The 57,671-nt window shown below is 42.0% G+C and carries 46 protein-coding genes, 4 pseudogenes and 2 other annotated features (2 of these 52 only partly in view); of the genes and pseudogenes, 42 read left to right on the top strand and 8 right to left on the bottom strand.

The features are described from left to right. The 3 genes from tsaB to tsaD all read left to right on the top strand — a co-directional run. Positions 1-278: the end of a tRNA (adenosine(37)-N6)-threonylcarbamoyltransferase complex dimerization subunit type 1 TsaB gene (tsaB, locus tag AC58U0_RS00965; RefSeq protein WP_497377132.1), read on the top strand. The gene continues 547 nt to the left of window position 1, outside the view; only the last 278 of its 825 coding nucleotides appear in the window; its start codon lies off the left edge, out of view; its stop codon occupies positions 276-278. Next, positions 278-784: a ribosomal protein S18-alanine N-acetyltransferase gene (gene rimI, locus AC58U0_RS00960; protein WP_497377131.1), complete on the top strand. Its 507-nt coding sequence runs from the start codon at positions 278-280 to the stop codon at positions 782-784. The genes tsaB and rimI overlap by 1 nt, the downstream gene beginning before the upstream one ends. A gap of 100 nt (positions 785-884) precedes the next feature. Beyond that, positions 885-1,949: a tRNA (adenosine(37)-N6)-threonylcarbamoyltransferase complex transferase subunit TsaD gene (gene tsaD, locus AC58U0_RS00955; RefSeq protein WP_497377668.1), complete on the top strand. Its 1,065-nt coding sequence runs from the start codon at positions 885-887 to the stop codon at positions 1,947-1,949. 74 nt (positions 1,950-2,023) lie between these two features. Continuing rightward, positions 2,024-2,274, top strand: a binding site (T-box leader). Positions 2,275-2,354: 80 nt separating this feature from the next. Beyond that, positions 2,355-2,624, top strand: a binding site (T-box leader). Between the two features lie 119 nt (positions 2,625-2,743). Here the strand turns inward: tsaD and AC58U0_RS00950 are convergent. Next, positions 2,744-3,052, bottom strand: coding sequence for a hypothetical protein (locus AC58U0_RS00950; protein ID WP_497377130.1), 309 nt, complete (start codon positions 3,050-3,052; stop codon positions 2,744-2,746). Positions 3,053-3,262: 210 nt separating this feature from the next. Here AC58U0_RS00950 and AC58U0_RS00945 point away from each other — a divergent pair, with 210 nt between their 5' ends. Together AC58U0_RS00945 and AC58U0_RS00940 are read left to right on the top strand one after the other, a co-directional pair. Then, positions 3,263-4,834: a 2-isopropylmalate synthase gene (locus AC58U0_RS00945; RefSeq protein WP_497377129.1), complete on the top strand. Its 1,572-nt coding sequence runs from the start codon at positions 3,263-3,265 to the stop codon at positions 4,832-4,834. A 367-nt stretch (positions 4,835-5,201) separates the two neighbouring features. Continuing rightward, positions 5,202-7,526, top strand: coding sequence for a hypothetical protein (locus AC58U0_RS00940; RefSeq protein WP_497377128.1), 2,325 nt, complete (start codon positions 5,202-5,204; stop codon positions 7,524-7,526). Positions 7,527-8,196: 670 nt separating this feature from the next. Here the strand turns inward: AC58U0_RS00940 and AC58U0_RS00935 are convergent. Then, positions 8,197-8,817 (bottom strand): GntR family transcriptional regulator, encoded by a 621-nt coding sequence (locus AC58U0_RS00935; protein ID WP_497377127.1) that lies wholly within the window; start codon positions 8,815-8,817, stop codon positions 8,197-8,199. Between the two features lie 310 nt (positions 8,818-9,127). Here AC58U0_RS00935 and garR point away from each other — a divergent pair, with 310 nt between their 5' ends. The 5 genes and pseudogenes from garR to AC58U0_RS00910 form a co-directional block, all read left to right on the top strand. Then, positions 9,128-10,021 (top strand): 2-hydroxy-3-oxopropionate reductase, encoded by an 894-nt coding sequence (gene garR, locus AC58U0_RS00930; RefSeq protein ID WP_497377126.1) that lies wholly within the window; start codon positions 9,128-9,130, stop codon positions 10,019-10,021. A 3-nt stretch (positions 10,022-10,024) separates the two neighbouring features. After that, the gene (locus tag AC58U0_RS00925) at positions 10,025-11,455 is read left to right on the top strand and encodes a four-carbon acid sugar kinase family protein (protein WP_497377125.1); all 1,431 of its coding nucleotides are present in this window, start codon (positions 10,025-10,027) and stop codon (positions 11,453-11,455) included. A gap of 34 nt (positions 11,456-11,489) precedes the next feature. Continuing rightward, positions 11,490-12,323 carry a class II fructose-bisphosphate aldolase gene (locus AC58U0_RS00920; protein ID WP_497377124.1) on the top strand — a complete coding sequence of 278 codons (834 nt, stop codon included), beginning with the start codon at positions 11,490-11,492 and terminating at the stop codon, positions 12,321-12,323. Positions 12,324-12,370: 47 nt separating this feature from the next. Next, positions 12,371-13,729: a GntP family permease gene (locus AC58U0_RS00915; protein WP_497377123.1), complete on the top strand. Its 1,359-nt coding sequence runs from the start codon at positions 12,371-12,373 to the stop codon at positions 13,727-13,729. A gap of 14 nt (positions 13,730-13,743) precedes the next feature. Continuing rightward, positions 13,744-13,874, top strand: a pseudogene (locus AC58U0_RS00910) (fructose-bisphosphatase class II); the annotation flags it as partial. Positions 13,875-14,617: 743 nt separating this feature from the next. On the opposite strand, the gene AC58U0_RS00905 reads toward AC58U0_RS00910, so the two are convergent. After that, on the bottom strand, positions 14,618-16,567 hold the full coding sequence (locus tag AC58U0_RS00905; protein ID WP_497377122.1) for an ABC transporter ATP-binding protein: 1,950 nt from the start codon (positions 16,565-16,567) through the stop codon (positions 14,618-14,620). Positions 16,568-16,883: 316 nt separating this feature from the next. Here AC58U0_RS00905 and AC58U0_RS00900 point away from each other — a divergent pair, with 316 nt between their 5' ends. From AC58U0_RS00900 to groL, 9 genes are all read left to right on the top strand, one after another. Further along, a complete protein-coding gene (locus tag AC58U0_RS00900) occupies positions 16,884-17,558 on the top strand; it encodes an endonuclease/exonuclease/phosphatase family protein (protein ID WP_497377121.1) in 675 nt (224 codons plus the stop codon). A gap of 65 nt (positions 17,559-17,623) precedes the next feature. After that, a complete protein-coding gene (locus tag AC58U0_RS00895; protein ID WP_497377120.1) occupies positions 17,624-18,253 on the top strand; it encodes a 5-formyltetrahydrofolate cyclo-ligase in 630 nt (209 codons plus the stop codon). Positions 18,254-18,269: 16 nt separating this feature from the next. Then, a complete protein-coding gene (moaC, locus tag AC58U0_RS00890; protein ID WP_261306573.1) occupies positions 18,270-18,758 on the top strand; it encodes a cyclic pyranopterin monophosphate synthase MoaC in 489 nt (162 codons plus the stop codon). Positions 18,759-18,869: 111 nt separating this feature from the next. Beyond that, positions 18,870-19,361 carry a MogA/MoaB family molybdenum cofactor biosynthesis protein gene (locus AC58U0_RS00885; protein ID WP_029197035.1) on the top strand — a complete coding sequence of 164 codons (492 nt, stop codon included), beginning with the start codon at positions 18,870-18,872 and terminating at the stop codon, positions 19,359-19,361. Between the two features lie 88 nt (positions 19,362-19,449). Continuing rightward, positions 19,450-20,463, top strand: coding sequence for a molybdopterin-binding protein (locus AC58U0_RS00880; protein ID WP_497377119.1), 1,014 nt, complete (start codon positions 19,450-19,452; stop codon positions 20,461-20,463). 427 nt (positions 20,464-20,890) lie between these two features. Further along, positions 20,891-21,595, top strand: coding sequence for a twin-arginine translocase TatA/TatE family subunit (locus tag AC58U0_RS00875; protein ID WP_497377118.1), 705 nt, complete (start codon positions 20,891-20,893; stop codon positions 21,593-21,595). A 70-nt stretch (positions 21,596-21,665) separates the two neighbouring features. Then, positions 21,666-22,424 carry a twin-arginine translocase subunit TatC gene (gene tatC, locus AC58U0_RS00870; protein ID WP_307605648.1) on the top strand — a complete coding sequence of 253 codons (759 nt, stop codon included), beginning with the start codon at positions 21,666-21,668 and terminating at the stop codon, positions 22,422-22,424. A 228-nt stretch (positions 22,425-22,652) separates the two neighbouring features. Further along, positions 22,653-22,934 (top strand): co-chaperone GroES, encoded by a 282-nt coding sequence (groES, locus tag AC58U0_RS00865; protein ID WP_028553854.1) that lies wholly within the window; start codon positions 22,653-22,655, stop codon positions 22,932-22,934. Between the two features lie 93 nt (positions 22,935-23,027). Next, the gene (groL, locus tag AC58U0_RS00860) at positions 23,028-24,656 is read left to right on the top strand and encodes a chaperonin GroEL (RefSeq protein WP_056830967.1); all 1,629 of its coding nucleotides are present in this window, start codon (positions 23,028-23,030) and stop codon (positions 24,654-24,656) included. An 83-nt stretch (positions 24,657-24,739) separates the two neighbouring features. Here groL and AC58U0_RS00855 read toward each other — a convergent pair whose 3' ends face one another. Together AC58U0_RS00855 and AC58U0_RS00850 are read right to left on the bottom strand one after the other, a co-directional pair. Beyond that, positions 24,740-25,402 carry a class I SAM-dependent methyltransferase gene (locus tag AC58U0_RS00855; RefSeq protein WP_497377117.1) on the bottom strand — a complete coding sequence of 221 codons (663 nt, stop codon included), beginning with the start codon at positions 25,400-25,402 and terminating at the stop codon, positions 24,740-24,742. A gap of 352 nt (positions 25,403-25,754) precedes the next feature. Beyond that, on the bottom strand, positions 25,755-30,002 hold the full coding sequence (locus AC58U0_RS00850; RefSeq protein ID WP_497377116.1) for a GGDEF domain-containing protein: 4,248 nt from the start codon (positions 30,000-30,002) through the stop codon (positions 25,755-25,757). 272 nt (positions 30,003-30,274) lie between these two features. Here AC58U0_RS00850 and AC58U0_RS00845 point away from each other — a divergent pair, with 272 nt between their 5' ends. The 3 genes from AC58U0_RS00845 to AC58U0_RS00835 all read left to right on the top strand — a co-directional run bounded on the left by AC58U0_RS00845 (position 30,275) and on the right by AC58U0_RS00835 (position 31,533). Beyond that, positions 30,275-30,592: a hypothetical protein gene (locus tag AC58U0_RS00845; protein WP_497377115.1), complete on the top strand. Its 318-nt coding sequence runs from the start codon at positions 30,275-30,277 to the stop codon at positions 30,590-30,592. Positions 30,593-30,775: 183 nt separating this feature from the next. Further along, positions 30,776-30,949 carry a hypothetical protein gene (locus AC58U0_RS00840; protein WP_497377114.1) on the top strand — a complete coding sequence of 58 codons (174 nt, stop codon included), beginning with the start codon at positions 30,776-30,778 and terminating at the stop codon, positions 30,947-30,949. Then, positions 30,907-31,533 carry a C1 family peptidase gene (locus AC58U0_RS00835; protein ID WP_497377113.1) on the top strand — a complete coding sequence of 209 codons (627 nt, stop codon included), beginning with the start codon at positions 30,907-30,909 and terminating at the stop codon, positions 31,531-31,533. The genes AC58U0_RS00840 and AC58U0_RS00835 overlap by 43 nt, the downstream gene beginning before the upstream one ends. A 39-nt stretch (positions 31,534-31,572) precedes the next feature. Here the strand turns inward: AC58U0_RS00835 and AC58U0_RS00830 are convergent, their stop codons facing one another. Continuing rightward, positions 31,573-34,092 carry an O-antigen ligase family protein gene (locus AC58U0_RS00830; RefSeq protein WP_497377112.1) on the bottom strand — a complete coding sequence of 840 codons (2,520 nt, stop codon included), beginning with the start codon at positions 34,090-34,092 and terminating at the stop codon, positions 31,573-31,575. Positions 34,093-34,279: 187 nt separating this feature from the next. On the opposite strand from AC58U0_RS00830, the gene AC58U0_RS00825 reads away from it, so the two are divergent. The 17 genes and pseudogenes from AC58U0_RS00825 to rfbC all read left to right on the top strand — a co-directional run bounded on the left by AC58U0_RS00825 (position 34,280) and on the right by rfbC (position 52,962). After that, on the top strand, positions 34,280-35,101 hold the full coding sequence (locus AC58U0_RS00825; protein WP_497377111.1) for a glycosyltransferase family 2 protein: 822 nt from the start codon (positions 34,280-34,282) through the stop codon (positions 35,099-35,101). Continuing rightward, positions 35,098-36,105, top strand: a complete 1,008-nt coding sequence (locus AC58U0_RS00820) for a glycosyltransferase family 2 protein (RefSeq protein ID WP_497377110.1) — start codon at positions 35,098-35,100, stop codon at positions 36,103-36,105. The genes AC58U0_RS00825 and AC58U0_RS00820 overlap by 4 nt, the downstream gene beginning before the upstream one ends. Before the next feature lie 166 nt (positions 36,106-36,271). Next, a complete protein-coding gene (locus AC58U0_RS00815) occupies positions 36,272-37,303 on the top strand; it encodes a polysaccharide biosynthesis protein (RefSeq protein ID WP_497377109.1) in 1,032 nt (343 codons plus the stop codon). Position 37,304: 1 nt separating this feature from the next. After that, the gene (gene wecB / locus AC58U0_RS00810) at positions 37,305-38,429 is read left to right on the top strand and encodes a non-hydrolyzing UDP-N-acetylglucosamine 2-epimerase (RefSeq protein ID WP_497377108.1); all 1,125 of its coding nucleotides are present in this window, start codon (positions 37,305-37,307) and stop codon (positions 38,427-38,429) included. 14 nt (positions 38,430-38,443) lie between these two features. After that, the gene (locus AC58U0_RS00805; protein WP_497377107.1) at positions 38,444-39,295 is read left to right on the top strand and encodes a dTDP-4-dehydrorhamnose reductase family protein; all 852 of its coding nucleotides are present in this window, start codon (positions 38,444-38,446) and stop codon (positions 39,293-39,295) included. Beyond that, positions 39,288-40,073 carry an ABC transporter permease gene (locus AC58U0_RS00800; RefSeq protein ID WP_497377106.1) on the top strand — a complete coding sequence of 262 codons (786 nt, stop codon included), beginning with the start codon at positions 39,288-39,290 and terminating at the stop codon, positions 40,071-40,073. Before AC58U0_RS00805 ends, AC58U0_RS00800 begins: the two co-directional genes overlap by 8 nt. Before the next feature lie 26 nt (positions 40,074-40,099). Beyond that, entirely contained in the window at positions 40,100-40,837 is a 738-nt protein-coding gene (locus tag AC58U0_RS00795; RefSeq protein ID WP_497377105.1) for an ABC transporter ATP-binding protein, read from the top strand. A gap of 17 nt (positions 40,838-40,854) precedes the next feature. Continuing rightward, complete coding sequence (locus AC58U0_RS00790) at positions 40,855-41,937, top strand: glycosyltransferase (RefSeq protein WP_497377104.1); 1,083 nt, start codon at positions 40,855-40,857, stop codon at positions 41,935-41,937. Positions 41,938-42,247: 310 nt separating this feature from the next. Continuing rightward, the gene (locus tag AC58U0_RS00785) at positions 42,248-46,114 is read left to right on the top strand and encodes a glycosyltransferase (protein WP_497377103.1); all 3,867 of its coding nucleotides are present in this window, start codon (positions 42,248-42,250) and stop codon (positions 46,112-46,114) included. 7 nt (positions 46,115-46,121) lie between these two features. Then, a pseudogene (locus AC58U0_RS00780) lies at positions 46,122-46,253 on the top strand (transposase family protein); the annotation flags it as partial. Between the two features lie 145 nt (positions 46,254-46,398). After that, positions 46,399-48,471: a methyltransferase domain-containing protein gene (locus tag AC58U0_RS00775; RefSeq protein ID WP_497377102.1), complete on the top strand. Its 2,073-nt coding sequence runs from the start codon at positions 46,399-46,401 to the stop codon at positions 48,469-48,471. 300 nt (positions 48,472-48,771) lie between these two features. Then, positions 48,772-49,618 (top strand): annotated as a pseudogene (locus AC58U0_RS00770) (IS256 family transposase); the annotation flags it as partial. Between the two features lie 126 nt (positions 49,619-49,744). Beyond that, positions 49,745-50,347, top strand: a complete 603-nt coding sequence (gene cysC, locus AC58U0_RS00765; protein ID WP_497377667.1) for an adenylyl-sulfate kinase — start codon at positions 49,745-49,747, stop codon at positions 50,345-50,347. 52 nt (positions 50,348-50,399) lie between these two features. Beyond that, positions 50,400-50,657, top strand: a pseudogene (locus AC58U0_RS00760) (glycosyltransferase family 2 protein); the annotation flags it as partial. A gap of 7 nt (positions 50,658-50,664) precedes the next feature. Then, the gene (locus AC58U0_RS00755) at positions 50,665-52,071 is read left to right on the top strand and encodes an undecaprenyl-phosphate glucose phosphotransferase (RefSeq protein ID WP_497377101.1); all 1,407 of its coding nucleotides are present in this window, start codon (positions 50,665-50,667) and stop codon (positions 52,069-52,071) included. Between the two features lie 82 nt (positions 52,072-52,153). Beyond that, positions 52,154-52,279, top strand: coding sequence for a hypothetical protein (locus AC58U0_RS00750; protein WP_261302619.1), 126 nt, complete (start codon positions 52,154-52,156; stop codon positions 52,277-52,279). Positions 52,280-52,416: 137 nt separating this feature from the next. Continuing rightward, positions 52,417-52,962 (top strand): dTDP-4-dehydrorhamnose 3,5-epimerase, encoded by a 546-nt coding sequence (gene rfbC, locus AC58U0_RS00745; RefSeq protein ID WP_497377100.1) that lies wholly within the window; start codon positions 52,417-52,419, stop codon positions 52,960-52,962. Between the two features lie 154 nt (positions 52,963-53,116). On the opposite strand, the gene AC58U0_RS00740 is transcribed toward rfbC, so the two are convergent. Then, complete coding sequence (locus tag AC58U0_RS00740) at positions 53,117-53,605, bottom strand: hypothetical protein (RefSeq protein WP_497377099.1); 489 nt, start codon at positions 53,603-53,605, stop codon at positions 53,117-53,119. Further along, positions 53,583-53,843 (bottom strand): hypothetical protein, encoded by a 261-nt coding sequence (locus AC58U0_RS00735; RefSeq protein ID WP_497377098.1) that lies wholly within the window; start codon positions 53,841-53,843, stop codon positions 53,583-53,585. The genes AC58U0_RS00740 and AC58U0_RS00735 overlap by 23 nt, the downstream gene beginning before the upstream one ends. 759 nt (positions 53,844-54,602) lie before the next feature. Here AC58U0_RS00735 and AC58U0_RS00730 point away from each other — a divergent pair. The 3 genes from AC58U0_RS00730 to alr all read left to right on the top strand — a co-directional run. Then, positions 54,603-55,784 (top strand): outer membrane lipoprotein-sorting protein, encoded by a 1,182-nt coding sequence (locus AC58U0_RS00730; protein WP_497377097.1) that lies wholly within the window; start codon positions 54,603-54,605, stop codon positions 55,782-55,784. Between the two features lie 169 nt (positions 55,785-55,953). Continuing rightward, a complete protein-coding gene (locus AC58U0_RS00725) occupies positions 55,954-57,324 on the top strand; it encodes a YecA family protein (RefSeq protein ID WP_497377096.1) in 1,371 nt (456 codons plus the stop codon). A gap of 82 nt (positions 57,325-57,406) precedes the next feature. After that, positions 57,407-57,671, top strand: the start of a protein-coding gene (alr, locus tag AC58U0_RS00720) for an alanine racemase (RefSeq protein ID WP_497377095.1). It continues 926 nt past the right edge of the window; only the first 265 of its 1,191 coding nucleotides appear in the window; the start codon lies at positions 57,407-57,409; its stop codon lies beyond the right edge, outside the window.

Genomic DNA, 57,671 nt, shown 5'->3' with positions numbered 1-57,671 from the left:
CCTCATCTTCGCAAGGACAAAGGCCGCAAGAGATTCTGTTTGTGGGTGAAACCGAGGGTTTCATGGCAGAGCTTGAACAATTCGCACAGGATTGGGACGGAGTCGTTCGTGTCCTTTCCTATGGCATTGAAGCGGAATATATTGGGAGACTAGCCTATCCGAGGTTGGCCAAAGGGGAGAAGGCAGATGTGCATACATTTGTCCCCAATTACACTAGACTTCCGGAAGCCGAGGCGAATTTACTGGCCGGAATTAAGCCGAAGAGAGGGGATCATTGATGATGGAGCAGCGACAACCGCAAACAACCGAAAACTCGTTGGTATTCCGTTCCATGCGAATGGAAGACATCCCTTTTATTTGTGAAATTGAGCAAGAAGCATTCACGACGCCTTGGACAAAAGGTGCATTCGAAAATGAATTAACGAACAATCAGTTCGCTCATTATATGATTATGGATATCGAAGGTGAGGTCGCCGGGTATGGCGGCATGTGGCTCATCATGGAAGAGGCGCATGTCACGAATGTGGCAGTTCGGGATACGCATAGAGGACGTAAGCTAGGGGAACGTTTGCTTCGGGAGCTGATGAAAACAGCTGCTTTCTTAGGGGCTATTCGGATGACACTTGAGGTACGAGCCTCGAACTACGTTGCGCAAAATTTGTACGAAAAAGTCGGTTTCCGCTCTGTTGGCGTGCGTAGAGGATATTACACGGATAATCGCGAGGATGCTGTCATTATGTGGGCAGACTTGCCTAAGAGAAGAAAGGATAGTCTCGGGGACTGAGGCTTTCGGATAGGTGACGAATTTGACTAGAGAAGTAGGGCAAGAGAAAACAATTGAAACGGGACAAGAGCAAAAGAATGAAACAGGGCAACAGATAGATATGGATGTGCTAAAAGGTAAAACAGGACAACAGCAAAAGGAAGCTCCCGTCACGAAGCCGGTTTATATTTTGGCGATCGAGACGAGCTGTGACGAAACTTCTGTCGCCATTGTCGAAAATGGTAAAATCATTCGTTCCAATGTGATTTCCAGCCAGATCGAAACGCACCAACGCTATGGCGGTGTGGTGCCGGAAGTGGCTTCCCGTAAGCATGTGGAATCGATCACATGGATGCTGGAGGAAGCCACCCAGAAAGCGGGCGTATCTCTGCAGGAGCTGTCCGCGATTGCCGTAACCGAGGGACCCGGATTAATCGGGGCCTTGTTAGTGGGTGTTGTTGCGGGCAAAGCGCTAGCCTGTGCCTTAGACCTGCCGCTGATTGGTGTTCACCATATTGCGGGACATATTTATGCGAATCAACTTGTACATGAGCTTGAGTATCCGTTGATCTCGCTCGTTGTGTCCGGCGGACACACGGAGTTGATTCTGATGGAGGGGCCGGGCCAATTCCGCATCATCGGGCGAACGCGCGATGATGCGGCTGGCGAGGCCTACGACAAAATCGCGCGGGCGATGGGCCTGCCTTACCCGGGCGGACCGCATGTAGATCGGCTTGCGCAGGAAGCCGAGTCTGAGATCAAGATGCCTCGCTCATGGCTCGAGGCAGACTCTTACGACTTCAGCTTCAGCGGATTGAAATCCGCTGTGCTGAACGTCGTCAACCAAAGCAAGATGCGCGGCGAGGCCGTTCAAATCGCGCAGATTGCCAAGGGCTTCCAAGCCTCCGTCATCGACGTGCTTGTGGAGAAGGCTGACCGCGCCGTGCGTGAATACGGCGCGAAACAGCTGCTGCTCGCGGGCGGTGTCGCCGCGAACAAAGGGCTGCGCAGCAGGCTCGCCGAGCGCTGCGAGCAGCTGAATGTGCCGCTGCTCGTGCCGCCGCTAGGCCTCTGCACGGACAACGCTGCGATGATAGGCGCAGCCGCTTTCCTGAAGTGGGACAAGCAGGAATTCGACTCCATGGAACTGAAGGCAGAGCCTCAACTCAAGCTAGAAGAGTGGTAAGGGTAATAAAATAAATTTTCTGACAACTGTATTGACTTTGCCAAAGCTGCATATTATAATCACAATCAATACTTTCAAACGCAACGAACGGGATTAGTAAGGAACAGTAGTTTCGCTCAGAGAGCTGTGCGCTTGGTGAAAGCACAGACGAAACGGTACCTGAACTCGCCCGGGAGCGGTAAGACTGATAAGGATGCCAAGGATCCAGCACCCAAGTAGGTCTTGACGGTTGACCCCCGTGATCAGGTACATGAGTGGTTTCGAGTGTAACAGCTCGGATCAATTAGAGTGGTACCGCGGAAGGTTCAAGCCTGTCGTCTCTTTTATAGAGATGGCAGGCTTTTTTGGTTGTTCTGAAACCTGAAGCGAACATGAACAAATGTGAAGAAGAAATATGAACATATAACAAACGCGATGAACAAGAGTAGTAAGGGCTCACTTGTACGGTACAGAAAGCTGCGGGTTGATGCGACGCAGACCGTGAATGCCCCGAACTCGCTTGGAAGCGGTCATCCTGATCAGCCAGTCAAAGGCTGTTAGGGATGAACGGATGACCTCCGTGATCGGGTGACGTAGAGCAGCAGCTAGTTTTGCTGCGCTATGTCTGAGGTGGGCTCCGTGACTTGGAGCCAACAAGAGTGGTACCGCGCTGGGTGAAGACCCGTCGTCTCTTATGTGGAGATGACGGGTCTTTTTGTTGTTTTTTGAGACGGCATCTCAATTGACTAAAAGCAGCCAACTTGGCCTGCTCCCGCCAAGGTGAGCTTCTGTAACGATGAAAGACATTTCTACAGTCACTTTACAGTAGCTTCTGTAAGAATGAAAAACATCGCTACAGTCACTTTCCGCTCTACAGTAGCTTCTGTAAGAATGAAAAACATCACTACAGAGACTTTCCGTTCAACAGTAGCTTCTGTAAGAATGGAAAACATCGCTACAGTCACAGCCCGCTCAACAGTAGCTTCTGTAAGAATGAAAAACATCACTACAGAGACTTTTCGCTCAAAAGTAGCTTCTGTAAGAATGAAAAACATCGCTACAGTCACACCCCCCGCCCCATCAGGAGCTGTAGTGATGAAAAACATCACTAACGGGGAATCCAATAAGGAATCTGCCTCAAATCACCTGGTTTAAGTATGAAAACCATCACTAAAGTATCAGAAAAGCTCAAGCTACCTACGTAAGCGATAAAAAACAGCACTAAAGTAACGCGAAGACACATAAGTCAGTCGTAGCACGATTCATTTTCATTTTCAAACCATAAAAAGATCATTGCCAGCAGGTCTGACCCAACCTTGAGGAGGAATTTAACCATGGAAATCAACAACACAAACACAAATCGACGCATTCGTATTTTTGACACGACACTAAGAGATGGCGAACAGGCGCCAGGAGCCTCACTGTATCCGGAAGAGAAGATTCGGATCGCAAGGCAGCTCGCGAAAATGGGTGTGGATACCATCGAGCCGGGCTTCCCGATATCAAGCCCTGGCGATTTTCAGGCGGTGCAGCAAATTTCACGTGAACTGCAGAACATAGAGATTTGCGGCTTCGCCCGTGCTGTGAAAGCGGATATTGACTCCGCGGTGAAAGCCACACAGGACGCTGCTTCAAGACGCATTCACATGTTCCTGTCCTCGTCGGATATACACCTGGATTTCCAACTGCGCAAATCCCGTCAGCAGGTGGTAGAGATGGCTCGCTCCATGGTCGCCTATACGAAGCAATTCGTTGATCGGATTGAATTCTCGCCAATGGACGCAACGCGAACAGGGGACGAATTCCTGTTTGAAGTACTAGAAGCGGTCATTGCTGAGGGAGCAACGATACTGAACATCCCTGATACAGTAGGTTACGCGCTGCCGGAAGAATACGGAGCTATGTTCCGAAGAGTGCGCCAAAGTGTAAGGGGCGGCGATACCGTGGAGTACAGCGCACATTGCCATAATGATTTGGGTCTTGCTGTCGCGAATAGCCTAGCGGCTATTGCTGCAGGAGTCACTCATGTGGAAGTAACCGTTAATGGTGTAGGGGAACGCGCAGGCAACTGTTCTCTCGAAGAGCTCGTTATGGCCATTGAGACGCGTAAGATGACCATGGGCGTGGAAACAGGGATCGTATCCAGTGAAATTTTCAACACATCCAAAATGGTCAGCCGCATCATGGGCTTTCCGATTGCATACAATAAGCCGATTGTCGGCCGCAATGCCTTCCAGCATGAAGCAGGTATCCATCAAGACGGGCTGCTAAAAAATCGTAACACGTACGAAATTATGGATCCGGAAAAGCTGGGCATTCCACGGTCCATGATCATCCTTGGCAAGCACTCAGGACGACATGCACTGAAGCATCGCGTCGGGCAATTTGGCATCGAGCTTACAGGAGAAGAACTGGATACACTTTATACCAGATTCAAAGAAAAAGCAGATGACCAGAAAATGGTGACTGACGACCAGCTTATGGAGCTTGTAGGCTCAACCGTTGATGGGCAAATGGAGCCATTTACACTGACACATATGCAAGTTGTTTCTAGCAGTGATCGCAATCGAGTCGCCTCCGTGTCGGTAAAGAACAATCAAACTGGTGTTGAAAATGTGTACTCAGGGACTGGTGAAGGACCGATTGAAGCAATCGTGCAGTGCCTTCGACAAGCGATTCCGATGGCTGTGGATTTCTCCGATTTGGAGCTTCATTCGTTATCCACAGGTGAAAAAGCAACAGGAGAAGCGGAAGTCACCATCTCAGTGGGTGGCCAAACTTACAAAAACACAGGCATTGATCAGGATGTACTTGTTGCTGTAGCGAAGGCTTTTATCTCAGCCTGTAACCAAGCTATTCGTATGCAGAATAGCGTATCGGCTCCAACCGAAGCCACGACGGCGTGATAAACGACTAAACAATATCAAATTGTAAGAAAACTTAGATATATACACAGCTTGTGTGCAAAGTTATTCACATACCCTGTGTACAATGTGCATAACTAGTGCAAACCCACGGTTACCAACGGTTTTAAAAGAATACGGAGAAGAATAACTTTTTCACAACTTTTTGTGGACAATGTGGATAAGATTGTGGAAAACGAAGGAATAGCGCAGGGGGAGGCGGAATTTGCCTCTCTTTTTTTGTGGATAACGATGTGGATAAGTTATTGGGCATAAAATCATCTCACTTTAAATTATCGGAACAATCCGGCAGTGGATAGCTTTTCACTTGGATGAAAATGCTAAAAGCAAAAACAGTGGGTGAATACACTTGAAATTAAAAATAGCAGGCATTTTTGTGGGTATCTTGACTTTATTGTTAGAGTTGTCCACAAGTGCGGAGGGAATAGCAGCTGGTATCGACCCATCCATCCACAACGAAGTAAATTCCAAGCAAGTAACGGTGGTTTCAATACCGGGTTTATCGTTCATGGAGCTTCGGCCCGATCAACTTATGGAGCTGCCCCATTTACGGCGCCTGACGGAGATAAGTGCAGTTGGAGCTATGAACATTCGCACATCGAGCCGAACGATGAGAGATGTGTATGTCTCGTTGGGAGCAGGAGCACCTTCCGTAGGAATCCCAGAAGTGCAGGCTTTTGCTGCAAAAGAAACAAGGCAAGGTATTCGCTTTTCTGAACTTATGAATCGTTACACAGGCTGCTGCCAGGAAGAAAAGCCGGTTGAAGCTGACGCCGTACTGGTGGCTGACATCACATTGCTGCAGCGGGCTAATGAGAACCAAGCTTATGAACCAGGCACTCTAGGGGAATTGTTGAAGGAGAACGGTGTATATCGTTCCGTGCTGGGAAGCAGTGATTTAGGGAAGAGATCAGGCATTGAAGAAAAGAAATTGCGGCGCTACAGTCCGCTCATGCTGATGGATTCTAATGGCTTTGTGGATAAAGGTGCACTCGGAGATGATATCTTAACTGTGGTTGTGGATAGACCATACGGTGTTAGTACCCATTATGCACAACTGCTTTCTTTGTGGGAAAAAAAAAAGCTGCCCAGCCTTACACTAATCGAATTAGGTGATTTGTACAGACTTTACATGGATAAAGAGCATTACAACGAGGATCGTTTCACGCAGTTGAAAGGACAAATATTGAGGGAAATGGATCAATGCTTAGGGCAAGTGGTGGCAGGAATGACGGAAGAGGAAAGCTTGTGGATTTTCTCTCCGGAAGTGAATAGTGAGGCGGCAAGAGCCAAAGCCTATCTATCACCTATCATTCATTACACGGCTGACAGCAGAGGAGCAATATTAGTTTCGGAATCTACTCGCAGGCAAGGTGTTGTTACGGCGCAAGATTTCACAAGTTCGCTGCTAAAAGAGTTCAATATCCCGGTGCCGAGTGGGCTGATGGGCATTCCTTTATCCTATATGGGGGAAAATGATGTTCTTGCTGGGCTTGTCAGGGAACAGAGCAGCATGCAGATGATTTACCGCAGTAGGCCGCTGCTGCTATATCCATTTGTTACTTATGAAATGCTCGTATTGCTCTTGAGTTTGATGTATGGTCTGTGGATTAAAAAAAGACAGGCAGAACCTGAATATCTTGAAGGGAGGCCATTACCTTGGCGCAGGAGTGTCCGTACGCTGCTTTTCTCGTTGCCCACGGCGCCTGCCGTTATGCTGTTGATGGGCTGGTTGGTTGTTCCTCTGACAACAAAATTAGGGATTGAAGGCACGATGCGGGTGCTGATTGCCATTTTTATTGTGTGCACACTGCTCATCTCAGCTGTTATGGAAAAATGCCGCCTATCCACAGCCATGATCTGGCTTGGTCTTGGAAACGCGTTGATCATAACGTTGGATGGCAGTACAGGGGCCCATGCCATGAAGTATTCCATTCTGGGTTATGATCCGATGATCGGCGCCCGCTACTACGGCATCGGGAATGAGTACATGGGCGTTTTGATCGGCGCCCTCGTTCTTGGTGTGACGGCGGCTTTGCAGCGCCGTCATTGGAAAATGCAGCCCGCGCTGCTCGCATGCGGGGCATTCTTGCTCGTGACGGCCTGCTTGGCAGCACCGTCACTCGGCGCGAACGCGGGCGGCGCCTTGAGCGCCGCGGTCGCCTTCGGCGTAGCCGGCGCGCATTGCTTCGCCGGCGAAAGCTGGCGCGAGCTGCGCCTAGGCAGGGGCGCAGCCCTGCTGTCGGCGCTGCTCGCGCTGGGACTTGGGGCGCTGTGGCTGCTCAACAGCGCCGATTCTCCCGCGGCATTCGCGCGGGAGAGCCATGTCGGGCGTGCGTTTCACGCGCTGCACGCCGGGCACTTCGATCAGATCGGACAGCTGATCGAGCGCAAGCTGCGGATGAACGTGCACTTGCTTCGTGCATCCGTGTGGAGCAAAGTGCTCATCACCAGCCTCATCGTGATGGCTGTCCTTGTGCTCCGTCCCCGCGGTCGTCTTCGCTTGTGGCAGAACAAATACCCGTATTGGATGTACGGGTTCTCAGCCAATATGATCGGAGCCATCGCAGCGCTGCTGCTTAACGACTCCGGCATTGTTGCAGCTGCGACGTTGATCATTTTCGTCGCCGTACCGATGCAGCTCCTGCGATTGGGGGAGCTGGAAGCTTCTTAACGTCTTCATGGAAAATCCCATTGGATCGGCTGGAGTAAGGCTCACACATTTGGAAATAAGAGCCTCCAGAAGCTTCTATTTCAACAAAAACTGGCTAATGATGGGCAATAAGAGTCTCCAGAGACTCTTATTTGATGCCGAACACAGCGCATACGTAGCATTCCGTGGAAATAAGAGCCTCCTGAGGCTTCTATTTCAACAAAAACTGGCTAATGATGGGCAATAAGAGTCTCCAGAGACTCTTATTTGATGCCGAACACAGCGCATACGGAGCATTCCGTGGAAATAAGAGCCCCCAGAAGCTTCTATTTCAACAAAAAGTGGCTAATGATGGGCAATAAGAGTCTCCAGAGACTCTTATTTAACAATATTGCTCGGAAAAAAAGAAGTCGAAGTTAGCACAGAGTAGAGCAGAGCAGAAAGGGGATTGGCATTGGTGGACAAGCGGCGCTTTGCGGTGTCAGTATGGTTATAGACAAAAAAGCTGAGGCAGAGCCTCAGGTCTTTTACAGTAGATAAGACTTCTATGCCGCGTTGCGGCACCATTGATGAATGAAAATTTTTAATTTTCAGGGCAGAAAGTATAAGTTTTATACTTTTGCTTCGCATCTACCTTGACAAACGCGCTCGTTCCTAAAGGACGACGGAGTCGTTTATCCTTGATGATTGACTAGCAAATTAAATGCAAACAAAAATCTAAATCCGCTTGTAAATGTTGTTTCATCAAAGCTTCTGCTTGGTCGCCATCTCTTGCTTTAATGGCCTCATAGATATTCTCATGTTCATCAATTAAGAAGGGCCGGTTGTAGTAGACAACGGTACGACGAAAAAGATAGATGATGGACTGCATACGATCGATGATATCGATCATGAACGGATTGTTACTTGACTGTACGATGATCTCGTGAAATTTCTCGTTGGCCTTCATAATGTCTTCCACAGCCCCTGTTCGGCCAATTCTCACACACTCAAGAAGAGACTGTAACTCGCTTTCGGGAAGATAAGTCGCGGCACTTCGAGCAGCGGATCCTTCTAACAGCATACGTACTTGAAACGTATTTCTCAAATCCTTCTCAGAAGGATTAATGACCATTTTATTTGCTATAAGTCCTTCTTGCTCCAATTTACGTATGGATTCACGAATCGGGGTTCGGCTAACTCCTAATTCAGAAGCAAGCTTTTCCTCAACAATTTTGGATCCGCGAGGAATTTCGCCTTGTAAGATCATATCACGAATAATTTCATAGGACTGGTTGTAAGCGGGACGAGATTTTTCATTGTTCTTGGCCAAATTGTCCACCTCTTCGAAGGTCCGAAATCTAAACTAAAATGATAATTATACTTCTTTTTTTTATGAAAGTATAGACTAGCGCTTTAATAAAATTAATATTAAGATAATCGTATCCGAAATTGATTAAATTGTATACAAAAACAAGTTGAATTGAATACATTTCGGTGTGGCATAATAGGTTAACCGTTGCATTCTGCTAATGAGTTCAAGCTTTGATTTTTATCATAAACACATGTTTGCCAAAACATTCATGAGAAGCTAGAGGGTATTCAGCTGACATGTGAAAGCGCAATCAATAGGAGGAATAGAAATGAGTAAAAAAATTGGGTTTATAGGCTTAGGTATCATGGGGAAACCAATGGCTATCAATCTTTTGAAAGCCGGATATGATGTAACCGTAACCGATTTAAATAAAGAGGCTGTGGAGCAAGTAGTTAAGTCAGGTGGCCTTGCTGCTGCATCTCCCCAAGAGGTAGCGGAGAATAGTGAAGTTATTATCACCATGCTTCCGAATGCGAACATTGTTAAAGGTGTTATTTTTGGAGAAAACGGGATATATAAAAGTGCAAAAGAAGGTACAGTAGTGATTGATATGAGTTCCATCTCACCTGTAGTTTCCAATGAAATTGCTAGTGAGCTAGCTAAACAAGGGATTGAAATGTTAGATGCCCCTGTAAGCGGAGGGGAACCCAAAGCTGTAGATGGCACCTTGGCCATTATGGTAGGCGGTAAGGAAGAAGTTTATGAAAGTGTGAAAGATATGCTTTTCAGCATGGGAAGCGCTGTTACCTTAGTAGGTGGAAACGGATGTGGCTCTACGGCTAAATTAGCCAATCAAATTATCGTTAATCTCAATATTGCGGCTATGTCGGAAGCGCTTGTTTTGGCTGCTAAAGCCGGAATTGATATCGATAAAATGTATCAGGCGATCAGAGGCGGGCTTGCTGGAAGCGCTGTACTGGATGCAAAAGTTCCATTAATCCTCGATAGAAATTTCGTTGCCGGAGGAAGAATTGATATTAACCTTAAGGATATTACCAATGTCATGGAAACAGCGCACGCAATCGGTGTTCCCCTGCCGCTATCCAGCCAGCTTCTTGAAATTTTCCACGCGCTGAAAGTCGATGGCAAAGCCAGTCATGATCATGGCGGAATTGTTCAGTACTATGAAAAACTTGCACAAGTTGAAGTAAGGAGGGTGTAACAAATGAGTACAAGCACAGTAAGTGTCTCATTCCTCGAATCGCAATTGCCCCCAGAATGGAGAGGCAGCGATCTTCGTGGGCAAATCAATCAAATCAATCAATCCCGCAACAAGAAGATCATTGTGCTGGACGATGATCCGACAGGTGTACAAACCGTACACGACATCGACGTATTGACTCAGTGGGACAAGGAATTATTGCGCGAAGCTTTTAATAATCCGGAAAAAGTTTTCTATATTTTAACCAACACACGCGCTTATCAAGCGGCCGAAGCGGAACGGATCAATCGTGAAATTGCCCAAAACGTACAGGCAGTAGCAAGTGAAACAGGAATCAACTTCGTCTTCGTCAGCAGAGGCGATTCTACTTTGCGCGGGTATTATCCATTGGAAACCGATACGCTAACGGATGAGATTCGCCGAATGACAGGGCTTGAATATGATGGGCATTTGATTATCCCGGCTTTTTTTGAAGCAGGCCGTATGACTTATCATGGTACCCACTACCTCAAAGAAGGCGACGCGCTGCTTCCTGTTCACGAGACGGAGTTTGCCAGAGATAAGGTCTTTGGCTATGAGCATAGTGATTTAACGCAGTGGGTTGCAGAAAAAACGGATGGACGAATTAAGCCTGAAGATTGCGTTGTGATTACGCTTGAACAGGTGCGCCGCGGGCCGGATGCAGTGGAAGAAATGCTGCTACAGGTTAAGGGGAATGTTCCGGTTATTGTGGATTGCTTATCCTACGCAGATCTGGATGTCCTATCCTTCGCGCTATTGCAAGCTGAGAACAAAGGCAAGAAGTATATTTTTCGTACGGCAGCCTCTTTTGTAAAATCATACGGGGGCATCGCAGATCAAGATATTTTGCCGAAAGAAAAGCTAGTGGCCAAAGGACAAGAATCACACGGAGGGCTTGTGGTGGTCGGCTCTCATGTCCAAAAGACGACACGCCAATTGGAACAATTGCTTGCAGGCACTAACATAATTTCCTTGGAAATGGATGTCAATAAAATTTTGAATCCAGCTGAAAAGGCTGAGGAATCGAAGCGGCTTATTAACCAAGTAAATGAACATATTGCCAGAGGACAAAATGTGGTTGTATTCAGCAGCCGCAAACTAGTTGCCGTCCAAACCTCCGATGGAAATTTAAACATCAGCCAAACCGTATCGGAATCACTGGTTAAAATTGTGAGCTCCTTGGATATTGTACCTAAATTCATCATTGCAAAAGGAGGAATCACCTCAAGCGATGTTGCCACCAAAGGACTTGGCATTCGCAAAGCGAGAGTCATTGGTCAGGCTGCAGCGGGTATTCCAGTTTGGCTCACAGGTGAAGAGGCTAAATTCTCAGGCATTCCGTATATCGTATTTCCGGGTAACGTAGGAAGCGATACAACGCTGCTTGAGACAGTTTTAAAAATCGAAGGCTAGTTCAACCATACTGAAATTGAAGGGGCTTATAAAGATGCTTGTGAATACCAAAGATGTATTAAAAGAAGCTCAAAGAAAAAGTTATGCTGTGGCTGCTTTTAATGTATTCAATCTAGAAACCGTTCAAGCGGCTGTACGGGTAGCTGAACATGAACGTCAGCCAGTCATTATCGCCTTGGGAGAACGCTACTTTCCAACGGTAGATGTGGAAGGATTTGCTGCGATGGTTCGAGCATTAGCTTCCAAAGCTAGCGTACCTGTTTCGCTTCATTTAGATCACGCTTATGAGAAGGAATCTATCATCCGGGCGATTGAGAATGGTTTTACATCGGTGATGTATGACGGCTCCAAATTCGAGCTTAATGAGAATATTTTACGGACAAAAGAAATCGTAGACCTTGCTCATCAGGCAGGCGTATCGGTGGAGGCTGAGATTGGATCTTTAGCAAGAGGCGCTTTTTCAGACGAAGAAGAAGGGGATGGAACTCTGACAGATCCGCAATCCGCGAAAGAATTCGTCGCAGCAACAGGGGTAGATTTCTTGGCAGCCGCGATTGGCACAGTACACGGTATGTATCAAGGTGAGCCCAATATTAACCTTCCGCTTTTGGAGAAAATACGTGATGTTGTTGATATTCCGCTTGTTCTTCATGGGGGATCTGGAACACCTGATGAAATAATTAGGCAAACGATTAAACGCGGCATATGCAAAATTAATGTCAACACGGAAGTGTCGATGGCAGCAGTAAGCTATTTGCAAAATCAGTCCGATAACAAATCAATGCCACATCTTTCTTCCATAATGTCAGATATGCAAGCTTCAATGGAGCCTGTGATGACTAAATTCGTCAAATTATTTGCTTACTAAGATGCTTCAATTGCTAATCGCTTACAACTAAAAAGGGGGCAAAAAGAATGGTTTCTATATTTGGATTAAGCCATGACATAAGTTTATTGCTATTTGCTTTGATTTCCATTGTAGGTTTAATTGTATTGATTGCAAAGTTTAAAACAAACCCATTTATCGCACTGATTGTCGCTGCGTTGTTTATGGGATTGATTTCGGGAATGAAGCTGCCCGATATTGTTAAGTCCTTTCAAGACGGGGTAGCTAGTACGCTTGGTTTTATTGCCATCGTGATCGGACTCGGAACGATGCTCGGGAAAATGATGGCCGAGTCAGGAGGAGCTGAACGTATCGCCCGAACGCTTATACGTGCTTTTGGCGAGAAGAATGTCCACTGGGCGATGATGGTAGTGGCTGTCATTTGCGGAATTCCTGTATTTTTCCAGGTTGGGGTTGTCTTGTTGATTCCGCTTGTATTCGTGATTGCCAAGCATACCGGCACTTCGCTAGTCAAAATCGGTCTTTCTTTAGTTGCCGGTCTTGCCGTTGTTCACAGTCTTGTTCCGCCGCACCCTGCTGCAATGCTAGCAGTTGGTATTTTTCACGCAGATTTGGGTAAGACGATCCTGTTATCTATTTTAGTAGCTATCCCTGCTGCTGCGGTAGCGGGCCCGATCTATGGCTCTTACATTGCCAAGAAAGTTATTGTAGAACCAACGGGTGAACTGGTTGAGCAATTCACGAAGGCTCAGCAAAAGGAGCTGCCTGGTTTTGGCATTACGCTGCTTACTATTTTACTTCCAGTTATTTTGATGCTGCTTGCTACTCTCGTGGATGTTACGCTTCCTGCTACTAGTGGATTACGCATCGTTGTTGATTTTATTGGAAGTCCGGTCGTAGCACTCCTGATTTCACTGGTATTTGCTTTTTATTCATTTGGCTTTGCCCGCGGCTATGATAAAAACGATCTTTTAAAGTTTACGAATGAGAGTCTGGGACCTGTCGCTTCTATTATTTTGATTATTGGCGCAGGCGGCGGCTTCAATAAAATATTGACTTCAAGCGGAGTGAGTGAAGCGATTGCTAAACTGGCTACAGGCGCACATATCTCGCCTCTTGTATTAGCCTTTGTCATCGCCGGCATTATCCGAGCTGCGGTTGGATCTGCTACTGTCGCTATGACAACATCAGCAGGTATCGTTGCCCCGCTTGCTGCTACAATTCCCGGTACAAGCCCAGAACTGTTAGTGCTTGCAGTAGGAGCAGGTTCTATCATGCTTTCTCATGTGAATGACTCCGGGTTCTGGTTGATTAAAGAGTTCTTTAATATGTCGGTGGCCCAGACGCTAAAAACGTGGACCGCTATGGAAACCATCTTGTCATTCGTTGCTTTTGGCATTGTTTTGCTGCTTAGTTTGGTTGTGTAAGAGAGGAATTCCATATCGAAAGAGAACTTGCATTAGAAATCGTGTCACGGAACTTGCCGCATTGGCAGCTTCCAGATGGATGGGGAGAGGCGATAAGAATAGCGCAGACGGGGCTGCTACTTCGGCAATGAGGGCTGTGTTCGACTAGCATGCGGGCAAAAACAAAAACGATTCGGCATATCCGAACAAGCTACTTTTTGCCCAATAAACCGTTTCTGAACCATGTCTGACTGAAGTGAAGTGCTGCATGCTGTCCCAAAAGTACCATTAAAAAAGGAGTTAAGCAGTTTAAATAGGCTTAACTCCTTTTTTTGATGTCTGCCGGTGTTTTTTGAAGCTGATTATTGGTAAAGTTGAGTGTGAAGGCAGGTAGATAATCAATAATCAAGAATAGGTTCACTGGTAGGTGAACATTAATTGTTTGACCCACCGTAACCATATGACGTGCTCCGTTATCGGAGTGTATAGCAGAAAAGTTTGGTGCGAGGCAGGTAAAATAGTATTCTATTCAAATACTGATAAACAGCTGGTCGAATTCAGCTTTGTGGAGTGACTTCGGACATATAAGCTGCTAATCTGCGGATCATAGGGAACGAGGAGCCGCTATTTCGGTGATTATGCCGATTCCGGACCGGTACGCGGAACGTCGGTGCGCTATCTGGCGTTTTTCCGGTTTTTACATCTCGAAAGCGCGAAATAGAAGCTCCTCGTTCCGCGAAAACGTGAAATACGCGGTTTTGCGCAAAATAAGGCTCCTACGTTCCGCTAAAATCTAGTGATGCCGTCCAGAAGTCTCATAGATGAAAAGGGGCTGCCCTCAAGTAGATCAGTTCACAATCTACTTTTAGGACAGCCTCTGTTTGTATGAACCGATAAATATCTATCTTTCTATGCGAGAAGCGTCTCCCACTCCTCATAACAAGCAGCGAGCGAACTCTTACGCTCATCAACCGCAGCGGTCTTCTCTTGAACGAGCACATAGTTGTTGTACACAGCTGGGTCAGCAAGCTCCGCCTCCAAGGCCAACACTTCGTCTTCCAGCCGAGCGATGTCGAGCTCCAACTGCTCCAGCTTACGCTGGCGGCTGCGTTCTTCGCGCTTCGCCAGCTTGTCTGCTTCGTAACCACCGGTACTCGCGGGTTCACTCTTCCCAGCCGAACCGCTGCCTCCAGCGGCCTTCTTCTCCGCTTCTTTGGCCAGACGCTTCGCTTCCATCTCGGCGAGCTCGGCCTTTTTCTCCACGTAATCGTCGTAGTTGCCGAGATAGCTCGTTAGCCCATCCTTCTGCAGATCGAGCATGCTCTCAGCCATTTTGTTCAGGAAGTAACGGTCATGGGAGATGAAGAGGAGAGTACCCTCGTAATCCATCAAGGCCGATTCCAAAACCTCTTTACTATACAAATCCAAATGGTTGGTAGGCTCATCTAGGATCAAAACATTCGCTTTTTGCAGCATCAACTTGGCTAAGGCTACACGGGCCTTTTCACCGCCGCTTAAGGCAGCAACCTTTTTGAACACATCTTCGCCGCTAAAAAGAAAGCTCCCGAGCACCGTGCGAATGCGTGCTTCTTCCAGATGCGGGTACGTGTTCCACACTTCCTCAAGCACGTTGTTGGTCGGGGTCAGTCCCGTTTGTTCCTGATCGTAATAGCCAATCGTAACGCCAGCGCCCCATTTGAAGGTGCCTGCGTCTTGTTTGTGCTGACCAATTAATGTTTTGAGCAAGGTGGATTTACCCACACCGTTAGGTCCAATGAGCGCAGCGGTTTCCGAACGACGAAGCTGGAAGGAGACGCCGTCCAGCAATCGGTTCTTTCCATCATAGGAAAGCGCCAAACGATCAACCTGCAGCACTTCCTTGCCGGAGGTCTGCTCGATTTCAAAAGAAAACGAAGCCCGCTTCAAATCCCCCATCGGCTTATCGAGTCGATCCATTTTTTCCAGCTGCTTGCGGCGGCTCTGCGCTCTCTTCGTCGTGGAAGCACGGACAATGTTGCGCTGAACAAAATCCTCCAGCTTCGCAATTTCATCCTGCTGCTTTTCGAACTGCTTCATTTCGATCTCATAATTAGCTTCTTTAATCTCGATGAATCGAGAGTAGTTCCCAGTATATCGTTTGGAAGCATTTCGCTCAATTTCATAAATAGAAGTCACCAAAGCATCGAGGAAGAAACGGTCATGAGACACGACCAAAATAGCGCCCGGATAGCCGCGCAGATAACCCTCCAGCCATGTTAGCGTCGGAATGTCCAAATGGTTCGTCGGCTCATCGAGCATGAGCAGATCGGGTTCTTCGAGAAGCATTTTAGCAAGGGCAAGCCTTGTTTTCTGACCGCCGCTAAGCGTTTTGACTAACGTATCCGGAGGAAACTGTCCAAAGCCCATCCCGTGCAAAATGCCGCGGATTTTCGCTTCAATTTCATAGCCGCCATGTTCACGAAACCATTCGGAGCGTTGAGCATAACGATTCATCGTAGTTTCGTACTTTTTTTCGTCCGAGATTAATTCAGGATCTGCCATTAACGCTTCAAGCTCTCGAAGTTCTCGCTCTGTCTCGAGCAAGGAACTAAACACGCTGAGCAGCTCGTTCCAGATAGACTTGTCCGTTTGCAGTCCGCTGTTTTGCTTCAAATAGCCGATTTTCGTTTCCTTCGCTTTGAATAAGTCGCCGCTGTCATAGGACATTTCGCCCGCAATAATTTGGAGCAGTGTCGATTTACCGGCGCCATTCACGCCAACTAAACCGATCCGTTCCCTGTTTTCGATCTGAAGCGTTATATTGGAGAGTACGGAACGTACCCCATAGCTTTTGGAAATGTTAGAAACCTGTAATAGCATCTGCTGCTACCTCCTGCTTATTAATGAAAGGACCTGATCTTGCCCGCCTTTTCGCTCTCTTATAAATCCCATCAATTCACTAGTATACACCATGCGAGGCGGCATCGTATGCTTAATTTTGCATAGATCAGAATGGGTGGGGGATGGGTAAATGGTGCTTTTGAGGCATGCTAAGCATATAGGCTTTACGTTCTTGCCCCTGCTTCTGTTGATATTTCTATGTCAAGGCGTAACAAGCCCATTAGACAGTGGGAGGCAGTCCATATCAGCAATTCCCGCGTCTAGTTCAACCACTTCCCCAGCAGCATTCACGATAATGACGTTTAATATCCACCACGGTGAAGGTTTAGATGGTAGAGTAAATATAAAACGTATTGCTGATCTCATTCAAAATGAAAAAGCCGACGTCATCGCCTTGCAAGAAGTGGATCGGTACCGCTGGCGCAGCGGGTATGTGGATCAAGCGAAGGAATTGGCCGAGCTTCTTGGGATGGATATGCGTTTTGCACCTAGTTTAACCTATACGACTGGGCAATATGGCAATGCGATTCTGAGCAGATATCCCATTGAGGATAGCAGCTACACGCTGCTTCCAGGTAATAAGGAAACTAGAAGTCTGTTAGAGGTTAAAATCAAGGTTAATTCTGAATCTGTTCGAATAGCCGACACACATTTGGGTCTTTCCAAAGAGGATCGAAGCGTTCAACTTGCGCGTATTTCAGAAAAGGTAGCAAACTACGATGACCCACTTGTTGTCGCAGGGGATTTTAATATGGAATTAGACTCTTTTCCGTTCAAAATAGAACCAACACAGCTCACCAATGTGCCATTACGAGATGATGTGAAATCGACATTTGTGGATGGAAAAAGGATCGATTACATCTTTACAAATAGGAAGAATGTCGAATCTTCATGGGCGATTCCGACGATATTCTCGGACCATTTTCCCGTAATAACGCTCATTCGTCTGGGGTCTTCGGTGCGAGTATAGTTTTTTTCCTTGTTTATGTTAAAATGGGGGAAACCACTCCTCGTTAGGGAAGGGCTGAAGCTAGTATGAACATCCGAGAGCGGAAAATCGAATTACGCAAAGAAATGGAAGAACTGCGCTCCTCCATCATGTCTGAAGAACGTGAAGAGAAGCAGCAGCGCATAAATGAAAGATTAAAAAAACTATGCAGCGATAGGCTTCTTGTGCATGGACAGAATGAACCGTCCGCCCCGCCTACGATCATGAGTTATATGCCTTTTCGGTCTGAGCCGGATGTTGCCCCTCTGATGGAATGGTGTTGGCAGCAGGGAATTCGTGTGCTTGTGCCGAAGGTTGTAGCAGATACGAAGACAATGAATTTGCATGTCATAAGCAGCTATGAAGATGTGGAAAGCGGGGCATGGGGCATCAGAGAACCTCGCGGCGAGGTGCCGATTGAGCACGATTTGTCCACCTTATCTATGATCTTAGTGCCAGGGCTTGCTTTTGATTTGGATTTCGGTAGATTAGGTTATGGAGGCGGTTTTTATGATCGCTTCATGCAGCTATTTGCTGCGCGCGGGCTTAAGAGACCATTTGCGGTTGCGGCCGCTTTTGATAATCAATTGATTCCTGCGGTTCCTTCTTCCTGGCATGATTTCCGAGTTGACGGGATCGTTACCGAGAGCAAAATGGTCTTCAAATCAGAATCCTAAAACAGAGGTGAGTGCTTTGCCCGATTCTTCCCCATTAACCCATTTTAATGAGCAGGGACGAGCACGAATGGTCGACATTTCGGACAAAACAGAGACGAAGCGTACGGCTACTGCGCGTTCCACTTTAATCATGAAGAGCGAAACGCTCGATTTAATTAAGCAGGGTAAAATGAAAAAAGGCGACGTCCTCGCCGTTGCGCAAGTGGCTGGCATCATGGCCGCCAAAAAAACGTCAGACTGGATTCCGATGTGCCATCCGATTGCGCTGACGGGCATTGATATTCAGTTTGCTGATAATGGCAACAATGAACTTTACATAGAAGCAACTGTCCGGACGACGGGTCCAACTGGCGTTGAGATGGAGGCATTAACTGCCGTATCCGCCGCCGCGTTAACCGTCTACGACATGTGCAAAGCAGTAGAGAAGGATATGATTATCAGCTCCACGCTGCTTGTCCTCAAAACAGGTGGCAAAAACGGGGATTTTCACAGACAAGATAGTTGACAGTGACGCGACTAGACAGATAAAGCAGTTTTTTTCATAGAAATGAAAGTCGACGATCACTCAGGTTAGTGGGGTTATCTCATTCAGTTAACAAGGGAGAGGTGACGAAGGATGCACTGGAAAGTTGCGATTTTGACAGCCAGTGACCGCGGTTACCGAGGAGAACGAGAAGACACTAGCGCTCAGGTAATCCGCGAGCTGATTGAAGAGGAAATTCAAGGCGAGATCATCGAATACCGGGTCGTTCCGGATGAGATGGATGAAATCATGGCTTCATTAATAGAAATGACGGATTATTATCAGGCAGATTTGATTTTAACGACTGGCGGAACGGGACTAGCCCCCCGAGATGTGACACCGGAAGCAACGCTCAATGTGATTGACCGGGTTGCACCTGGTTTTGCAGAAGCCATGCGGATGATTTCAATGCAAAAAACGCGGAAAGCGATGCTTTCCAGAGCGGTATCCGGCATTCGCGGGCGCACGCTGATCATTAATTTGCCGGGCAGCCCGAAGGGTGTGCAGGAGAATCTGATGGCGATTATCGATCAGCTTCCGCATGCGCTGGGGATTCTGACAGGCAAAGAAGGTGACCATGGGTGAGCGAGTCTAGAGCCTTGTTAGGTGAAGATGCGAGTGTTGAATTATCGCTTATGAAGTGCATTGGGGTCAAGCAAGAAGGTGACCAAGGATGAGGAAACATGAATCCATGTTGCGCGAGGTTAAAGTCGAAGATGCCATCGGCATGATATTGCCTCATGATCTGACTCAGATTTTGCCTGGCGAGTTCAAAGGGCGCTTGTTTCGCAAAGGCCATCAGGTGACGGAGGCCGATATTCCTGCGCTTCTGAGCATCGGCAAAGAGCATATCTACGTGATGGAGCTGCAGCCTGGCTATCTGCATGAGGATGAAGCGGCGCTGCGCATGGCGCGGGCGATTGCTGGGGATGGGCTCACGCTGACGGAGCCGCATGAGGGCAAAGTGAACGTGAAATCGGCGATTCACGGCTTGGTCAAGATCGATAAGGCGTTCGTCGACAGTGTGAACGCTATCGATGAGGTCGTGTTGTCGACGATTCGCAGCAACACGGTCGTTCAGGCAGGCGCTTCGCTAGTTGGCACGCGGGTGATCCCGCTGATTGTGGACGAAGCGAAGGTTGCGGAGGTCGAGCGCCTGGCTGCCGCTCGACGTGAGGAGGGCTTCACCTTGCTTGAGGTGAAGCCGTTTCGCAAGCTGCGCGTCGGCGTTATTACGACGGGCAGCGAGGTCTTCAAGGGCCGAATCAAGGATAAATTCGGCCCGGTGGTGAAGGAGAAGCTCGCGCAGCTCGGCTCCGAGGTAGTAGACCAACGCTTCGTGTCGGACGACAGCGAAGCGATTGTTGGTGAGATCCACGCGCTGCTAGCGCTGGGCGTGGATCTGGTCTTGGTCACGGGCGGCATGTCCGTGGACCCGGACGATCGCACACCGGGTGCGATCAAGCAGGCCGGCGCCCGCGTGGTCAGCTACGGCACGCCGATGCTGCCGGGCTCGATGCTGATGATCGCCTATCTGGGCGATGTGCCGATCATGGGCTTGCCGGGTTGCGTGATGCACGACCCGTACACGTCCTTTGATGTGCTGCTCCCGCGGATTTGCGCGGGCGAGACCATCGTACGCAGCGACATTACGGAGATGGGGTACGGTGGGTTTTATCAGTGCTAGTGGTAGTCGATGAAATCCTGCAAGTCAAGCTTGTTTGAATTTATTGTGTGATTTGTTGCATGGCTTACAAAGTTGATTTTGCTTTTTAGAGCACATTCAAACAATTAGCTGCATTTTGTGCAGTTAATTGGTTGAATTTGTTTCGTATCTAGCAATTTGCTGCAAAATGTACATCTATTTTGGCGCTTTGGCGGTATATTGGCTGTTTTTAGCTGATTTTGATGTACAAAATGCAGGTAAAGTGGATCCTAGAGGTGAAAAGTAACCTAATAACTGCACTTTTTGCAGCTAATGCAAAAGTGTGGCGACTATAGTGAAGGTGTTGACCACAGTTACCACCCACTAGGAGATTTCGTTGCCGATTTTAGCGTTTGCTAATTTGTTATACGGTTTAGTTGAGTCGCAACAAATAATGGAGATGAAGTCCATGTTTCAAAATATCGGTTTCACCGAGCTCTTATTAATAGCAGTCGTTGCTCTTGTCCTATTTGGACCTCAGAAGCTGCCCGAAATTGGCCGCGTGCTTGGGCGCACGATCAGGGATTTTAAAAAAGGCGCTCACGCCTTGTTGAACGATGAGCCGGAAGAAGCGCCGAAGCCGGCCGCCCAGGTCAAACCTGCTCCGCAGGTTTCGACTCAAGGTGAAGCAGCCTCGTCAAACGCTGTCGAAGCAGGAGCTACTTCCGAGAGAGCGGCTGTGGCGTTTGTTACCACAGCTCCCTCATTAGTCAAATCGGCTGTCGAACCGAGTACAGCTGCACCAGAAGTAGCGGAGCCTGGCTCTTCCACTACATCTGCTGCTGTCCATGCAGTTGTCCAGCCCGAGCAAGCATCGGCCCATGCCTCATCCACTGAAGCGTCTGCTGTGTTTGCTGCAACTGCTGCAACAATCCCAACGGACGCGCCATCTGCCCCTTCAGCAGTAGTCTCCGCTGTGGAAGCACCGTCGGTCACGCCGGCAGCACCTGCTCGGACGGACGCACCATCTGCCTCCTCGGCAGTAGTCTCCGCTGTGGAAGCACCGTCAGTCACACCGACAGCACCCGCGCGGACCAACGCGCCACCTGCCTCATCGGCAGCGCCAGCAGCGCCTATCGCGCCTACAAGCAACACGCGGCGTCTACCGGACTAGCCGCTTTCTTTTCAGCATAACAAGTGCTTCAGCCTTATAGGTTTGATCCACTAGATCAGGTTGGTGAAATATGACAACGAACGAAGAAATGTCACTCGTAGAGCACCTTGGTGAGCTGCGCAAACGAATCATGTGGGTACTGGTCGTCCTGGTCATAGGGATGGTAGGCGGACTAATCTGTGCGAAGCCGATCATTCGTTACCTCAAAAACATTCCGCCTGCTGACAGCATCAGTTGGAACGTTTTTTCTCCGTGGGATGCTCTGCGCTTGTATATGAATTTTGGGTTGGCCGTAGGTATTTTGATTACCCTGCCAGTCATTCTTTATCATATATGGGCATTTGTTAAGCCTGGTTTGCGTGAGGCTGAGCAGAAGGCTTCGATTATTTATATTCCTTATGCGTTTTTGCTCTTTTTGGGAGGTCTTTCCTTCGGTTATTGGGTTGTTTTTCCGATGGCCTTTTACTTTACTTCCTCCATTAGCCGGAGTCTCGAAATCACGGAGATGTATGGCGCGGCGCAATATTTTACATTCATGTTCAACATCATTCTTCCATTGGCCATTGTGTTTGAAATGCCGATTGTCGTGATGTTCCTCACGAAGATTCGTCTTTTGAATCCGAAGCGTCTGCACAAGTTCAGAAGGTATGCTTACATGCTGCTCGTTATTTTATCTACGGTTATCACGCCGCCGGATGCGATATCGGCTATCTTAGTGGCTTTGCCGCTTATTGTTTTGTATGAATTTAGCGTATTTATGTCGGGATTTATCTATCGCAAGCAGTTGGCGAAGGATGCTGAGTGGGAGCGGGAGTTCGGTCCTAAATGATAAAACAGTCTGCGTAACGTGCAGGCTGTTTTTCTTTTTTCGAAGGGAATATTTGTTTTTCATTTGGGTAGAATGAGGGGGGTGTCCAAAAGAATGAAAAATGTGTAAAAGGACTTGCAAATTACTCCCAGAATGAGTATCATAAGAATTGTTGTTAGCACTAAACACATTCGAGTGCTAATAACCGAATACACCCATTACCAATTTTCTAAAGGAGGCTATTTTTCCATGATCAGACCGTTAGGTGATCGAGTAATCATTGAAGCCGTTGCGAAAGAGGAGACTACAGCAAGTGGCATCGTGCTGCCAGATACAGCTAAAGAAAAACCACAAGAAGGTAAAGTTGTAGCCGTAGGCGCAGGCGCGTTGAAAGATGGCGTACGTGTTCCGCTTGAAGTAAGCGAAGGCGACCGCATCATTTTCTCCAAATACGCTGGAACTGAAGTGAAATACGAAGGCCGCGAACTGTTGATCTTGCGCGAAAGCGACATTCTCGCTGTATTAGCCTAATTTAGCAGGATATAGATCGGCACTGCGTTTACTTAGTTTTTCCGTATTACTACTTACTATGTACAGGTTCTAAATTAGAGGAGGTTTCCTATCATGGCAAAAGAAATTAAGTTCAGTGAAGACGCACGCCGCGCGATGCTTCGTGGGGTAGATGCTTTAGCTAATGCTGTAAAAGTAACCCTCGGTCCTAAAGGCCGTAACGTTGTTCTTGAGAAAAAATTTGGCAGCCCGTTGATCACAAATGACGGTGTTACTATCGCGAAAGAAATCGAGCTTGAAGATGCTTTCGAAAACATGGGAGCACAACTTGTTAAAGAAGTTGCTACCAAAACAAACGATGTTGCTGGTGACGGTACGACAACTGCAACGGTTCTAGCTCAAGCTATGATCCGTGAAGGTCTGAAAAACGTAACTGCAGGCGCTAACCCAATGGTTATCCGCAAAGGTATCGAGAAAGCTGTTAAAGCGGCTGTAGAAGAGCTTCAAGCTATCGCGAAGCCAATCGAAGGCAAACAATCCATCGCACAAGTAGCGGCAATCTCTGCTGCTGACGAAGAAGTAGGCGAATTGATCGCTGAAGCTATGGAAAAAGTAGGTAAAGACGGTGTTATCACAGTTGAAGAATCCAAAGGATTCCTTACTGAACTAGAAGTTGTAGAAGGTATGCAATTCGACCGTGGTTACACTTCCCCATACATGATCACTGACACGGATAAAATGGAAGCTGTCCTCGACAACCCATACATCCTGATCACTGACAAAAAAATCTCGAACATCCAAGAAATCTTGCCTGTTCTTGAAAAAGTGGTTCAATCCGGTAAACAACTTCTGATCATTGCTGAAGATGTTGAAGGCGAAGCACAAGCAACGCTTGTAGTAAACAGACTTCGTGGAACATTCACTTGCGTAGCTGTTAAAGCTCCAGGTTTCGGTGACCGTCGCAAAGCTATGCTTGGCGATATCGCTGCTCTAACTGGTGGCCAAGTGATTACAGAAGAGCTTGGATTGGATCTGAAATCCACAACTCCTGACCAATTGGGTAGCGCGCGTCAAATCCGCGTAACCAAAGAGAACACAATCATCGTTGATGGCGCTGGCGACAAAAAAGACATCGGCGCACGTGTTACTCAAATTCGCGCACAATTGGAAGAAACAACTTCCGATTTCGATAAAGAAAAACTGCAAGAGCGTTTGGCTAAACTTTCTGGCGGCGTAGCTGTTATCAAAGTTGGCGCAGCAACTGAAACTGAGCTGAAAGAGCGCAAACTTCGTATCGAAGATGCTCTGAACGCAACTCGTGCAGCTGTTGAAGAAGGTATCGTTTCTGGCGGTGGTACAGCCCTAGTTAACGTGTACAACGCAGTAGCTAAAGTAGTAGCTGTTGGTGACGAGCAAACAGGCGTTAACATCATCCTACGCTCCCTAGAAGAGCCAGTTCGCACAATCGCAGCTAACGCTGGTCAAGAAGGTTCCGTAATCGTTGAGCGCCTCAAGAACGAAAAAGTAGGCATTGGCTACAACGCAGCAACAGGCCAATGGGTGAACATGTTCGAAGCAGGTATCGTTGACCCTGCTAAAGTAACTCGTTCCGCACTTCAAAACGCAGCTTCCGTAGCAGCTATGTTCTTGACAACTGAAGCGGTTATCGCTGACAAACCAGAAAAAGACAAACCAGGCATGCCTGATATGGGCGGCATGGGTGGAATGGGCGGCATGATGTAAGTCGTGTCCAAAATAGAGGCTTCTCATGAGTTCACCGAACTTATGGGAGGCTTCTTTCTTTTTCGGTTTGGTAAAGGAACCTTCTATTTATAAAGATAGACAAATAAACTAATACCCTCTTTATTGATCTTGTAGTTCTTAAAAGGGGTTTCTTTTAAAAGTGACTCAAAATCTTCTTTCGTGTAAGCACCTTGTTTTAGGAAAGTTTTGAATGCAAATTTCACAAAATGCTTGTCAAATCCTTTCATTCCTGACTGTCTAATCTCATTGTTAATATCTTCAGATGTTGCCTCATAATTCATGTCGATGATTAGGGAGGTTCCACCTTCTTTCAGCACTCGATACATTTCACTCAGCGCCTTTACGGGGTCCTTAAAGTTCTTGAATGCAGCACTGCAAATAATAGAATCAAAAAAGCTATCTTCGCATGGTAGATGGGATGCGTTACCTTCTTTAAAATCTACTGAAACATTTGCTTCTTTTGCATTATCTTTTTCAATTTTCACAAAGTCTGGGCTAATCTCAACTCCTGTAACGTTAAACCCTTTCTTGGCGAGTTCAATTGACAAATAACCCGGCCCGGGTGCAACTTCCAAAATATTTGCACGTTTGCCGACAAAAGATGCAACTTCATTCGCATAGGTTTGCATTTGAGTCATTCGACTTTTGCGAGAATTCTTATCATACCACTTTGCAGTTAAGCCATAAATGCCGACATCCTTGGTTTTTCGCATGTTTTTCATCATAAGCATATCTCCTTTAAAATTAGCTCGATATCTTCAGCATCTTATCGATTTCATTATATAGGATCGATCGGCGCGTCTGAACCATCCGGCGGATGACATACAGCTCAGTCTTAAGACGGAGTCGTCGAGCAAATCACAGATCTCTTTCATCGGTTACTTATTATCATAAAAAAAAAGCCCTTATGGGCTTATTGTGAAGGTTGTGGTCTGGATCGCTTCAAGTAACGTATTGTCGGTATCGATATTATCAACATGGTGTGCATCTAAAGTTTGTTGGATTCGGTCGATCTTCAAATCCATCAGTTCTAATTTAGTTAGTATCTGCTTTAACAATTCTTCGATAGCATTCACCTCAGTGAACATTATAACATTCCCAAGCCGCAACAACCTTGTTCTTCCCCGTCTGCTTCGCTGTAATCTCCGCCGTATCGGCCTGTTCAATCAATTCCTCTATCGAAGTTGGACGACAGAGCTCTAGAGAAGACACGCCCACACTGACGGTGATTTGGTATGGGCGCCCGAAGGCAAATTCTCTCTCTATTTCGCTTCGCAGCTGATGGGCAATCTTGAGGGCTTCTTTCCCATCCGTTTTAGGTAAAATTAAAATAAGTTCCTCACCGCCATATCGTCCAGCGATATCGCTCTTTCTTAAATTAAACCGGAAAATATCTGCGATTTCTCGTAAAACTCGGTCCCCTTCCGGGTGTCCAAACTCATTGACCCTGCGGAAATTATCGACGTCGATCATGATTACGGATAAGTCGAGGTTATAACGTCTAGACAGATCGAATTCTTCCCTCAGCTTTTCCATGAAATAACCGCGTAAATAAAAGCCGGTCAGGTTATCAATCACCATCTCTCTATGCAAGAGAACGTTGATAATATGCGGTTTGATGAAAGAAAGAAAATGCTCCATATGTTGAAGCTTTGTTTTAGTCATACCATCTACAAAAACCTGGAGCGTAATAGCTTGATCACCTCGCTGAAAGAGAGTGAAAGTGTGGGCCCAACTATCTTCACTTCGGCTTTGATAGGCAATCAATTCATCGTGGTCTCTGAGTCCGGAAGCCGTAACGAAAACCTTGTGTTTATAATGCAGCAGTTTGTAGGTAATGGCTAGTTGAATGACAGGAAAATAGTCAAAAAGTGCCTTGGTCAATCTTTGCATCGTTGTCATTAGATCCAAAGTCTCGGTAACCTGTTCACTGAGCTCTATGATGATTTGTAAATCCAAAGACAGGAGCAGCCATTGCTCGCGGTCGGCAATCATTTTTTGAACAAAGTCATCCTGCATAATAGCAGGTGATGCCGGAGCAAAGGTGGGTCGAATAACCCGTTCCATACATGCGGTCAAGTAGGGACGCCAAGTTTCCTTTTGAATAATTTGATAGCCATTTAATGCACGTCGCAAATACAGCATCGCATTTTGAACATCTCCCTCATACATGGACCTCTCTGCCGAAAGTCGATAATAATCGGGCCAAAAGATGTCAAAAGAGCATCGTTTGAGATAAGCTTCAAAGTTTTCGAACCAAATCCCCATATTCTCCGAGCGAAGCTCTAGGAGAAACGTAAGCAATTCTCGGTAAGCCCAACCAGCGTACATCCCTGAGTTATTTTTCGAAATGAATTGTTCAAAAAGCTTGCAGGCTAGCTCCAGATTTCCTTCCCTAGTTTGGAATAGTGCGTCCAAGAAGAACGAGGTGTTCTCATATTTCAAAAAGCCCGGGATGGTGATAGGCAGGTTTTGACGGAAGGCGACATAACCTTGAAAAACGGACAGTAAAGCCAAACTCGACTCTGTGATTTGCTGCTCGAACAGGAGGGTTTCAAGTTCTTGAAACAGTTCCCACTGCTCCCATTCAAGTGCGTATAACAACTGATTCGTTAAATAAGTCTCAGCCAAATCCTTGCGCCGCAATTCGTCAACCTGCAGGACACGTTCTTTGTGATAGTGGTAGCTGGCTAAGTCTCCTTGATTTAATGAAAACTCCATGGCATTCAGATGGCCTACTTGTTCCTTGATCGTGTAGCCAGAGCGCTTGGCACCTTCAATCCCGCGGTATACGTACGTATTGATCAACTTATTGTTGCTCTGATAGGAATATAAATCATAAAGACGGAGCATGAGGTCCGTATGAGGGGAAGTTTCCAAAAGCGGTTCTAACTTAGCTGCAATGGATAACGCCCACTCCTCGGTTTCAGGAAAATGAATCAACATATTAATCGTATAATAGTTCGTAATCTCCGCAAAATGGCGAAGTGAAAGCAAATTTCTCTTTGGATAGACGACCTCGGTATAGAAGACATGAAGCTTACGCACCTCTTCGTCCTGTAGAGGGAAACAGAGATTACTGGTGTTGAGTAGAAATGCAGCCCGTACCCGGTCATCTAATGCCTGACTTTCATCGAAAATAAAGGGGAACAGCTGCTCACGTAAAATATAAACATCCAAATCATTTTGCAGGATGCGGATATACATCCACCCGAAGCGATCCGTGATTTTGCCCGTTCGTTCGTATACAATTAGTGCCAATTGTTCGGAAAGAGCAAATTGGTTAAGCAGTAGATACATTCTACTTAGCAGCCTGTCTAGGAAAATAAGATAAGGTCTTTCTAATTTTTCGTATAAATATTTGATGCGTTCTAATAATTCAACCTTTTGCCCATACGAGAGCAGGGAACGGATTTGTTTATAATATTTTAAAAGCAAATAATACTCTACCTTATACTCACTCGCTTGGCTGGATAGTGTAATGAGTTGAGGTAAGGCAAGTGGGCGGAATTGCTGCTGGTAGACCAAAGCTTTTTGGTAGTAAGACATTAATTGAACTGCCGGCAGCTGCTGTAAGACCAATTCGGTAATTTCAGTTGAGATAAATAAACTATCATTGTGACTGACATGAACAAGGCCAAGCTCTGCCAGCTTCGTAACCGATGAGAGGATACTCCCTAAATCCACTTCATTAGCCTTAAACAGGGAAAACACGCTTATTGGCATAGGCAAACAACATAGGAGTCGTAACAGCTCTATTTCCTCATGGTCCAAAAGGGAGATGCGATTAGAAAACAAGTGAAGAGAGTGAAGCTTTTCATAATCAAGATGGAATGAAGTTGTTTTGTGCCAGCCCTTGTTGGTTAAATGAATACTTCCAGAATGAATAAGCTCCTCTAAAATGATGCGGCAGTGACTAAAGTTGATCTTGTGCTCATAAAACCAATTTTTCAATTCGGATATTAACGTGGAATCAGCTCGTCCAAATTGTGAAGACAACAGCTGTTCATAGATCGCTAGGTCCGAATGATGGATTTCAAGCGTTTGAAAAGATAGGCCAGTGAATTGAGAAGGTATCTTGCTGCCGCTGAAAATTACATGCAATCCGGTCATCTCATGGCCATGCTCTCGCCAAAAGTTGAGGAGAATAAGCTGGGAGTCTTCATCGAAGTGTTCGCAGTTTTCAAGAATATAGAAAATGTTTTGAACAGGGAACATCGGGATCACGGAAGATAAAAATTGATACAACCACTCGGTTAGCAGATAAAGGATATCGTCGCCTTCATAGTGCTTTTTAAGAAGTTGTTCAAATTTACGAGAAAGATTTCTCAGCATAGTGATAGATTCAGGAAATAAGCCATAAGCCAGATGTAAGGTTCGGGAGACCACTTCACGCAAGGTTGAGTAAGGAAGTCCTTGTGAGACAATCTTGAAGAAATAGCCTCTTTCTAACATCTCATTGACATTCTGAGTGTAAACATCAAATCGAATAGCCTCATCCTCACAAACGAGCCCTAATAAACGTTTCTCATTTGACTGTAAAAAATATCGAAAAAGCTTTTGATGTTCTTGTGTAATTGGCGCAGCGGCAGGGTGCAGCCATTGTGGGCTGCTATGGTAAATAAGCGGTTGCACCTGCTCAGGCAGTTGAAAGGCTGCTCGAATGATATCGGCAATTTCATCTGCGAATAACATAGTTTCTGGCTCAGTACGCAGACGCTCTGATAATTGCTGCAGGTTAGTTGGCACGGAATCGGAGCCATAGATTGTATGAATCAGTAGATGGATAGCTTCAAAATCAGCAGCTGGGGAAAGAAGAAATCGCCGTGCATAACGCGGAAAAGAAGTAAATGAAAAGTCCGTCAATAAATGATTAATAAATTCGATAGCGGACGGGAATGGTTGGACATCGATGATAATGGCTAACGTTTGTGGATCGAAAAAAAGCTGCTCTGGCAGCAAAAATCCCATGTAAAACTGCTCTTCATGCAGAATGGAAAGCGCTTTACAGATGGAGATTAGCAATTTTCCTTTGGATTCATCACTTAAAACTGCTTTTTCTATATGTGAAAACGGCAAATAGCCTTCTGGTAATGGAGAAAGCTGAACGACGAGATTGCCCTCGACAAGCTTCCAATCCAGCGGCTGACGGAAATAATCTCCTTTAGCGGCTTTGGACCAAGAGAGCAAACGATTCTCGATTTGTTTTTCGTGGAAATAATTCCAAAGCTTATGATGGAGATGCATCTCCGAATAATCAGGGGCATGAGAGTATGTTAAATGACGAAAGTCGGAATTCGTGTTTTGAGTTGTATGATTCATCATACTCCCTCCTCCTTCTAAGGTATGGGAATTCAAGACGCGGGGGATGGGACGAAACCATCAAGTATATACCATTGTTCAATTGTAACAAATATATGAAGCAAAAGGGAGAGGCATCATGGTGCTGTTAGCCTGCCATTTTCATTCCTGCTTGGACATTTAACCCGCTTGGCCCACATAATCCGCCCAAATATTGGATATATGGGCATTTGTACACTCGTTGGACTAGGGATAAACGTATACTAACATAAACCTATAGAGGAGTTGACCCATCAATGGATCATTACAACCCTAACCAACTCAGCCCGCTTAGCCAACCGTTCCAACCTAGCCAACTCAGTCCGCTTAGCCAACCTAGTCAACCTGGCCCAGGCAAACCATATCAATGTCCACCGACTGACCCGATCATGACAAGTCCAGAAAGAATCGTAAGAGACTTCTACCACCCACAAAAAGTTCAAGTTATTCATCCTATTCAAATCGTTAACCGCCACCACTGCGTTCCTGTCTATGAGCATGTGTATACTTGTTCAGAGACAGATGAATATTGCGGTACTCACCCGCATCCGCATCAAGGTATGTTGCGCGACTAGACGATAAGGAAACCTCCGAAAAGAATCGTTGATTCTTTTCGGGGGTTGTTTTGTGTGGTGCCAGAACAGTAGAAATTGACGATACAAGGGGGGCAGGCTTCTATTAGTCTAGCGAAACAGATTGTATACACATTTTAGTATAAAATATATAATTATGTATCATATTGGAAAGGGTGTTTGGTTATGTCGAATCGTGTGATCCCTTTGAAACGGGAAAAGCGTGATTTACGCGATTATCATTTTATGAGCACAGCGTTTAAGTCTCCAAGCGAGCTGCCCAAGAAAGTCGACTTGCGCTCAAACATGTCCCCATTGTGGATCAAGGAGCACTCGGAAGCTGCACCGCTAACGCCATAGCTAGCGGGCTTCGAGAGTATTTGCTCGTAAGCAGTCATGAGAAGTGGACAGCCCTTTCTCGGCTTTTCTTGTATTGGTACGAACGCAAGCTCGAGGGTCATGTAGATGAAGATTCAGGGGCCTATATCCGAGATGGGATGAAAGTGCTCCAGAAGATTGGCGTTTGTCCAGAAGAGGATTATCCATACAATATTGCAGATTTCAGAGATACGCCAGATCCCAAAGCAGAAAGTGATGCAGCTAACTACAAGATCAGCGACTACCATCGGATCACGGATTTATATGCTCTCAAGGCAGCAATAGCTGAGCAATCACCCGTTGTTATCGGTATGATGTTATACGAGAGCTTCCAATCTCCTGAAGCAGCCCAAACGGGCAAAATTCCGGTTCCAAAGAAGAATCTTGAACGTGTTCTGGGCGGACATGCCATGTTGGCAGTTGGCTATGTGGATCGAGGCCTATCAGGTCATGTTATCGTGCGCAACAGCTGGGGCGAGGACTGGGGAGATCAAGGTTACTGCTACATTCCCTATAAAATGTTTCAGGATCCGGACAGCGTGATGGATATGTGGACGGGGCGATAATTGAAAAGCAAAAGGTGCCACATCAATGTGGCACCTTTTTTATTTCGTTGGAAAATTCGTGGCAATAATCGCATCAATATTCTGCTTCTCAGCGGGGTCCTTGGCAATCAGCTTATCAAGAAGGGCTTGATCCTTCGTGCCCTGTTTCTGTAAAGCAGCCAAATACCATCTGATCAGAACGCGATTCGTTTGGTCATCTAGATTTTCAGAAATGTGCGGTTGAATAGTTGCAGTTGCACCTACGTAATCACCACGCATATAGCTAATTTGACCTGCATTTAAAGCCATGCTCGGTGTTACTGCAAACGCGCGACCCTGTGCTTGTTCTTTCGGTAGGTTTTTCAGAGAATCAACTCGCGCTAGAACGTCTTTGTAAGTGGCGAGAGCATTATCGAGTCTAGTGTTGTATTCTTGCATATTATTCTTTTCTCTAGCTTCATTCGCAAGATCAATGCCTAGAGACATACTCTTTTCATACATTTCAATATACCATGGATAATTAGGAATCTGAGCGTTGGACCAGTTTAACGCTTCTAGCTTGTTTCCTTTGATGAGAAGCATATTGAGCTGCTGCATCGCCACCATGCGGTTATGTGGTTCTTTTTTCAATAACTGGTTAAGAAGATCTTGGGCTTGATTGAAAAAAGCTTCGCCCTTCTTCGGGTCTTCCTTCTGCATCTGATTAGATACTTGAAGAAGGATTCCGATTCTACTAACCTGTCCTGTTAATAAATAGTCTGGATGAGCAGGATGTAGAGAAATCGCTTTGTCCAGTGGAGCTACGATTTGGTTGTAATCCTGACTCTTTTTAACAGTCTCAAGTGTTTGTTTATAAGAACTATTCGCTGAGACTAGTTGAGCCGAGATATAAAACATCACGATCGACAAGACAGCCAGGACTGCCGGGAACATTTTGTGAAGCGCAAGTGAATCAAACTTTAATCGAATTGGAGCCGATGTACTGTTACTCAGCATCCCACCTAGTGCAAGGAAAAGGATAGCACCCAAATACACATAGCTTAAATCAAAGTCAATCATACTGTGGATCAAGAGAGAAATCGTTACGATGAAAAATAGGAAGTGAAGATCTCTTTTCTCCTGTGAACTTTTAATATAGCTTCGAATATAGAATACCATGACAGCAATCACGAAACCGATAAAAGCAAGGAATCCGAGCGCTCCAGCTTCAACCAAGTATTGAAGAGCGAAGTTATGAGCCTGACGACTTGTATACGGGTTGTTTTGATACTTCTCATATAAAGAAGCCCAAGCGCCACCGCCTGCTCCAATAATCGGATAGTCCAACCAGAGTTTCACAGCATCTTTGTAAAAAGTACCGCGCTCCAGAACGCTGTTTTGTTGGAAGTTAATGTTTTCAATACGTGTTTTGACATTGTTAGGAAGGATATTTTTCAAACCTGTATCTCCGAAAAGAAGAACAGCTCCTATAACACCGACGATAATAGCAGCTATTGGAAGGATGAAAGTAGCATTCTTCTTTGCTGAGAATCGAGCTGTCACTCGCTCCACCCAAGGAGCTCCGAAGCGTTGAATAACGATTGCAAGTGCAGTGAAAACTATCGATGTAAGAAGTAAAACCCACCAACCGTGCCAGGATTCCGCTGCACTAGGCTGTTTTTGTAATCCAATCCCGATATCTGTTACTTTTTGTAGAATGACCAATGACGCTGCGAAAGCTAGTACAAGTTGAATCAACGACAAAATTTGTCTGCTAATCGAAAAAAAGAATAACATAATTAAGAAAATAACCGGAATGACGACAATCGCTCCACGAGAGAGCGTGAGCCAGAAGGAAACAATCATCGGCACCATCATAAGTGCGTGAGGCAGCACTGTATACCATTTGCGAGACTTCACAATAAAAAATAAAGATCCAAGAAATAACATAATCAAGTAAGCCGCATATGTGTTAGCATATTGGAAGACGGATGTAAGCCTAAGACCGTATGATTCTGACATGACTGCATCCCTATATAGCAGTGGCTTGTTTTGATCCATAAGAGCAAACCATCCAAATAAATGGCCAGCAAAGTTTCCATTGCCGAACAAATACAGAAGTCCGAAAATAACAATAACATAACCGGAAATCATCAGAATTCCAGCAACAATTAATGTGCCTAATTTGTTTTTCGTCAAAAAAACACCTAGTATAAAGAATGTTGCATATAGTATTTGAATGTAGATCATATTCGTTGCCAAATAATGTGAGGCTGCATGCGATAGCGAAATGACGTATGTCAGTGGCATCAACATGACCAGAATGGTCAGCAAATCTTTACTCTCTTTGAGCTTATAAACAAAAAATGCAAAGATAGCAATTAACAGTAAAATAATGGAAGACCATACTGATGCCGAGTAAATTGATCGCTCGAAATCATAAGTTCCCCCATTAAACAACGCCCGCTGAAACGGCGCCCAGAACATGAACAAACCCGTAAAAGCTACTAAAAACCAAAAAATAACAGAGCTTTTCTCTGTCGTTATCGTTCCACTAGATTTTGCGCGCGACGCCGCGTAGGCATTCTTACTTGCACTCATGATAAAACAGTCTCCTTCTTCGCTAAAGTTCGAGTTTATTTTAGCATACTGGAAGAGGGTTTCCAAATAATCTATCATAATAAGTAGTAGTAATGATTGTGTTTTTGCTATACTCGTATTATGATCGAGGATTATTACTTACTACTTTAAATAAATTAGGTTATTACTAGTATAGGGGAAAACTAGGGTGACGATAGTTTCAGTTATTATGAGTGTTTTTAATATGAATGATGAAAAAGTGCTTCAACATTCTATTCAATCTATTATAGCCCAAACTTTTTCTAACTTTGAACTTATTATTTGCGACGATGGTTCTACTGATGGTACCTATGAAATTCTAACAAATATTAGCAAGGGCGACAGCAGGATCAAGCTTATTAGAAATGAAACAAACATGAGGGCAGCCACGGCTCGAAACCGTTGTATATCTCTAAGCAAAGGGAAGTACATAGCGGTTATGGACGCAGACGATTATTCGGCTGTAAATAGACTTCAGATCCAGTTGGATTTTTTAGAGAATAATAAGGAATTTGACTTTGTCGGAAGTAGTGCCGATTTATACAATGAGAACGGCATATGGGGTCACCGTAAATATAATAGTTTCCCTGAAAATAAAGATTTTCTATTTGTAATACCCTTTATCCACGCATCAGTTATGTTTCGTAAGGAAGCACTGGAGAAAGTTGGAGGATATCGTGTAGCAAAGGAAACGATTCGAACTGAAGATTACGATTTGTTCATGCGTCTATATGCTAATGGTAATAAAGGAGCGAATCTTGAAGACACGCTATACTTTGTACAAGAGGACCAGTCTCTATACAAACGAAGAAAATATCGCCACAAATTTAATGAGGCAATAGTGAGATATAAAGGTTTTAGCGCACTTGGATTGATGCCGGGAGGCTTTTTATATGTCATTAAACCACTTATTGTCGGGCTGATTCCACTGTCAATACTTAATCTTCTGAAAGATAAGTACTATAGACATAAAAAGTTGGTGGATAAATGATTACCCCAAAAGTATCGATAGTAATTCCTGTTTACAATGGATCAAATTTTTTGAAAGAAGCTATTGACAGCGCGTTGGCCCAGACATACTCAAACATTGAGATAATTGTTGTAAATGATGGCTCAAATGATGATGGTGCAACCGACACTATTGCCAGATCTTATGGAGATAGGATTCGTTATTTCTCAAAGTATAATGGAGGCGTGTCAACAGCTTTAAACTTAGGAATTAAAGAAATGACTGGCGATTACTTTTCATGGCTAAGCCATGATGACGTGTACAAGCCTGAAAAGGTGGAAAAGCAAATTGAGTTTTTGCAAAGCCTGGAAGATAGCGACAAAATGAATGCTATAATTTATGGTGGATATGAATTAATTAACCATAAATCTAGAACGATTGATGTTGTAGATTACTCAAAACTTTATGGGAATTATCAATTATCAGTTCCTCTTTTTCCAGTTTTTAGAGGTCTTGCAAATGGATGTACAATGCTCATTCCAAAGATTCATTTTGATCGTGTTGGTTTGTTCGATGTTCAGCAAAGGACAACTCAAGATTATGATTTATGGTTTAGAATGTTTCGTGGAGCCATGGTTAAGTTTTGCCCTGGTATCTACATTAAATCACGAGTTCATTTGAACCAGACAGGTAAGACAACAAATGAACATACGATTGAATGTGTGAGACTATGGATTTCTATGATTGATAAAATAAGTGTTGAAGAAATGTGTGAATTGGAGGGCACTCCCTATCACTTTTACATAAGAACAGCAGAATTTCTTAAAAAGCATTCTAATTACTGGGAAGCGGAAGAACATTCAAGAAAACTTGCAGATAGGGAGATTTATAGAAATATGGGTGAATTACCGGTAGAAACAATACGATCCACAGTTCCAATTTCCATGTCAACAGGTGGATTATATTATAAAATTCTAAGATTAATACATCAAGTAAGACAAGATGGTTGTTTAATTACTGCCAAAAAAATATTGCAGAAGTTTTAGTGATTATGAGAAGTCAACTCAGGTCAGCTGAGAAAGAGAGTAGAAAACTATAAAACTATAAAACTATAAAACTATAAAACTATAAAACTATAAAACTATAAAACTATAAAACTATAAAACTATAAAACTATAAAACTATAAAACCTTAGAAAATAGGAGTGAGAATATGTTTAAAGATAAAATATTACTTATTACCGGTGGTACAGGCTCTTTCGGTAATGCTGTCCTTCGACGTTTCTTAAACAGCGATATTAAGGAAATTCGTATATTTTCTCGTGACGAGAAAAAGCAGGATGATCTTCGAAATGAATATAAAAATCCTAAAATTAAATTTTATGTTGGGGATGTTCGAGAATATTCTAGTATAGCGGCAGCTATGGGAGGCGTTGACTACGTTTTTCATGCAGCAGCCTTGAAACAGGTGCCATCCTGCGAGTTTTTCCCCTTAGAAGCGGTTCGCACTAACGTATTAGGTACAGAAAATGTTCTAAATGCTGCAATAGCTAATCAAGTAAAAAAAGTCATCTGCCTATCTACAGATAAAGCGGTATATCCAATTAATGCCATGGGAATGTCTAAAGCTATGATGGAGAAGCTAGTTGTCTCTAAGGCAAGAATGGGAACAAATCACAATACGATTATCTCGGTCACACGATACGGCAATGTAATGGCATCTCGGGGATCTGTTATCCCATTGTTTACTAAACAGCTTAAAACAGGACAGTCTTTAACAATTACAGACCCTAATATGACTAGATTCATGATGTCTTTAGATGATGCTATAGATTTGGTTTTGTTTGCCTTTGAGCATGCTAAGGGCGGAGAACTTTTTATACAAAAAGCGCCGGCTGCAACTATCGAGGTATTGGCAGAGGCTATGCGGGAAGTATTCAATATAAACGCCGACATTACTTGTATCGGAACTCGTCATGGTGAGAAAGTATATGAGACACTCCTAACTCGTGAAGAAAATGTAAAAGCATTTGATTTAGGTCGATACTACATGGTTCCAATGGATGATCGTGACTTAAACTACGGAAAATTTTTCGTGGATGGCGAAAAAATAATTACAGAAGCAGAAGACTATAACTCTCACAATACCGAAAGGTTATATAAAGATCAAATGGTCAACATGTTGAAGAATCTTGATTATATACAGAATGAACTGAAAACCAAAGCATATGGTGAGGGCTATTAATATGAAGGTTATGACTATTGTCGGAACTCGTCCGGAAATTATTAAACTTAGTTGTGTTATTGAAGAGTTAGATAAATACACAGAGCACGTGTTGGTCCATACAGGACAAAATTATGACTACGAATTAAATGAAATATTTTTTTCAGGCATGGGGATTCGTAAACCTGATATTTTTCTTGAAGCTGTCGGTAACACAGCAGCAGAGACTATTGGTAACGTTATTATTAAAACCGATGAATTGTTTAAGGAAATTAAACCAGATGCTGTTCTACTCTATGGGGATACAAACTCTTGCTTATCAGTGATTTCGGCTAAAAGAAACAAAATACCTATTTTCCATATGGAAGCTGGCAATCGTTGTTTTGATCAAAGGGTGCCAGAGGAAATCAATCGTAAAATTGTTGATCAATTAAGCGATATTAACATGACTTTAACAGAGCATGCACGTCGATACTTGATTGATGAAGGAATAAGACCTGAAACAATTATTAAAACTGGCTCGAGTATGAAAGAAGTGTTAGAAAGACAATCGGAGAAAATAAGCAACAGTGATGTTTTGACAAGATTGAAACTCGCTAAAGGAGATTATTTTGTTGTTAGCGCTCACCGTGAAGAAAACATTGATTCCCCGACGAATGTCAGTGATTTAGTCGACTCCCTTAATTCGATCGCTGAGACTTATTCAAAAAGGATAATCGTATCAACTCATCCAAGAACGCAAAAATTGATTGAACGCGGCAATTTTAAGTTTCATGGCTTAATTGAGTTAATGAAACCATTAGGATTTGCTGATTATATTAAGCTTCAACAAAATGCTTTTTGTGTAATTTCAGATAGCGGAACAATTACAGAAGAGTCTTCAATTCTGCATTTTCCGGCGATAACTATAAGACAAGCGCATGAACGACCAGAGGGAATGGATGAAGGGACGCTTGTAATGTCCGGTTTAAAGAAAAGTAATGTCTTGGATGCCATTAATCTTGTCGTTTCTCAGTATGCTGAAAATAAACAGCCTTTTAAAACTGTTCCGGACTATGACACCGACAATGTTTCAAAAAAGGTTGTAAGAATCATACTTAGTTATACGGATTATATTAATCGAACAGTCTGGAAAATAGAACAATAGAAGGAACGTGTAACGTGAAAAAGATCGCAGTACTTGGTGCTACAGGAATGGCTGGCCATGTCATTGCCTTATTTCTTGAAGAGCAAGGTTATGATGTTTATCGAATGTCTAGAAGCATTGCTCCATCTGAAAAAAATGTACAGATTGATGCAAGTGATTTCACTAGTCTAATTAATTGGCTTGAAGAGACTAAACCAGATGTAATTGTAAATTCCATCGGTATCTTGCAAAGGGAAGCTGATGCTCGCCCGGATATAGCAATCCAACTAAACGCATATCTTCCCCGCAAATTAGAACAACAGTTCAAGGATCGTCCAACCAGGTTAATACATTTAAGTACAGATTGCGTATTCTCTGGAGAAACGGGAGGATATACAGAAGAATCATTCCCCGATGGTATGACGATGTATGACCGTTCTAAAGCTTTAGGTGAGGTTGTAAATGGGAAAGATCTGACTTTCCGTATGTCCATCATTGGGCCAGATACAGATGTAAACGGTACAGGTTTATTTAACTGGTTTATGAAGCAGCAAGGAGTTACGAATGGGTATTCCAAAGCCCTCTGGAATGGGGTAACCACAATTGAGCTTTCCAAAGCGATAGCCGCGGCTATCAGGCAGGACTTATCTGGATTATATCACTTAACACCAAATGGTATGATTAACAAATATGATTTATTATGTGTATTTCAAAAGGAATTCGAGAAGAATGATGTGGAAATTGTGCCTTATGATAATTATCTAGTAGATAAAACTTTAATTAATAAACGTACAGATTTTGAACACGTTATCCCAACTTACCCAGAGATGATCAAAGAAATGGCTTCATGGGTAAAAGAGCATAAGAGGTTGTATCACTATGAATAAACTATTCATCATGCTAACAGGATTTTTTAAGTATAATAACTTATTGTTTGAGTTAGTAGTCAGAGATATAAAGATACGCTATAGAAAATCTGTACTAGGTCTTCTTTGGACATTGTTAAATCCATTGATGACAATGATAGTGATGACCATAGTATTCTCATCGCTTTTCAAATCAAATATACCACATTTTCCAGTATATTTTCTTACAGGCAGTATCTTATTTAGTTTTCATTCTGATGCTACCTCACAAGCGCTAATGTCAATTATTTCAAATGCTAGTCTTATAAAGAAGGTTTATATTCCTAAATATTTGTTTCCCTTGTCTAGAGTGCTGTCTAGTATGGTGAATTTAGGATTTGCATTTGTCGCATTGTTACTAGTAATGCTTTTTGATGGTGCTCCAATCCATGCAACAGTTTTATTATTCTTTATACCTATTTGTTACTTGATCTTATTCACCACTGGTTTAGGTTTAATTTTATCAGCGATAACAGTATTTTTCAGAGATATTTCCCATTTATATGGAGTATTAACTCTTCTTTGGACATATATGACACCAATCTTTTACCCAGCATCTATTATTTCTGAACAATTCAAATGGATATTTACGTATAACCCAATGTATTATTATATTAATTTTTTCCGTGAAATAATGATTAATGGTAATTTTCCAGGGCTCGCTGATAATTTGTTATGCCTCTCAATAGGAATTATATCTTTAATTGTAGGTTTAGTTACTTTTTATAAATGTCAGAATAAATTTATATTACATGTTTGAATATGCAGTTTTTTGGGGGAATCATTTTGTCAGAGAATATAGTTGAAATTAATGATGTTTCCTTGTTATTTAATTTAAGCCGTGAGAAAGTTGATAACATTAAGGAGTATTTTGTTCGTTTTGTAAAGGGAAAGTTAACATTTGAGGAATTTTGGGCGTTGAGAAATGTGTCATTTAATATAAAAAAAGGAGAGTCAATGGGTATTGTTGGTTTGAATGGCAGCGGCAAAAGCACTCTTCTAAAAGTTATTGCTGGAGTCTTAAAGCCGACTACTGGGAATATATCTGTTTATGGTTCAGTGGCTCCTTTGATCGAGCTTGGAGCTGGTTTCGATTTCGAATTGACGGCTAAAGAAAACATTTTCTTGAACGGTGCTATCCTCGGATACAGCAGAGCTGAGATGAAAGAAAAGTTTGAAGAGATTATGGATTTTTCTGAGTTGTGGGATTTTATTGATGTACCGATTAAAAATTTTTCTTCTGGTATGATTGCGAGGTTGGGTTTTTCAATTGCTACAATAAGTAAGCCGGATATTCTAATTGCTGATGAAATATTAGGTGTTGGTGATCACAAGTTTCAATTAAAGTGCGAGAAAAGAATGGAAGAAATAATTCATAATGGTGCAACTGTAATACTTGTCTCCCATTCAATCAATCAGGTGAAAGCGATTTGCACACAAGCTGCATGGTTGAGCAAGGGGCAATTAATTAGTGTCGGCCCTGCGGAAGCAGTTTGTCATGAATATATGACTAGTATGGAATAAGAATGAGAAGTGATAAGATGAGAGTCTTGCATATTACAGAAACTATGGCCTCTGGGGTTCTGAAATATATTCATGAAGTGGTTCATGCTGACAGCTGCGCTGATGTCGAACATGTTGTTGTCTACTCTCCATACAGAGAGAATACGCCAAAAGATTTGAAGGAACAATTTCCTTCTTCAACTTCATTAATTAAGATAAATATCAAGATCAATCAAGGATGCATACAAAGTATGAAAGCTTTGTATGCACAAATTGGTCATATTAAACCTGATGTTATTCATTTGCATTCTTCAATAGCGGGTTTTTTTGGAAGAATGGTTACGTTATGTTTTCCAAAAATAAAAGTGTTTTATACACCACATGGATATAGTTTTCTAATGACCAACAAATCCAAATTGATAAGAAGTATATATTGGCTAACAGAGTTTATACTGACTCAATTCAATGGTCAAATTATCGCTTGCTCTAAAAGTGAATATAGGTATGCGAAAAAATTAAGTCTTATACGTAATACTTTTTTACTTGAGAATAGTATGAAAGTACTTCCTATTCGGAGTGAAAAAAAATCTACTAAGCAAATAGTTGGTGTTGGCCGAATAGAAGATCAAAAAAATCCAAAACTTTTTATTGAAATCATTAGCGGGCTTAAACTAATTGATCCAACAATTAAGGCAATATGGATCGGCGATGGTTCACTAAAACAAGAGTGTGAGGAGCTAAATCGCAAACTCAATGCTGATATCACATTTACTGGATGGCTGTCAAATGCTGAAACAATCGAATATCTTCAAGAGTCAGTGATCTTTCTGCAAACATCGAAGTGGGAAGGATTACCTTATTCCGTATTAGAAGCATTTGCGGTAGGCCTACCTGTAGTGGCAAGTGATATTGAAAGTCACAGAGACTTGATGGAAAGTAGTTATTTGGGTTTTATTGCAGCAAACAAAGCGCAATATATTGATTATATATTTAAATTATTGAACAACGAAGAACTTTTCCGTTCTATATCGGAGGAAAATAGGACCAAGCTAGAGGAGTCGCATGTTACTTTTACCCGAACTCTTTTTTCTATTTATAGAGAGGGAATTGATAGAAAATGATCTTTTCTGAGGAGATTGTTGCATGAATCTTACCGTTAAAGTCAGAAAATCCAATATAGTGCTTTTGAGAATAGTATTGTTTCTAATGGTGATTTGCATACATGTTACATCTGTTGGACTTGTTCACTGCAATGCTAAAAAAACAGACCTATTTTTTATATGATATATATTACCTTCTATTCGTTTTTGTTTTTTTCTATATTAACAGAATCTGTTAGACATCATTTGGCGAAATATTGCAATAAACTCTATGTGGAATTAAAACCCCAGACAAGTATTGTGAAGTATAAAATTCGAGAGGAAAAAAACAATGACTAACAAATTTGAACCATTGGTATCCATAGTGATACCAGTGTATAATGGCTCTAATTATTTAAGTGAAGCCATTGATAGTGCGTTATTTCAGACTTATAAAAATATTGAAGTTATTGTCATAAATGATGGTTCTAAAGACGATGGAAAAACAGAGGAAGTCGCTTTATCATATGGTTATAAAATAAAATATTTTACAAAAGTAAATGGCGGGGTAGCAACTGCTCTTAATTTAGGCATTGAAAATATGCAAGGCGAATATTTTTCTTGGCTTAGCCACGACGATTTGTACACAGAGGATAAAATTGAAAAACAAATTGAAGCTTTATCAAAAATAGAAGAAAAAAAAACTTTAATAACAGGAGGTTACATAGTTGTAAATTCAAGTGGAGAATATTTGCATGAAATTGATCCACTGTCTTTGCATCACATAGAGAAATTAGAAAATTCAGTATATCCTTTGTTCCATGGTATGATTCATGGTTGTGCAATGCTAATTCATAAAAGTCATTTTGAACGAGTTGGTGTTTTTGAAACAACTTTAACTACCACACAAGATTTTGAGTTGTTTTTTCGTATGCTACGTGGTCAAAAGATTATATTCCAAAGGGAATTGTATGTAAAGTCACGGTCACATGACGAACAAGATAGTAAGAAACTAGTTATTTCTCATCTTGAAGAATGTAATGAATTATGGATTAGCATGATTAGTAAATTGACACTCGAAGAAAAATGTCAATTATATGGAACTGAATACGCTTTTTATAATAATATTTATTATTTCTTGAAAAATTATATGCCCTATGAAAAAGCCATTGATTTTGCATATTCCTGTTTAATTGAAGCACGAAGTAAGATCTCACCACAAGTTTTGTTATTGACAGATGTTCCACCATGTACTAATTTTTCTGGTGGTATTTTTCTAAATCAACTTTCAGAAATATTAATCAATGAAAAAGTTAATCTATTTGGTTATTTCATGCCACCGAATGGGATTAGCCTAAAGTTTGATCAATATGTAATAAATCAGATGAATTATAAAATAATTAATCATATTGATAATGAATATAGTAATGAACAGGAAAAAGAATATTATTTAAATAACATAGAAATAATTGTTAATAATACTATTGAATTTTTATTTAGTAACGATATCACAATCATATGGTGTTATGTTCAATGTGAAAATGTTTTAAGAATATTGAATGAAGTTTACAAAAAAACAAATATACCATATATCGTGCAGATTATGGATCCAATTGAATGGTATATGAAAGATAGAAATTTCAATGATGAGAAAAAGCAAGAATTATTAAATATTTTTGATAATGTTATAAATAATTCCTATCATTGTTTTACTGCGTCGCAAAATATGAATCAATATTATAAAAAGAAATACCAAGTGAATTGTGAATATATTACAGTTTCTAATAATAAGAATAATTTTATTTATGAAAATCAGTTAATAGATCATAATCATTTTGTAATTGCAATGGCTGGACAAATATATTGCACTGATGAACTAAAAGGTTTTTTGCAAGCTTTAGAAAATATGAATTGGAAGTTTAATAATCGAAATATTATATTTAAATATTTTGGGCAAGGAAGTATAAGTAATTTCGAAAATTTTTCTTCTGAGAATATTGTATTCATGAGTTATCTACCGCAAAGTGAATTGGATATTGAATTAAATAAATGTGATTTATTGTACTGTCCTTACTTTTTTTCCAATGATGAAGTATTTGAAAAAATATCTATTCAGTCATTCCCAAGTAAACTAATAACCTACCTCAATTCCGGTACAAATACTATTGTACATGGCCCAGACTATTGTTCACCTGTTAGTTTTATCAGAAATAATAATTGCGGATATGTAATTAATAGCTTGAATGTCACTGAAATTCAATATCAGCTGCAAGAAATAATAGCCAATATTCCGTCGTCTGAAATTTTGGAGAATGCAAAGAAAACTTTTGATGAAAATTTCACGAAAAATATTATTAGTGCTAAATTCTTAAAGCCGTTTAATGTGAAACCTAATAATGACAGATTGAGAATATTGGAAGTCAATAATTTTGATATTTACGGAGCAAGGTTTAATGGTTATGATATGATTCAAGATATTAATAACAATACTCATCATATCCTTAACCAAATTGTAACAAATAAGTTTTCAAATAATAAGAGGGTTTTTAAATTTTATGAAAATAGTAAAATAGAACAACTTGAGGTTAATTTCAGAAATTTTGAAGACAATGTTTTATCTATACATTCGCAATTTTCAGTTATTGGTGAGTTTTTATTGAATAGTGATGTATTCAAGCAATCCAATTTTATACATTATCATATGATTCATAATACTAAAATTCCCTTATCTTTATTAACTCACTTATTTGCTCAAAAACCAACTGTTATAACAATTCACGATCCATGGAATTTTACAGGTAGATGTGTGCATCCTTTTGAATGTAAAAAATGGCAAACAGGTTGTGAAAATTGTGAACATTTAGACTCTTTATTCTCATTTAAAGAGGACAATTGTAAATATTTATGGAGTCAAAAGGGAAAAATAAACAAAGAGTGGGATATTGATATAATTGTTTCGACAAATTATCTAAACGAAGAGTTTGTTAAACAAAGCCCGATAACCAAACATTTCAAAAACGTGCATGTCTTACCTTTTGGAGTAGATTTAAACAAATTTCAAGATAATGGAACGAAGATATCTGCGAGAAAAGAATTAGGAATACCAGAAAATGATATTGTAATATTTTTTCGTTCTCAAGTACATTTTAAAGGGATAGAATTTATCGTTGAGGCACTGCAACAATTAGATAATTCAAATAATAATATTACTTTAGTGACATGTAGCGAAATCGGCAATCTATCATCAGTTAGAAAAAAATATAATATAGTTGAGCTTGGTAATATAGTTGATGATCAAATCATTATGGCTTTTAATATTTGTGACATATTCTTAATGCCAACAAAAGGTGAAACATTTGGGGTTATGGCTATTGAAGCTATGGCTTGTTCTAGACCGATAATTGTTTTTGATAATATGACATTACCATATGTTACATTTGCACCTGATTGCGGAGTTTTAGTAGAAAATAAAAATTCACAGAAACTAATGGAAGCTATTAAATTTTTAATGGATAATCCAGATGAAAGATTAAGACGTGGACAACTTGGCAGAGAGCTTGCAGAACAGCATTATGATGTTAATATTTATAATAAAAAGATAATTGGAATTTATGAAAAAGCGTTTGAAAGACAAAAATATAAGTTAGAAAGTAAAATTGCAAGTTTAGATTTTGATTTTGATATAAGTAATACAAATGTACAAAAATTAATTTATACAATAAAACAGAATTATAAATCATTATTTGGAAAAGATAAAATTCCCTTGAATTTTGAATTGAAAAATTTAAATTTCACTCTAGATGTAGAAAAAATATCAAAATCAAAAATTAAAGAAAATAGTAATGAACTAAATAAAAATATAGATTACTCAGACGATGAAGTAATGAAATTTTTAAATTATTTCAATCATCAAGTATATAAGTATTATAAAGATGAAGCCTTTTTCACTTATAATACGTCTAATAATATAATTAGTAACAGTAATAGTAGTGTTAGTGGTGTTAGTATTGTTAATAGTATTAGTAACTATGTTGATGCTGTAGTAGTTGATCCAATTGCGAATAGAAGTAAAATTTATAAAATGTATTATTATGCAAGACATGATAGGCTTAGCTTAAAAGAAGCTGTTAAAAGGCGATTAACGAATAAACCAAGACTTTATAATGCTGCTAAAAAATATTATAACGTTTTGAAACTGGTGAAGAACAAACTTCAATGAGTTGAATGGTCCGAACGATCGGGATACGGTGGAGCAGATCACGGAAAACCTGTATTTGCAGTATCTCATTGGTCTCTCCGGATTCCAGCTTGATCCGCCGATTCATCCCTCGCTGATGCCCCACTTCTGCGAACGGTTAAGCAACAAAATGATGCGTTGCACGTGTGTGTTTCTATCTATAAACGGGAATGAAAGAGCTTTGACTACTAAACAATTCTGTGGAGAGACAAGAATGATTATTTGACAACTTATGTCAACGAATAAATTTTAAACAGGTGAGATATATGCATAATAATGAAAAAACAAAATGTTTTTATCTTCATATGCCCAAATGTGCTGGTAGTAGTTTAGTAGTATTTTTGCGGAAACAATTTGGAAAAATCATTTATTTATCTGGAGCTGAGCTAGCAAGCGATTTTTCACAAGAAATGTGGGATGAAACTACCTTTATAGGAGGTCACTTAACTCCAAACTTTAAAGAAATATATGGTGAAGCTACAGAAATTATTGAATTTACCGTATTAAGGGATCCGATAAAAAGATATATATCACATTATAATTATTATAAAGAAGTGTTCTCATCACCTTATTTTACAGAAAGATTTAGAAATACTGATAATTACGAAGGTTATGAAAGAGTTGTTATAGAGTATCAAAAACATATGTATGAGAATATAACAAGCAAATCCTTTGAAGAGTTTATTGATGATGAGAAGTTTCGTGCAGAAACAGATAATATATTTTCTAGAATGTTAATGGAAAATAATAAGTATTCACAAAATTTTAGAGTAGATATGGAAGCGATCTATAAACGTCTTGACGATATGGCATTTGTTGGCTTGCAAGAAGATATGGCTACGACATTTAAGTTCACTTGTGATCTACTTGGTATTCCTGAACAAAAAGCAATCAAAGAGAATATAACACAAAAAAACTCTATCTCAATAGAGGATTTATCACCAGAAATATTGGATAAAATACGAAGTAGATTAGAACTAGATTATCAAATCTATGAGTATGGAAAGAAGTTGTTCTACATGAAAAAAGAACAAATTATTGGTCATAAGGCTTTAAAAAAATATTATTTTGGGAATGACTGTAAGTTCGATCTAGAAGTTATAGATTTATTGAAAAACAAGGAAGAACGTTTTGGAATTTATGACAGAAATAATAATGTGCGTAAATCTATTGTTGACAAGAATAGTAGAATTTTAGAAATCGGTCCACTAAATTACCCATTAATAACAAGAGGTGAATTTCCTAATAGTTATTATGCTGATATTAGAAGTACAGAAGATATTAAAAAGCTATATACATCTAATGATTATCTAAAGTTAACGGGTATATATATTGACCCCAATACTATTATAGACATAGATTATGTGCTTAAAGATAGTTATGAAGAAACATTTAAAGGCGAAGAAAAGTTTGATTATATAGTAGCTTCTCATGTTCTTGAACATATCCCTGACTTGATATTCTATTTAAGAGATGCTTCATCTGTTTTAAAAGAAAATGGGAAAATCATAATTCTTTATCCAGATAAGCGTTATTGCTTTGACCATTTTAGAGAGCCCGCTTCATTTAGAGATGCTTATGATGTTTTTGTTAGAGGAACTAAAGAAACATCCAGAATGGTATTAGACTTTTACAATACTGTAATTTCAGAGAATAATCCTAAAGTATTTTGGGATTCTTCTGAAATGCAAAAGTTGTTGCCCAAAAATAACACAGATGATGCTATCAAAGCATATAACAAAGTTTTAAACGATGAAAAACTTGATGATGTACATTTTTGGCCTTTTACTGATGGAGGTTTTTTACGTTTTTTATATGATTGTATTCGTGCTAAGCTAATTCCATATTGCTGTGTAGATTTTTATCCTACTTTTGAAGGGACACAAGAGTTTTTTGTTGTTTTAGAGCGTACTGATGAGATTTTAGAAGATAATAAAAATGAATTAGATTGGTTATCTTTACTAATAGCGTCAACAGAAACTGATTACTTTAACTCAAATCATATTAATATGCGAAACCAAATAAATAGCCTAAATCAAAGTAAAGCTGAACTGAACTATCATATAAATGACTTACAGCAACATAGCTTTAACTTAGAAAATGAATTAAATTTTCTAAGACAAAATAATGATAACCAACAAAATGAATTAAATCTTCTAGGTCAAAATAATGATAACCAACAAAATGAATTGATTCTTCTAAGACAAAATAATATTAACCTACAAAATGAAAAAACATTGCTACTAGAAAAAATTGATACTTTCGAGTACAGTACGATTTGGAAAATGACAAAGCCACTTAGAATATTGTTAGATTCAATAAAGAAAATAGTTAGGTAAGGCTTGCTGAACAAAGCGTAAATGCGAAAATCGTGAATAAATGACTTGAGTCTTGCAAATTTCACTTAAAAGAGGCCTAAATAGGCAGAGCGGTAGCGTGAACGGTCATTTCGGCTTTTAGGTAGACAAGCTTGAGTTGCTGGAGGATGTCGAAAAGATGCTTCTTTTCGAGGGCCTGCTGGTACACATAGAGAGTCTGTAAAATCTTTCGTGTAAACTCCAATTCTATTAAAATGAAGATACAAGAAAGGTTGGGGATTCGGAATGGGACTTTGGACGAAAGAATAACTACGGGCGTTTATCAAGGAAAATAAATTAGTCACGGCTCAGGATGCTTCCAATGCATTGAAAATCTCTTCGCAGAGACGAATCAAGTGATGCTGAAGCCGAGATGGATACGCATCTGGGCTAAGAGAAGCATGACACGACGAACAAGAAAACCTCGAACAGCCGGAATGGCAAGGGGAAGAAGAGCATCATCAGCGAGTATGGCGAACAGGAGATTCAAGTACCTCGCGAACGTCAAGGCGAATTCGAGCCGTTAATCGTGAAAAAGCATCAATCACATGTGAATGGAATTGAAGATCAGATAATTGCCTTATAGGCCAAGGGAGTCAGTACCTGCGAGATTCAGGATCACATGGAGAGGATCTATGGCTTCGAAGTCTCCCCGACGTTTATTTCCAATGTTACGAATAAGATTATCCCTATGATCAAAGAATGGCAAAATCGTCTGTTGCAGAACACGTTTGCTGTCGTTTTCTCCTGGACGCAATCCACTTCAAAGTGAAGCAGGATGGGGCTATTGTGAACAACAAGCAGCCTACATGGTCATTGGCATCGATCTGGACGGCAACGAGGATGTTTTGGGCATCTGGATCGGCGAGAATGAATCGACGAAGTTCTAGCATAGCATCTTAAATGATTTGAAAAACCGTGGCGTACAAGACATTCTCATCACCTGCGTCGACAACCTGACCGGCTTTACCCAAGCCATTTCCGCTTGCTACCCAAAGATGGAAATCCAAAAGTTCATCAAATCCGAAATTCCACACGGTATGTCTCCTGTAAAGACCTTGAAAAAGTGACGGCTGATCTGAAACCGATCTATAAAGCGGTAACAGAGGACGCAGCAAAGCTGGAGATGGTTGGAAAAAAGAAAGAACTACTTGAACCAATGGAATGGTTTGAGTAGTTTTTTAGGTGACGATTACCCAAATGAAGGTTAGCATATTTGAAGAAATCAAACCAATGTTGAGGGCGGTGTAGTATCATAGTAGTTTTATCTAATAACTTAACCTTCCATAAATCAACGATCAATAAACAAGATCGTCATGAACTTAATCAGCATAAGAGCTGTGTATTGTGGTTCACGGGCTTATCTGGTTCTGGGAAGTCCTCTTTGGCTAATGAAGTAGAGAAACAGCTCTACACAAGAGGAATCCGTACCTACATTCTCGACGGAGATAACATTCGACTAGGTCTTAATAACAATTTAGGATTTAGTGCAGAGGATCGCAGGGAGAACATTCGGAGGATCGGCGAGGTATCCAAACTATTCGTTGATGCGGGAGTGCTTGTGCTGACGGCATTCATTTCGCCGTATGAAGCAGAGCGACAGAGGGCAAGGAACTTGTTTGCTGCAGGTGAATTTATTGAGATATATGTGAACTGTTCTTTAGAAATTTGTGAGCAACGAGATCCGAAAGGTCTTTATAAAAAAGCTCGAAATGGAGAAATCAAAGAGTTTACAGGCATTTCTGCCCCTTATGAGGCGCCAAGCTCTCCAGAACTGAAGATAGATACTGGAAAGTACACGCTGGAGGAATCGGTTGGGCGCATTATTGAGTGCTTGATTCAACAGAAAATACTTTAAAATAGAACAGTTGAAACATCATGTCATATGAAATTACATTGATCGGCTTAGTTATGGCGAGGATTTAAATTGGTGTTATAGAATATGGGAGCATTATTACCCTTGCACTCACATTGTTCATCATAAAGGCGCAAGCAACCGTAGGAAGCCTTTTAAGATCATATATGAGTTACACAGGGCTACGATTTTGTTTTATAATAAGCATTATCATAAGAAGTATTCCTGGCTAACGAACACGATGGTATATGCAGATGTTAGCTTAAAATTAATACTTTCTTTAGTAAGGAATAAATTACGTCCAGCGAGGTGATTTTACATTGATTCGACAGAGTCAAGGTTTCTTAACACAACTTTATGCACTTTCCGACTTCATATGTATTCAGCTCGTGTTCTTACTATCTTGGTGGCTGAAGTTTAGAAGCGGTTGGATCCCATTTGTTTCTCCTCTTCCATTTAAACATTACATAATGTGGAGTGTAAGTTATGCGGTAATAGCAATTATACTCAGTTACATGATGAACTTTTATACACCTAAGCGAAGGAAGCAGTTCTCTTATGAGGTTTTTAAGATTATCCAAGTTCACATATTCAGCTTGCTGCTGCTGTTAAGTGTTTTGTTCATTTTAAAAGAAGTTGATGTTTCACGTTCTTATCTCTTATTATTCCTTGTGAACAATATTCTTTTCATCAGTTTTTATCGTTATATGTTAAAAGTTTCACTGAAACGTGTCCGGCAAAAAGGTTATAACAGACAGTTCATTCTTATTCTAGGTGCAGGTTCACTTGGCCGGCAGTTCTACACAAAGCTAAGACAACATCCAGAGCTGGGGTATGAGGTGGTTGGTTTCCTTGATGATTATCAGGAGAAACATGAAGTCAATTACCAGAGCTTTAAGCCGATTATCGGGAAGATTGATGATCTGGAGTCCATTCTGAACGATCTGATTATTGATGAAGTTATCATCGCCCTACCTTTAGATGCGCATCGCAAGTTCGGCAGCATTATCAATGTCTGTGAAAAAATTGGCGTAAAAACGTTGATCATACCAGACTTTTATGACTTCTTACCGTCACGTCCTTATTTCGATAATTTTGCCGATATGCCGCTGATTAACGTGCGTGATATCCCGCTGGATGAGTTCCGGAATCGACTTTTCAAGCGAGCTTTCGATATTATTTTCGCTTCTGTGGCTATTCTTATTACTTTGCCCGTTATGATTGCAACTGTTATTGCTATTAAACTTAGTTCTCCAGGTCCCGTTATTTTCAAGCAAGAGCGGGTAGGTCTAAACCGTAGAAGGTTTATGATGTATAAGTTCCGCAGTATGAATGTTTTGGCAGAGAGTGCGTCCAATACGGAGTGGACGGTTGAAAATGATCCGCGGCGAACGCAGGCAGGTACTTTCCTCCGCAAAACGAGTCTTGATGAGCTGCCGCAGTTTTTTAATGTGCTTTTTGGGCATATGAGCGTTGTCGGTCCAAGGCCGGAGCGTCCTTACTTCGTGGAACAATTCAAGGAAGAAGTTCCGAAATATATGGTGAAGCATCATATTCGTCCTGGGATTACAGGCTGGGCGCAGAGCAACGGCTTACGGGGGGATACCTCTATCGAAGAACGCATTAAGCACGACATTTTCTATATTGAAAATTGGACTTTTTTATTCGATATTAAAATTATTTGGAGAACGATTATTAACGGTTTTATTAATAAAAATGCGTATTAAAAATTTTTTCGCATCAACCGCATGATTCGTCAACATCTTCCCCATACTATGCATATACTTAGTATGCGGGGAGGTTATTCTTATGATCGATCATGAAGACGCTTACCAGGATGATCATTTGTCGGTTGGCAAAGGGTTGATTGTTGGTGTTGTGTTCGGCTCCCTGATCTGGGCGGCCATTATTGCCGGCGTTGTGTATATGTGGTAAAACGTAATTCATAAATGAAGAGGTTGCTGAGGCTATTTATAGCTCCTGGCAGTTTCTTTTTTTGTTTTGAATGGAGCACGAGCCAGAGACAATTATAAATAATCATGCATACGTTAGTTACAGAGGTGATCTAGCTGATGAATGTTATTTCCACAAAGCTACCAGGATTATTTATTATTGAGCCTGATGTTCATGGGGATCATCGGGGTTTTTTTATGGAGAGTTATCATCGCGCGAAATTGGTGGAGCATGGAATAGATATTCCTTTTGTTCAAGACAATCATTCTTTATCTGTAGAAATTGGAGTTTTACGTGGGTTACATTATCAGTTGAATCCTAAAGCTCAAACGAAGCTAGTTCGGGTTGTTTCAGGTGCTATTTATGATGTGGCGGTAGATATTCGTAAAAAATCTTCTACCTTCGGTGAATGGGTGGGCGTCACGCTCAGTGCGGCTAATAAGCGCCAGCTACTTGTTCCTCAAGGATTTGCTCATGGGTTTTGTACAACTGAGCCCCAAACTCAAGTGTTATACAAGGTGGATGAGTATTACTCTCCTATACATGATAGGGGTATCCTATGGAGCGACCCGGCTATAGGCATTGATTGGCCGACAGCCAATCCTATTTTATCGGATAAAGATCAGAAGAACCCGCTGCTTAAAGATGCGGAGATCAATTTTTGATGTTATACAGGTGGTATAGATTAAAAACACTTATCTTGAAACTAGGATAAGTGCTTTTAATCTATAATGCTATTCTTCTCATCCTTAACCTCGGTAAGCCAAACTTCGAATTCGTCTTTTTCGGAATGATGTTGGAAATTAGCTTCGATATAGCCTAGGTCGATATCTTCAAAATAAATGAGTAATAAGCGGTATCCCCACTCACGATCCTCACCGGACTTCCAATGAACAGCCGACGAAGTCGATCTAAGATAATATCCTCGATACCAATGACATAAACTTTTTTTTGATCATCTAAAGGCAGTTCGGTAACCTTAGCATAGTCGCCTGTCAGAAAATTACTTGGGATCTCAATAGATATGCCAACAACAGGGTGAATCCAATCTTTTCCTAATTTTTGAAAATCAAGCTCTTTTAAGATTTTATCTGCAATCTCATACCCATCCATAACAAGATCCGTATCTTGCGTGGTATAACCGCTTTGAGTATATATCTCAACAGCTAAACCTCCCACGATGATAGGTTTAATTTGATGTTCAATTAGTAATTCAGTGAAAATGGCTGTTGAAAAAATAAGGCGCTCGAATTTTGTTTTATCTTTAAGCGCATAGATAGCCTGCCTAGCTTCGGATATATTCGGCAACGGTTAACACCCGTCTTTCCTTATCATAAGTGATTGTTCCATCTTTAACAGCCTTACGATATTTATAGCGAGCAAGATAATTTAGGGCTTTAATCTCATCTGGATCACGAGGTTTCGTTCGTTTCATTGTCCAGCCTTGGTTTTTGGTTAATCCACGGAAGATGTTTACTGCGTAATCTACATCTGTACGTCTGGCTGCTAACTTCAATTGTATGTCCCCCAGTGACATTTTCCTCATGGGAATCCCCTCCAGTTCTATTATATTCATTATATCCTACATATGGGGCAATTAAAATAAGGAAACAACCTCCTGCCAGTGCATCAATGCTTCCAATGACGGTTAGATAAAATCGGTTAACGAGCAATTCCCCGAAGTGATCTGTATCACAAATACCGACAACATTGGCTTCTCCAAAACCAACAATCAAGGGATCCGCATCGCCTTAAGGTAGGAGCCAGCGGCTGTAAAATCGTACTCCTAGACGATCACTGGAAAGCCGCTGCAGCCTTTTTATCTAGAAGATAGGTTTAGATGTTTTGGAAGGACTTAATTTTAGTGTGTTTTTGAGCCCTGTAACAAGCGGTTTCTAAGCAAGCTTATAAGCCGCGTAGCATAGGGGCACGACCATCGCCAACAATAATTAGATCAGTAAGTAGAAATCCAAGATGGTTAACCAAATTTATCGCCACACTCAACTTCATTAAAATTGAAATAAATAATAGATGCGTTAGCAAAATCGTATAGGAGGCATTTCCTAGCTTGCTCAAGATATTTACCCAATAAGGCAACCGAAGTTCTTCAGGAACAGAAGAAGGGCCTAATAGTACAAATGTAGCTGGAATGATGTAAAACAGGTAATTGTGATAAGGGAAATGTATAATAATACCTTTGTAAAACCTTTTTCGCGGCCAAGCCCCAACTCGTCTGCATAATCGGCCAAGTCCCCTCATATGCATGTACTATGTTGATGTTAATCATGAGTGAGGGGATGATCGAATGCGCCGGGTCACATGGGTGGTAGCAGTGGTGATGTGCTTAGCATTGGTTCTCGCGGGATGCGGGATGGGCAAGAAGGATGCAGGATCTATCGTAAAGGATTTGGATCATGTGATCAGCAAGTCGGGCAGCTATCAAGCTTCAGGAAGCATGATTCTGAACACGGGGCAGCAGCCGCAGGAGTATCAAGTGGAGGTGGCTTACTCGCCGGAACATTTCTACCGCATTTCTCTTACGAATGCGGGGAAGGACGTGACGCAGATCGTGCTGCGTAATGAGGAGGGCGTGTTCGTGCTTACGCCGCATCTCAAGAAGAGCTTCCGCTTCCAAAGCGATTGGCCGGAGAATCAGGGGCAGGTGTATTTGTTCCAGTCTCTTGCGAAGAGCATAATTGCCGATAAGGATCGCCAATTTACAACGGATAATGATACGTATGTGTTCGATGTTGCAGCCAATTATCAAAATGAGCAGCTGTCACGCCAGAAAATTTGGCTGAATAAGAAGACGCTGGCGCCTAAGCAGGTTCAGGTGTCGGATGCGAATAAGAATGTGTTGGTTCAGGTGAATTTTACGAATTTTGAATTCGATGCTAAGTTTGACAAAGATTATTTCCAAATGGAGCGCAATATGACCAGCTGGAATTTGAAGTCTTTACCTACGATGGCTGGGGTTGCGGATGCCAATCACCCAGCAACGAGTGATAAGTCTGTAACAGATAAGAATCTGTCAGCAACAGGCGGACAATCCGATCAAACGGCTAGCCAAGTTCAAAATGGGCAAAAGGCTACAGGCACTAAAACCGGCACAGATGCGACGAAATCAACTGCCGCGGCAAGCAAAGCGCAAAGTATTGGTATCATCGAGCCGTCTTATCTGCCGAAAGATGTGGTGAAGCAGGACATCACGGATATGAAGCTTGGTGAGGACGCAGCGGTCCTTTTGAGATACAAAGGGAAGTACAACTTCAGTCTCATCGAGGTGAGACCGCAGGCCAAATCGGTATCCTTGCAACCGGGTACGATTGTTGATCTTGGATTCACGATCGGCGTGCTCACAGGGGATGAGAAGAAGACGCTCACTTGGACGAATGACGGCGTAGAATTCAGATTGTCGACTGGCGATTTGCCTACGAATGAAATGATCAAAGTCGCTATGGCAACCGAGGGGCAGTCCGGGAAATAAGAATATATTGTGTCAATATAAACTGAAAAAGGGAAACTCTGTACGATTTGTGTAGGTGTTTCCCCTTTTTTATCCAATTTTTAAGCAAGAAGATTTAACCAACTCCCCCCAAAGGGAGTTTTTTTGGTATAATGCAACTTTGGAGTAAATAGATAATGGAGTGTCTTTGATGAAAACAACGGGTGAATTAACAATGGACGTGCAACAGCAATATTGGGAAAATGAGATTGCCCTATTCGGCAAGTATCTTGCGGAGGAAGGCAAATTAAAAGCAGATACGATTGACAAACATATGGATCGCATGCAATTTATGACGACGGAGTACTTTGTCCGTTACACATTGGGTTATGAACAGCTGCAAAGCGAGACGATTGTTGATTTTCTTGGTCGTTTCTACATTAGCAATGTACTGAATAGCTCTAAGTCTGATATAAGTGCTTATTTACCTTCGATTAAAAAGTGGGTGCAGTTTCTTCTGCAATCTGAAAAGATTTCGGCTAAACAGTGTGCTGAGGTATTAGATGTATGTAAGACTAAAGAGTTTTTCTTAGAGCGTTTTGAACAGTATATGGAGGCAAATAGTGACCTGGCCTTGGAAAATTGGCATAATTCAAATGATATTAAGGCTTATTTGGCTCTTCAGGCGTCTGAATCTGCACCTATCGTGGTTGAGATGAGACCTATTTTGGTAGATAAAAGTTTGCTTGAGCAATGGATGGATGAAAAGACAGCTGTACCTCAAATCGTTGCAGATTTTCAAATGTTTCTGGCTTCCTTGCAGGATGCCAAGAATATTAAACTGACGACTGCAAGACAACATTTGCCGCGGAATTTTTGGAAAGAGCTTGATGAGAAGCTTGGCTGGGCGCTTTTTCGTAAACCGACTTTGAACCAAGATCAGGTGCCATTGTTTCAATTCTTTTTCTATGCAGCTGAGAATCTTGGATTGATAACAGAGAGCAAGCAGCAGTGTGTAGTTACGAACCGGGCAGCAAGTTATCTTGCTTTAACAAATATGGAACAGGCGGTCGTTCTATTAGATTCGCTTTGGAATAAGGTTGCGTGGGAACAGCTGCAGGAAGCTAACGAGGGTGGTTATCCTGAGAGGATTCAGGCCTCAAGAGAGGCAATCGCAAGTGTGCTAGCAAGCTGGCCTGTAGATCAGGCGCAGGATGTTACAATTGAGTGGAAGCGTAACAGGGAATCTGGGAAGCTTCTTGACGAGAGCGCTGATGTGTTTCTGCATGCCGTTGTTGCTGTGTTGGAACGTTTTGAACTGGTTAGTGCGAAGTTTCGGCCGGAGTCTGAAATCAAATATGCTTTTCAAAGAACGCCGCTTATCATGACGGTAAAAGCTTCGGGTATGCGCGTTTTTCGTTATTTTGCTAATGAAAGTGTTCAAACTCAGCAGAAGCCGGCGGTAGCTCGTATGATCCATTCTGCAACTGATCTAAAGGCTGTTTCTGGTAAAAGTAAAATCGGACGCAATGATCCTTGCTCATGCGGGAGCGGGAAGAAATATAAAAAATGTTGTTTGTAGGCCTGCAAAAGTAAGGTTGACAGTTTTTCGTGATTAGGCTTAACATAGGTTTACTTGTAATGGATAAATGAGGTGAACGCTGGTGGATGCTTTTTATCGTCCCACGTGGGTAGAGATTTCGTTAGATGCACTGCGAAGCAACATTGAAGGTTTTCGGAAGGTACTGCCGGCAGGAATGAAACAGATGGCAGTCGTTAAAGCTGATGCGTACGGACACGGGGCTGTTGAAGTATCCAAAGAGGCTCTCGATGCAGGCGTGGATTACTTAGGTGTTGCGTTTTTTGATGAAGCGTTGGAGCTAAGGAATGCAGGGATCACAGCACCTATTCTGGTACTAGGCTATACGC

This window comes from Paenibacillus sp. J31P190, assembly GCF_059692075.1.
The sequence above is the reverse complement of the archived record's forward strand: the minus strand, read 5'-3'. Positions and strand labels throughout refer to the sequence as shown.

What these genes read in the sequence shown, in the direction of transcription:
- AC58U0_RS00945 (WP_497377129.1), top strand. Translation starts at nt 3,263, where the DNA reads ATGGAAATCAACAACACAAACACAAATCGACGCATTCGTATTTTTGAC.
- AC58U0_RS00840 (WP_497377114.1), top strand. Translation starts at nt 30,776, where the DNA reads ATGTCGAATCGTGTGATCCCTTTGAAACGGGAAAAGCGTGATTTACGC.
- AC58U0_RS00920 (WP_497377124.1), top strand. Translation starts at nt 11,490, where the DNA reads ATGCTTGTGAATACCAAAGATGTATTAAAAGAAGCTCAAAGAAAAAGT.
- AC58U0_RS00900 (WP_497377121.1), top strand. Translation starts at nt 16,884, where the DNA reads ATGACGTTTAATATCCACCACGGTGAAGGTTTAGATGGTAGAGTAAAT.
- AC58U0_RS00895 (WP_497377120.1), top strand. Translation starts at nt 17,624, where the DNA reads ATGAACATCCGAGAGCGGAAAATCGAATTACGCAAAGAAATGGAAGAA.
- AC58U0_RS00785 (WP_497377103.1), top strand. Translation starts at nt 42,248, where the DNA reads ATGACTAACAAATTTGAACCATTGGTATCCATAGTGATACCAGTGTAT.
- AC58U0_RS00845 (WP_497377115.1), top strand. Translation starts at nt 30,275, where the DNA reads ATGGATCATTACAACCCTAACCAACTCAGCCCGCTTAGCCAACCGTTC.
- AC58U0_RS00915 (WP_497377123.1), top strand. Translation starts at nt 12,371, where the DNA reads ATGGTTTCTATATTTGGATTAAGCCATGACATAAGTTTATTGCTATTT.
- AC58U0_RS00820 (WP_497377110.1), top strand. Translation starts at nt 35,098, where the DNA reads ATGATTACCCCAAAAGTATCGATAGTAATTCCTGTTTACAATGGATCA.
- AC58U0_RS00790 (WP_497377104.1), top strand. Translation starts at nt 40,855, where the DNA reads ATGAGAGTCTTGCATATTACAGAAACTATGGCCTCTGGGGTTCTGAAA.
- AC58U0_RS00905 (WP_497377122.1), bottom strand. Translation starts at nt 16,567, where the DNA reads ATGCTATTACAGGTTTCTAACATTTCCAAAAGCTATGGGGTACGTTCC.
- groL (WP_056830967.1), top strand. Translation starts at nt 23,028, where the DNA reads ATGGCAAAAGAAATTAAGTTCAGTGAAGACGCACGCCGCGCGATGCTT.
- AC58U0_RS00925 (WP_497377125.1), top strand. Translation starts at nt 10,025, where the DNA reads ATGAGTACAAGCACAGTAAGTGTCTCATTCCTCGAATCGCAATTGCCC.
- wecB (WP_497377108.1), top strand. Translation starts at nt 37,305, where the DNA reads ATGAAGGTTATGACTATTGTCGGAACTCGTCCGGAAATTATTAAACTT.
- garR (WP_497377126.1), top strand. Translation starts at nt 9,128, where the DNA reads ATGAGTAAAAAAATTGGGTTTATAGGCTTAGGTATCATGGGGAAACCA.
- rimI (WP_497377131.1), top strand. Translation starts at nt 278, where the DNA reads ATGATGGAGCAGCGACAACCGCAAACAACCGAAAACTCGTTGGTATTC.
- AC58U0_RS00750 (WP_261302619.1), top strand. Translation starts at nt 52,154, where the DNA reads ATGATCGATCATGAAGACGCTTACCAGGATGATCATTTGTCGGTTGGC.
- AC58U0_RS00885 (WP_029197035.1), top strand. Translation starts at nt 18,870, where the DNA reads ATGCACTGGAAAGTTGCGATTTTGACAGCCAGTGACCGCGGTTACCGA.
- rfbC (WP_497377100.1), top strand. Translation starts at nt 52,417, where the DNA reads ATGAATGTTATTTCCACAAAGCTACCAGGATTATTTATTATTGAGCCT.
- tsaD (WP_497377668.1), top strand. Translation starts at nt 885, where the DNA reads ATGGATGTGCTAAAAGGTAAAACAGGACAACAGCAAAAGGAAGCTCCC.
- AC58U0_RS00735 (WP_497377098.1), bottom strand. Translation starts at nt 53,843, where the DNA reads ATGAGGAAAATGTCACTGGGGGACATACAATTGAAGTTAGCAGCCAGA.
- AC58U0_RS00730 (WP_497377097.1), top strand. Translation starts at nt 54,603, where the DNA reads ATGCGCCGGGTCACATGGGTGGTAGCAGTGGTGATGTGCTTAGCATTG.
- AC58U0_RS00800 (WP_497377106.1), top strand. Translation starts at nt 39,288, where the DNA reads ATGAATAAACTATTCATCATGCTAACAGGATTTTTTAAGTATAATAAC.
- AC58U0_RS00850 (WP_497377116.1), bottom strand. Translation starts at nt 30,002, where the DNA reads ATGATGAATCATACAACTCAAAACACGAATTCCGACTTTCGTCATTTA.
- AC58U0_RS00830 (WP_497377112.1), bottom strand. Translation starts at nt 34,092, where the DNA reads ATGAGTGCAAGTAAGAATGCCTACGCGGCGTCGCGCGCAAAATCTAGT.
- AC58U0_RS00775 (WP_497377102.1), top strand. Translation starts at nt 46,399, where the DNA reads ATGCATAATAATGAAAAAACAAAATGTTTTTATCTTCATATGCCCAAA.
- AC58U0_RS00880 (WP_497377119.1), top strand. Translation starts at nt 19,450, where the DNA reads ATGAGGAAACATGAATCCATGTTGCGCGAGGTTAAAGTCGAAGATGCC.
- AC58U0_RS00725 (WP_497377096.1), top strand. Translation starts at nt 55,954, where the DNA reads ATGAAAACAACGGGTGAATTAACAATGGACGTGCAACAGCAATATTGG.
- tatC (WP_307605648.1), top strand. Translation starts at nt 21,666, where the DNA reads ATGACAACGAACGAAGAAATGTCACTCGTAGAGCACCTTGGTGAGCTG.
- AC58U0_RS00855 (WP_497377117.1), bottom strand. Translation starts at nt 25,402, where the DNA reads ATGATGAAAAACATGCGAAAAACCAAGGATGTCGGCATTTATGGCTTA.
- groES (WP_028553854.1), top strand. Translation starts at nt 22,653, where the DNA reads ATGATCAGACCGTTAGGTGATCGAGTAATCATTGAAGCCGTTGCGAAA.
- AC58U0_RS00815 (WP_497377109.1), top strand. Translation starts at nt 36,272, where the DNA reads ATGTTTAAAGATAAAATATTACTTATTACCGGTGGTACAGGCTCTTTC.
- AC58U0_RS00875 (WP_497377118.1), top strand. Translation starts at nt 20,891, where the DNA reads ATGTTTCAAAATATCGGTTTCACCGAGCTCTTATTAATAGCAGTCGTT.